Origin of the sequence: Sphingomonas hankookensis, assembly GCF_022664465.1 — a bacterium.
Taxonomy (GTDB): domain Bacteria; phylum Pseudomonadota; class Alphaproteobacteria; order Sphingomonadales; family Sphingomonadaceae; genus Sphingomonas; species Sphingomonas hankookensis.
Genome location: NZ_JAKREV010000001.1, coordinates 845,199 through 901,589, shown reverse-complemented (window position 1 = coordinate 901,589; position 56,391 = coordinate 845,199). Strand labels below are relative to the sequence as shown.

Genomic DNA, 56,391 nt, shown 5'->3' with positions numbered 1-56,391 from the left:
TGCGCATCGCCCGGTCGCGGGCGGAGGCGGGCTATACCTCGCAACTCGAGCTGCGGCAGGCGGAGGCGGAATATGCTGCCGTCACCCAAACGCTGCCGCAACTGGAGCTGCTGGCGCGGCGGCAGGAAAATGCGCTGGCGCTGTTGACCGGCACCCCGCCGCGAACGATCGCGCGTGGGCGGGCGCTGGAGGCGCTGGTGCCGCCGCCGATCCCGGCCGGATTGCCCAGCGACCTGCTGCGCCGTCGTCCCGACATCGCGCAGGCCGAAGCGACGCTGGCGGCTAGCGATGCGTCGCTTGCCGGCGCGCGGGCACAATTCCTGCCGCAGCTGCGCCTGACCGGATCGACCGGCGAGGTGTTGTCGAGCGCGCTGCCCAATCCGGTCGGCATCTGGTCGATCGGGGCGAGCGTGCTGGCGCCGCTATTCCGCGGCGGGCAGCTGCGCGGCAATTACGACGCGGCGACCGCGCGGCGCGATCAGGCGGCGTTCGCCTACCAACGCAGCGTGCTCGGCGCATTCCGCGAGGTCGAGGACGCGCTGGCGGCGGTCGATCGGCTGGCGGCGCAGCGCCGCGCGCTGGAGGCGCAGCGAACGGCGACGGCAGAGGCGCTGCGTCACGCGACCAACCGCTATCGTGCGGGCTACAGCCCGTATCTCGAACAGCTCGATGCACAGCGCGCGTTATTCAGCGCCGAATTGTCGCTGGAACAGGTGCGCGCCGATCAGCTGACCGCGCTGGTCGCGCTGTATCAGGCAATGGGTGGCGGCTGGGGGGGCGGGGCATGATCCGGATTGCGACCATGGCGGACATTCCGGTGCTGCACGCGCTGGTCGAGGCGGCGTTTCGTGGCGACAGCGCGCGGGGCGGATGGACGCATGAAGCGGACCTGCTCGATGGACAGCGAACCGATCCGGCGGCGCTGGCCGAGGCGATCGCCGACCCGGATAAGGTCATCCTGATCGCAGAGCGCGACGGGGAGGCGATCGGTTGCGTGCAGGTCGGCCGGGTCACGGCAGGGCTGTCGACCCTCGGTTTGCTAGCGGTCCGCCCGACGCGACAAGCCGGCGGGCTGGGGCGGACGCTTGTCGCGGCTGCGGAAGCGCATGCCCGCGACGTTCATCGCAGCAGCCGGATGGAAATGACGGTGATCGCCGCGCGGCGCGAACTGATCGCATGGTATGAACGGCAGGGCTATCGCGCGACCGGCGAGGTGCGGCCGTTTCCGGTGGAGAACCGCCGCTTCGGATTGCCGCGCGTCGATACGCTGTCGTTCGTCGTGCTGGAGCGCGGGATCGCGTGACGTCCCCTGAACCGACAAGCCCCGCCCGGCGAACCGGACGGGGCCTGCGACTGCCGCGCAAGGGAGTGCGCACAATCGGTTTAAGTCGCCGTCACAAATCCGCAATGCTCTTTTTGGAGGATGGGGTATGGTGCGGTAGCGATCATTTGGTCGATCGTCGCATCGACATGCGCGCTCATCTGGCGGTACGCGGCTTCGTCGTCGAAATCCGGGTCGGCAATGCGCCGGTGCATGATGCCCGCGCCCCAGGTCAGGATCGTTTCGGCCAGTTCGCCGCGTGCGTTCGCCTGATCGGCATGCGGGGCGAGTGCGGTCAGCGCCTGGACCAGCGCCTGTTTCACCCGGCGGTTGATGGTGTGCGCGATCCCCTTGATGCGGTCGTTGCGCGCGGCCTCCGCCAGTATCTCGGGCATCAGCGCCCGCGCCTCGCTGGCCTCGCCGCAACGCATGAACATGCGCAGCCAGTCGCGAATCGCCGCGATGTTCCGCCGTTCGACCGCCTGCGCGATTTCCGCTTCGTGGAGGAACAGCCGCAGGTCGTTCTCGACGATTTCGGCGACAATCGCCTCCTTGTCGGCGAAGTCGCGATAAATCTGCCCGACCTTGATTCCCGACTCGGCGGCGATCTGCGCGACGCCGGTTCCGTGGAAACCGTGTTCCGAAAACAGCTTACGAGCCACGGTCACCAATTTTTCGCGTCGCGCCACCGCCCGACTGGCTCGACACGCCTCTCCGCACTGCAACAAATTCACGTTAGATTCACCTGTAACCTCTTGCCACATCCGCTCCGGCGGCGTACGCGCCGCCAATGTGTGAGTGATCGATCACTCACGTTTAGCACATCCGTCGAGGACGTTCATGAAAAATCGCATGGCCCCATTGGCTCTGGCTCTCATCCTTTCGGCCTGCGGAAGCGGCGGCGGCGACCAGCAGCAGCAGGCGCCGCAGGGGCCGCCGCAGGTCGGGTTCATGACCGTCCAGTCGCAGCCGGTTACGCTCACCACCGAACTGCCCGGGCGTACCGCACCCTATGAGACGTCGGACGTCCGGCCGCAGGTTAACGGCCTGATCCTCGCGCGCCTGTTCCAGGAGGGCGATTACGTCCGGCAGGGGCAGCCGCTGTATCGCATCGATCCGTCGCCTTATCAGGCGGCGGTGGCGAGCGCGCGGGCGGCATTGGCACGGGCGCAGGCGTCGATCGCATCGACCCGCAACCTTGCCCGACGCTATGGCGAACTGGTCAAGATCAACGCGATCAGCCGCCAGGAATATGAGAACGCGATCACCGGCGCGCAGCAGGCCGAGGCCGATATTGCAGCGCAGCGTGCCGCGGTCCGCCAGGCGCAGATCGACCTGTCGCGCACGACGATCACCGCGCCGATTTCGGGCCGGATCGGGCGGTCGGTGTTCACCACCGGCGCGCTGGTGTCCGCCGCGCAGACCAATGCGCTGGCGACGATCCAGCGGCTCGACCCGATCTATGTCGATATCCAGCAGTCGAGCGCCGACCTGCTGAAGCTGCGCCAGCAGATCATGGGCGGCGACCTGTCGCGCGGCGGCAATGCGGCGCGCGTCCGGTTGAAGCTGGAGGATGGGAGCACCTATCCGATCGAGGGGACGCTGAAGTTCACCGACGTGACCGTCGATCCGGCGACGGGGACGCAGGCGATCCGCGCCGTCTTCGCCAATCCGCGCAACCTGTTGCTGCCGGGCATGTATGTCCGTGCCGAGCTGGTGCAGGGGACTCAGGCGAACGGCATGCTGGTGCCGCAGCGGGCGGTGACGCGCGATCCGACCGGCAACGCGACGGTGCTGGTGATCGGTCCTGACGGCAAGCTGGCCCCGCGCGCGCTCAAGACCGAACGGACGATCGGTGACCAGTGGCTGGTGACCGGCGGGCTGCGGCCCGGCGACAAGGTTGTGATCGAGGGTGCGCAGATGCTCCAGCCCGGTACGCCGGTGAAGGGGTATCAGTGGAAGCCGGGTCAGGCACCGCAGGGTGGCGCGCCCGCTGGCGCCGCCCCCCAGGCACAGGCGAAGTAAAGAGCCATGTCCCGCTATTTCATCGACCGACCCATCTTTGCATGGGTCATCGCCATCGTGATGATGCTGGCCGGCGCGATCGCGATCCGCAGCCTGCCCATCGCGCAGTTCCCCGAAATCGCGCCGCCCGCGGTTGCGATCACCGCGACCTATCCCGGCGCCGATGCCGAGACGCTGGAACGCACGACGACGCAGATCATCGAGCAGCAGCTCAAGGGCATCGACAATCTGCGCTATTTCTCGTCCTCGTCGTCCTCGGCGGGGACGGTGACGATCACGCTCACCTTCGAACAGGGCACCGATCCCGACATCGCGCAGGTGCAGGTGCAGAACAAGCTGCAGGCGGCGACCCCGCTGCTGCCGCAGGAAGTCCAGCGCCAGGGCATTCAGGTCACCAAGTCCGCCGCCAGCTTCCTGCTGGTCGTCGGTCTCGTGTCGACCGACGGGTCCCACAGCAATACCGACCTGTCGGACATGGTCGTGTCGCAGTTCCAGGACCCAATCAGCCGGGTGAGCGGCGTCGGCGAGTTGCAGGTGTTCGGCGCGCAGTACGCGATGCGCATTTGGGTCGATCCTATCAAGCTCAACAGCTACCAGCTGTCGGTCGGCGACGTAACGGCGGCGGTACAGGCGCAGAACGCGCAGGTATCAGCCGGGCAGATCGGCGCGCAGCCGGCGCCCAAGGAGCAGATGCTGAACGCCACGGTCAGCGTCCAGTCGCGCCTGCAAACCCCCGAGCAATTCGCCAATATCCGCCTCAAGACCAACGCCGACGGCGCGGTCGTCCGGCTGGGCGATGTCGCGCGGGTCGAGATCGGGGCGGAAAATTACGGCTTCGACGTGCAGTATAATGGCAAGCCGGCATCTGGCTTCGGCGTTCGTCTGGCCGCGGGTGCCAATGCGCTCGATACCGTCGAACTGGTCAAGGAACGCGCGGAGCAGATCGGCAAGGGCCTGCCCGCCGACGTCAAGGTCATCTATCCGTACGACACCACGCCGTTCGTCCGCCTGTCGGTCGAACAGGTCATCCACACGCTGATCGAAGCGGTCGTCCTCGTCTTCCTCGTCATGTTCCTGTTCCTTCAGAACTGGCGCGCGACGATCATTCCGACGATCGCGGTGCCGGTGGTGCTGCTAGGCACGTTCGGCGTGATGGCGGTGGCCGGGTTCACCATCAACACGCTGACGCTGTTCGGCATGGTGCTGGCGATCGGCCTGCTGGTCGACGACGCGATCGTCGTCGTCGAGAACGTTGAACGCCTGATCCAGACCGAGGGGCTGTCCCCCCGCGAAGCCGCGCGCAAGTCGATGGACGAGATCACCGGCGCGCTGGTCGGCATCGGCCTGGTGCTGTCGGCGGTGTTCCTGCCGATGGCGTTCTTCGGCGGGTCGACCGGCGTGATCTATCGCCAGTTCTCGATCACGATCGTCTCGGCGATGGTGCTGTCGGTGCTGGTCGCGCTGATCCTGACGCCAGCTTTGTGCGCCACGATCCTGAAACCGCATGACCCGCACAAGCACGAACAGGGCAACGGCCCGCTCGCGCGTTTCTTCCGCTGGTTCAACGACCGGTTCGAACGCAGCCAGAACAAGTATGAGAACGGCGTCCGGCGCACCACGCGCAGCTGGAAGCGGTCGATGCTGGTCTATCTGCTGATCGTGCTGGGCATGGTGTTCGTCTTCACGCGCCTCCCGTCGGGCTTCCTGCCCGACGAGGATCAGGGCACGGTGCTGGCGCTGGTGCAGGGTCCGGCGGGTGCGACGAGCAGCCGTACCGAAAAGGGCCTGAACCTGGTACGCGACCATTTCCTGAAGCAGGAATCGGGCAACGTCGCCGGCGTGTTCACCATCAACGGCTTCAGCTTTGCGGGACAGGGGCAGAATGCCGGTCTGGTGTTCGTCAACCTGAAGCCGTGGGACGACCGCGGCGGTGCCGAGAACAAGGCGCAGGCGATCGTCGGCCGCGCGATGGGGGCGTTCGCCCAGTATAAGGACGGGCTGATCTTCGCGCTGGTGCCGCCGGCCGTGCAGGAACTGGGCAATGCGACCGGGTTCGACGTGCAGCTGGTCGATACCGGCGGCATCGGCCATGAAAAGCTGGTGCAGGCGCGTAACATGATGCTCGGCATGGCCGCGCAGGACCCGCGCCTCGCGCAGGTCCGTCCGCTCAGCCTCGACGACGCGCCGCAGCTCAAGGTCAATATCGACGAGGACAAGGCGCGCGCGCTCGGCCTCGACCTGTCCGACGTCAACTCGACGATCGCGACCGCATGGGGCGGCGGCTATATCAACGACTTCATCGACCGCGGTCGCGTGAAGCGCGTCTATATCCAGGCCGATGCCCCCTATCGCCTGAGCCCGGAGGATGTCGGCAAGCTGTTCGTGCGCAACGCGACCGGTCAGATGGTGCCGTTTACCGCCTTCTCGACGCTGGAATGGGCCAATGCGCCGGTACAGCTGACGCGGTATAACGGCCAGTCGGCGATGCAGCTGCAGGGCTCGCCGGGGCAGGGCCTGAGCACCGGCGCGGCGATGGAGGCGCTGGAGGAAATCCACGCCAAGCTGCCGCCGGGTACCGCGCTGGAATGGACCGGGCTGTCGTTCGAGGAACGGCTGTCGGGTGGTCAGGCGCCAGCGCTCTACGCGCTCTCGCTGCTGATCGTGTTCCTGTGCTTGGCCGCGCTGTACGAAAGCTGGTCGGTGCCGATCTCGGTCATGCTGGTGGTGCCGCTGGGCATTCTCGGCGCGCTGCTCGCGGCGTGGCTGACCGGTCTGAACAACGACATCTACCTGCAGGTGGGCCTGATCACGACCATCGGCGTGTCGGCGAAGAACGCGATCCTGATCGTGGAGTTCGCCGAGGAGCGGATGGGCGACGGCATGGGCCCGGTCGAGGCGGCGGTGGAGGCGGCCCGGCTGCGTCTGCGGCCGATCCTGATGACCTCGCTGGCGTTCGTCTTCGGCGTGCTGCCGCTGGCGCTGTCGACCGGCGCGGGTGCCGGTGGGCAGAATGCGATCGGCCGGGCGGTGGTCGGCGGCATGTTGTCCGCCACCATCCTCGCCATCTTCTTCGTACCGATGTTCTTCGTCGTCGTGCTCCGCCTGTTCGGACATGGCGGCAAGGACACTCCGTCCGCGAACCGGGACGTCGAGCCCGATGGCGGCAACCGGTCCTCCGATGGCGGCGAACCTGCGCCGCAGGGGGCATGATCATGAGCAAAGTGATGACGCTGCGCAGCCTGACCCTGCTGATCGCCACGACCGCGCTGACCGCGTGCAACCTGGCGCCCAAGAATGTGCGGCCGGAAGGGGCGATCCCGCTGACCTTGCCGCAGGGCGGGCCATACCCCGCGCTGGGGGCGGAGCAGGCCGATGTGACCCGGATCGCCTATCGCGCTTTCTTCGTCGATCCGCGGTTGCAGGCGGTGATCGCGACGGCGCTGGAGAATAACCGCGATTACCGGGTGACGGCGGCGAACGTGCTGGTGGCGCGGGCGCAGTACCGCGTGACCCGCGCGTCGCAGGTGCCGACGACCTCGGCCAATGGCGGCGTGACCTATACCAACAACCCGTTCGGCGCGCTGGGCGGGGCGGGTGGTGCCGGGACTGGTGGGGCGGGCGGCGTGCCCGCGCAGACCGGCAACCTCGAAATCTATCAGGCGTCGGTCGGGTTCTCGGCGTTCGAGCTCGACCTGTTCGGTCGCGTCCGCAACCTCAGCCAGGCGGGCCTGCAGGAATATTTCGCGACCGAAGAGGCGCAGCGCGCCGCCCGGATCGCGTTGATCGGCGAAGTCGCCACCGCGTGGCTGACCATGGCCGCCGATCAGGACCAGCTGCGCCTGTCGCGCGAGACGCTGACCAGCTTCGGCCGCACGCTCGAGCTGACCCGAGCGCAGTTCCGCGTCGGCGTCATCTCCGAACTGGAGGTGCAGCAGGCCGAAACCACCTATCAGCAGGCGCGCAACGATATCGCCGCGCTGACCGCGCAGATCGCGCAGGACCAGAATGCGATCAACCTGCTCGCCGGCACCACCGTGCCGCTGGAGCAGCTGCCGACCGAGCTGGGCGAGCGCGATCCGGTGCTGGCGAACCTGCCGACCGGCGTGTCGTCGACAGTGCTGCTGCGCCGGCCCGATGTGTTGCAGGCGGAACGGCGCCTGTATGCCGCCAACGCCAATATCGGCGCGGCGCGCGCGGCGCTGTTCCCGACGATCTCGCTGACCGCGACGCTGGGCACGATCAGCACCGCGCTGGGCGGATTGTTCGGTTCGGGCACGCAGAACTTCTCGATCGCGCCCGCCGCCACGCTGCCGTTGTTCGACGGCGGCCAGCGGCGCGGCAATGTCGAGGTGGCGCGCGCGCAGCAGCTGGCCGCCGTGGCGACCTATGAAGGCACGCTCCAGACCGCGTTCCGCGAGGTCGCCGATGCCCTGGCGACGCGCGGCACGATCGGCGAGCAGCTGTCGGCGCAGACCGCCCGGGCCCAGGCGGCAGCGACCGCGCAGCGCCTGTCCGACGCGCGCTATCGGGCCGGGATCGATTCGTTCCTCAACACGCTCGATGCGCAGCGCACCAGCTATGCCGCGCGGCAGACGCTGGTGCAGACCCGACTGGCGCGGGCGACGAACCTCGTCACGCTGTACCGGACGCTGGGCGGGGGGCTGAACTAGGACTGGTCCTTCCTCCGTCACCCCGGACTTGGAGCCGGGGTGACGATGCTTCCGCCACCACTGGCGGCGCATGCACCGCGCGCGCCCCTTGCGTCCGCGCGCCATCGGCATATGCTCTCCTGTATAACATAAGGAGAGGAACGATGAATCCGATCGAACCGTGCGATGCCGCCGGCGAAAAGAGCATGGTGATCCTGCAGAGCCTGTTGTGCCTGCTGCGCGAAAAGAACCTACTGTCGCGCGCCGATATCGAGGATCTGGCGGCCAAGGTCGCGATCCGCGCCGCCGACCGTGAGCATGATCCGCTGCCGTGTCAGTCCGATGCGGTCGTCGCTGCCAAAAGCGAGATGGACCGGCTGGGCGCCTATATCGGCGGCCGCTATGGTGGCAAGCACCGCCGAATGTGATGCGTCGCTGCGGCGGAACGCTGCGCCCATCGGTGTAATGACGGCGTCAGAATTTGCGGCGACACGCATCCCCGGCACTGGTCGTGCGTTTTCCGCATGTCCGGTTCCGCCGGGCGAGTATCATAAACGGGCGCTTGAACGTCCCCGAGAGGTTGTCGTGTCTTCGATTGGACCGGACGAAATGTCCTACTTCGTACGCCGTGCCGAACAGCAGCTGGAACTGGCGCAGCAGGCCGATCATGAGCAGGTCGTGCATGCGCATTACGAGCTGGCGAATTTGTATCTCGATCGCGCCTATGCGCCGGTGTTGCCGGTCGACGGGACTGCGCAGGCGGCTTGAGAAAGTTGCGGCGGAGCAGGCGTGGCTGCCTAGACGTCGTCGCCGAGCGCGAGTTGGTCGAGACGTTCGCTATACGAAGGCCGCCGGTCCCGAACGCATATGTCGCTGGTGAACGGGCGCCGTGATGCCGTCCGACCCTGCCAACCGTCACCCCAGCGAAGGCTGGGGTCTTCTGCGGCTAGGCGCACGCTGCGAGACCCACCGCCGCCCGATCAGGATTGATCTACAACCCACTATCCGTACTCCCCCCGCAGGCGGGGGTCCAGGGTAACGACAGGACAGCGCATGTGGCTCTGGACCCCCGCCTGCGCGGGGGTACGCGTGGCTTGAAAGGCGTTCCGTCCCGTCGAAATGCCTTCAACGCCGTCGAATGCCGATCGGCCGCAAGCCATCGGAATGGAAAGGTCGTCCCGGCGAGCGCCGCAAGCGGCTTCTGCTTCGCACCGTTGTCGAGAGATTCGAGCCTTCGCTGGAATGACGCCTGGTTCGATGTGGCATCCAGCAAAACCGTTCGTGCTGAGTAGGGACTGCGCTTGTCGAAGGCCCGTATCGAAGCATTCGTGGCGGTCCTTCGATACGCCACTTCGACAAGCTCAGCGGCTACTCAGGACGAACGGTTCCACCTTGGATCTTTCGACACGAGATGAGGGTAACACCCTGGCGAACCCGCAGCTTCCTCCGCCAAACGCAGAAAGGGCGGCCAACCGGCCGCCCCTCCACAACACAAACCGTCGTCAGAACCGTCGGCTCACTCGCCCTGCTGGTTCGACATCGCATCGTCGACCGGCTGATCGTCGCGATCGTCCTGTCCGCGGGTCGAGCGCGAGGTCATGCCGGTGGCCGACGCGTCGTCCAGCACCTGCTGGTCGGGCTCGACCGGCGGGGGCGGGGGCAGAACTTCGGCCGGGGCGACCGCCGACAGGTTTTCGACCACCGGCGGCGCGGGCTCTACCGTTTCCTCGGGCAGCGGGGTCGGCGGCGGGGCTTCCTCATCGAACGCGCTGTTCTCGATCGGGGCGTCGGGTTCGTCCGTCCCCGAACACGCCCCAAGTCCGGTCGCCAGCAACAGGCCGCTGCCCGCCAGCAGCGCTACGCGCCATCCGCTCTTCATCGTCATCCCCTTATCGTGCCGCTAACTGGCTGGCTTCAGCGCGTGCGACGATCTTGTTCGCCAGCACGCCGTCCCATTTATACGGATCCTCGCGGAAGCTCATCGTGCCGTTCGGCGTCGCGAACGCGGTCCAGTAGAGCAGATAGACCTTTACCGGATCGGCAACCTTGGCCCGCACCGTCTTGCCCGATGCCAGCGTCGTGTCGATCTGTTCGGCGGGCCATTCGGGCGTAGTCCGCAACAGCAGGCGCGCCAGATCCTCGGGCTTTTCGAGGCGGACGCAGCCATGGCTGGCCAGCCGGTCAAAATTGGCGAAACCCGACTGCGCCGGCGTGTCGTGCAGATAGACCGCGAACGGATTGTCGAAATCGAACTTGAACCGGCCGAGCGCGCTGCGCTCCGACGCCTGCTGCAACCGGCGCCCGCCGCCCTCGGTTTCGATCACGCGGAAGCCGTTGCGCTTCAGATAGCCGGGGTTCGCCCGCTCCTTGGGCCACAATTCCTTGTCGGCGATCGACGACGGCACGTTCCACGGCGGATTGAGCACGATCGAATGGATGGTGGAGGTCAGCATCGGCGTCTCGTCGCCCGGACGCCCGGTCACCGCCTTCATCGACGTCACCGGCTGGTCGCCGTCGAACACGGTCAGCACCGCCGCGGCGATATTCACCTGAATGCGGTTCTTTTCCAGCTCGGTCGGCAGCCAGCGCCACCGTTCCATATTCGCCTTGATCTGCTTGATCCGCTCGCCCACCGGCACGTTCAGCGACGCGACGGTCTGCGCACCGACTTGCCCGGCGGGGTTCAGGCCATAGCGGCGCTGGGCACGGCGGACGCCGTCGAGCAGCGACTGGTCGAACGTATCGCCGCTCGCCGACACGCCCGAATCCTCGACCGCCAGCCGCTTGCGCAGCGCCGCGACCTGCGGTCCCTTGCCGCCCATGCGCAGTTCCGATCCGGCACCGATCGTCGACCAGCCGCCATCGGCCTGGATCTTCCGATAGCGCGCCAATCCGGCGACCAGCGTGTCATAGCCGGCATAGGGCGGCGGCAGCGACGCGATCCACGCCGCCAGCCGATCCTTCGCCACCGCGTCGCGGAACGAGGGGAGGGGATCGAACCCCTGCGGGCGCATCGCCCAGTCCTTCTGGAAATCGCTGGTGTCCAGCCGCCCGGCGCGCACTGCATGGGCATGGTCGAGCGCTGCCTGCACCAGCGCGGTACCGGTCAGGTTCGCCAGCTGCGGCTCGCGGTCCTTCAACCCCTGCGCCACGGCATCGCGCGCCAGCAGCTTCGCAAGCTCGCTCTCCTGCGCGGGGCTCAGCGTCGGCAGCGGCAGCGGGGCCGGCACCGGCTGTACCATGGGCGGCGTCGTCGGCAGCGTCGGTACGACCGGCGGCGGCACGACCTGCGCCGACGCGGCCCCGGCGGCGGTCAGTGCGATCCCGGCGAGCAGCGCGCGGCGCACGATGCGATCGAAACGATGGCGGTGGTCGGTAATCGTCTTCATCCTATACTCTGTGCGGTGCGGCGGCATGCTTAGTGCAATCGAACCTGCCACACGATGAACCGTTCCCCTTATGCGCCCTGATACCACAGGCGGCGGGCCGTTTCGAACCCCTTGCGTTCAGGAAAGATGGCGCTTGTCGAGCTTGCGCGCCAGCGTGCGACGATGCATCCCCAGCCGCCGCGCCGCTTCGGAGATGTTGAAGTCGGTATCGGCCAGCACCTGGTGGATATGTTCCCATTCCAGCGTCTTGATCGAAGTGGGGGCGGCGGTCAGGTCGGCGTCCGCATTGCCCTCGACCCGCGCGAACGCCGCCTCGATTTCGTCGGTGTTGGCGGGCTTGGTCAGGTAGTTGGTTGCGCCCAGCTTGATCGCCTCGACCGCAGTCGCGATGCTGGCGAAACCGGTCAGCACGACGATGCGCATCGCCGGGTCGATCGCCGACAGCACCGACACGCAGGCGAGGCCCGACGCCCCGCCCAGCCGCAGGTCGACCACCGCATGGTCGGGGGCGAAGTCGCGCGCCAGTTCGTCCAGCCGGTCGGGGCCGCCGGTTACTTCCACGACATAGCCGCGCCGTTCGAACGATCGGCACAGCGTGCGGGCGAAGGTAGCGTCATCCTCGACGATCAGAAGGCGGCGGGCGGTCATCGCGTCTTCTCCAGCGCCAGCGAATCGATCGGCAGGACCAGGGTAGTCTCCGCCCCGCCGGCATCGCGGTTCAACGCTTCGATCGTACCGCCCAGCGGACGCAGCACGTTGGTGGCGAGATAGAGGCCAAGGCCCGCGCCTTGTCGGTCCTTGCTGGTATTATAGGGTTTGCCGAGGCTGGAGAGAATACGGTCGGAAAAGCCGTTGCCGTCGTCGCGTACCGTCAGGCGCAGCATCGCCCCGTCACGCAACGCGATCAGCGCGATCATGCGACCCCCGGCTTCGACCGCATTGTCGAGCAAATTGGTCAACGCCTGCGCCAGTGCGCGGTCGGCGACGATCGGGACGTCGGGCCCCAGCCGATCCTCGAACACTGCGCGCGTGGGGTCGGACCCGCGCCAGCGATCGAGCGTGTCGGTCAGGAAGGTGCGCAGCGTGGTCCGCGTCGGCGCCTCGCCGGTCACCTCGCCCGCGGCGAACAGGATGCCCGATACGATCTCCTTGCAGCGCATGACCTCGGCCCGCATGTCGTCGACTTCGGCGACGAAGCGCGGATCGCGGCGGATCGCCGGCTCGTTCTTCCAGTCGCCCAGCAGCACGGAGATCGACGACAGCGGCGTGCCCAGTTCGTGCGCGGCGCCGCTGGCGAGCAGGCCCATGCGGACGATATGCTCCTCCTCCACCGCGCGCTGGCGCAGTTGCGCGACCTTGGTATCGCGGTCGCGGAGATTGGCGGCGATCCGCGTGACGAACGCGACCAGCAGCGTGGCGGCGAGGACGAAGTTGATCCAGTTGCCGATCAGATAGGCGTCGGACAGGCTGCTGACATAGGCGGGGGGTAATTGCAGCGGGCGGTGAAACGGGCCGAGCAGCGCGAACGCACCACTGGTGATCGCGACCAATGCCCAGCTCGACCACACTTCCAGCAAGATCGCGCCGATCACCACCTGCAACAGATAGAGCGAGACGAACGGATTGCGCGCGCCGCCCGACAGGTAGAGCTGCGCGGTCAGCGCCGCGACGTCGAGCACCAGCGCGGCGAACAGCGGCAGGTTGGTATCGCTCCACCGCGACCGGCGGGCGAGGGTGACGAGGTTGAGCAGCACCAGTCCCGCCAGCACACTCGCCATCGGCAGCAGCGGCAGGCGGATGCCAAGCAGTCCGTCGACGACGAGGATCGTACCCAGCTGCCCGCCGACCGCCAGCCACCGCAGCTGGACCAGCAGCAGCATGTTGCGCCCGACGCCCTCGGCCGGCGGCGGCAACGGAGTCGCGGAAGGGGGGGCGGGCTGCATCGGGCGCATGTTACGCCCGTGGTTCGCGCCGTACGACCCACCATGTCATGCCCGCGAGCAGCGCAGCGAGCCCGAACCAGGTGAGGGCATAGACGAGGTGGCTGTTGCGGAAGGTGACGACGGTCAGCCCACCGCGCGGCCAGCCCTTGCCCGACGTCGCGGCGGCATCGATGAAATAGGGGGCGGTGTCGGTCAGCCCACGCTTGGTGGCGATCGCAGCGACATCGCGCGAATACCAGCGGTCGGCGGAGGGGTCGTTGCGGCGCAGGAAACCGCCCTCGGGCTCGGTAATGCGCAGGAGTCCGCGGACGGTGACGGTGCCGGGGGGCGGCGCCACCTTGCCGCGCTGCTCGGGGGGCACGAAGCCGCGGTTGACGAGCACGGTGAAGCGCCCGGTATCGAGCGGGGTCAGGACCCAGAAACCGCCGCCCAGCGCGGTCGCGGCCTGGGTATAGGTGTCGGCTTGCGGCCGGTAGCGCCCGGTCGCGACGACGGGACGATAGACGTCGTTCCCGGTGATCCCGTCCCATGCCGATGGCGGCGGGGCGGGGACGGGCGGGGAGCGCAGCATCGCCTCGGTCCGCTGGATCAGGTCCAGCTTCCACGCCCGCCGCTGCAACTGCCACACGCCCAGCCCGATCAGGCCGGCGATGACGCATCCGATCAGGGTCCCGATCAGGATGCGTCGGATCGGCCGGGCGCTGCTCACATCGCGCTCATGTCCCCGGACATCTGGGGCATCATGTTCACGTTCATATGGTACATCACCCACAACGACCCGGCGAGCACGATAACCACGAGGATGACGGTGAAGATCAGCGCCATCAGCGTCCAGCCATTCTCCGACTTGGTGTTCATGTGCAGGAAGTAGATCATGTGGACCACGATCTGCACGACCGCGCAGAGCGTGACGATCGCCGCGGTGATCCGCGTGTCGGCAAAGGCGTTGGTCATGACGAGCGCGAAGGGGATCGCGGTCAGCACCACCGACAACAGGAAGCCGATGACGTATTCACGGCGCGAACCGTGCGAAGGCGCATCGCCATGGCCGCCATGGCCGTGATCGGCCCCGTGGCCGTGCGCGTCGTGATGTGCGTGGCCGGCCATTACAGCACTCCCAGCAGATAGACGAAGGTGAAGACGCCGATCCAGACGACGTCGAGAAAGTGCCAGAACAGCGACAGGCACATCAGGCGACGCATGTTGGCGGCACCCAGGCCATGCTTGGCGACCTGTACCATCAGCGTCGTCAGCCAGACGATGCCGAAGGTGACGTGCAGCCCGTGCGTGCCGACCAGCGTGAAGAACGCCGACAGGAACGCGCTGCGCTGCGGCCCGGCGCCTTCGTGGATCAGGTGGCTGAACTCGTACATTTCGATGCCGAGGAAGCACAGGCCGAACACGCCGGTGATGGCGAGCCAGCGCAGCGTGGCGGCCTTCTTGCCTTCTTCGGCTGCGATCATCGCGAAGCCGTAGGTGATCGACGAGAACAGCAGCATCGCGGTGTTGAGCGCGACGAGCGGCAGGTCGAACAGCTCCTTGGCGTCCGGGCCACCCGCGGTGCTGCCCGAATAGACGCCATAGGAGGCAAAGAGCATGGCGAAGATAAGACAGTCGCTCATCAGGTAGAGCCAGAAGCCGAGCATCGTGCTCGACCCGGCTTCGTGCTCATGTTCTTCCGCGAGGTGGTAGGCGCGTTCGGACGCGCCTGCCGGGACTTGAACCGACGAACTCATGATCCTTATACCCCCGCGGCCTGGAGGTCGGCAGTGCGCTGCCGCTCCGTTTCGATGACTTCTTCGACCGGAATGTGGAAGTCACGGTTGTAGTTGAAGGTATGGTAGATCGCGACGCCGATCACCGCGACGAACGACAGCGCCGCCAGCCACCAGATGTACCAGACCATCGCCAGACCGAAGACGGTCGAAATGCCGGCCAGCACGATCCCCGCCCAGGTGTTGCTCGGCATGTGGATGGCGGTGAAGCCTTCCGTCGGCCGGGCATATTTGTGCTCCTTCATGTCGTACCACGCGTCCATGTCGTGGACGACGGGCGTGAACGCGAAGTTATAGTCGGGCGGCGGCGACGAGGTCGCCCATTCGAGGCTGCGACCGCCCCACGGATCGCCGGTGAAGTCGCGCAGCTTGTCGCGGTTCATGATGCTGACCGCGATCTGCACCAGGAAGGCGGCGATGCCGACCGCGATGATCGCGGCGCCCACGGCGGCGATGATGAACCAGATCTGCAGGCTCGGATCGTCGAAGTGGCGCAAGCGACGGGTGATACCCATCAGCCCCAGCACATAGAGCGGGGTGAACGCGACCCAGAAGCCGACGAACCAGCACCAGAAGCTGACCAGACCCCATTTCTTGTCCAGCTTGAAGCCGAACGCCTTGGGGAACCAATAGTTGATGCCGGCGAACATCCCGAACACCACGCCGCCGATGATGACGTTGTGGAAGTGCGCAACAAGGAACAGCGAGTTGTGCAGCACGAAGTCGGCAGGCGGCACCGCGAGCAGCACCCCGGTCATGCCGCCGATCGTGAAGGTCAGCATGAACGCGATCGCCCACAGCATCGGCAGCTCGTACCGGATGCGACCGCGATACATGGTGAACAGCCAGTTGAAGATCTTCGCGCCCGTCGGGATCGAGATGATCATCGTGGTGATACCGAAGAACGAGTTTACGCTCGCCCCCGAACCCATGGTGAAAAAGTGGTGCAGCCACACCAGGTACGACAGGATGGTGATGACCAGCAGCGCGTAGACCATCGACGTATAGCCGAACAGCCGCTTGCCCGAGAAGGTCGACACGATTTCCGAGAACACGCCGAATGCCGGCAGGATCAGGATGTAGACTTCGGGGTGGCCCCAGATCCAGATCATGTTCACGTACATCATCGGGTTACCACCCAGCGTGTTCGTGAAGAAGTTGGTGCCGACATAACGGTCGAGCGACAGCATCGCGAGCACGGCGGTCAGCACCGGGAAGGCGGCGACGATCAGGATATTGGTGACCAGCGCCGACCAGGTGAAGATCGGCATCTTCATCAGGCCCATGCCCGGCGCGCGCATCTTCACGATGGTCGCGATCAGGTTGACGCCGGACAGCAATGTCCCGACGCCCGCCAGCTGGAGCGCCCATATATAATAATCGACCCCGACGTCGGGCGAATAATCCAGCCCCGACAGCGGCGCGAATGCCAGCCAACCGGTGCGCGCGAACTCGCCGACGAACAGGCTGGCCATGACGATCACGACGCCGGAGGCGGTCATCCAGAAGCTGAAATTGTTGAGGAAGGGGAAGGAGACGTCGCGCGCGCCGATCTGCAAGGGAACGATGTAGTTCATCAGCCCGGTGACCAGTGGCATCGCCACGAAAAAGATCATGATCACGCCGTGCGCGGTGAACACCTGGTCGTAATGGTGCGCGTTCAGGAAGCCTTCGTTCTGGCCGAACGCCATCGCCTGCTGCCCGCGCATCATGACCGCGTCGGCGAAACCGCGCAGCAGCATGACGATGCCGAGGATCATGTACATGATCCCGATCCGCTTGTGATCGACCGTGGTGAACCACTCTTTCCAGAGATAGCCCCACAGCTTGAAATAGGTCAGCGCCGCCAGCACCGCCGCGCCGCCAATGGCGACCGCGATGAAGGTCATGACGATGATCGGTTCGTGGATCGGGAAGCTTTCGATCGTCAGGCGACCGAAGATCAGCTTGGTCAGGGTTTCGGACATGATCTCTCGTCTCAGCCTTGCGCCGGAGCGGGGCGGCCCGGCATCGCGAACGGTGCGATGCGGGTCATGTTGCGGTTGGCGTCGCTGCCGGGTTCGGCGGCGCCGGGAGCGGCCTTCGACCCTTGCGGCGCATCGCCGCTGCTGTGCGGGCTGACGCCATAGTCGGACGGTGCCTTTTCCAGCGCGCCCTTGGTGCGCTCACCTTCCTGCGGCAGGCGGCTGTTGACCGCCGAGCCGTGGCCGCCATGGCCCATGCTTTCGGTCATGCACGGCGTACCGGGCTTCACGCACATCTGGACGATGCGGTTGAACAGGCCCGGTTCCACCCCGGCAAAGCCCATCGGCGGCACCTTCTCGCTGGGTTTTTCCAGTTCGAGGTAGCGCTGGGTGTCGAGCCGGTTCGGCATCGCCTTCACGCCCGCGACGAATTTGTCGAAGCCGGCGGCGTCGGTGCTGGTCGTCTTGAAGTTCATGTAGGAGAAGCCGGCGCCGCTATAATGCGCCGACATGCCTTCGAACGTACCGGGACGGTTCAGCACGGCGTGCAGCTTCGTCTCCATGCCCGGCATCGTATAGATCATGCCGGCCATCGCGGGGACGTAGAAGGTGTTCATCACCGACGACGACGACAGGCGGAAGCGCACCTGGCGATCGACCGGCACGACCAGTCGGTTGACGGTGGCGATCCCCTGCTCGGGATAGATGAACAGCCATTTCCAGTCGAGGGACACGACCTGGATTTCCAGCGGCGCATCGCGCGGCGTCTCAGGCTTTTCCGCGGAAATTCGGCCGATCGGGCGATAGGGGTCGAGCAGGTGGGTGCTGATCCACGTCAGCGCGCCCAGCGCGATGACGATCAGCAGCGGCCCCGACCAGATGACCAGTTCCAATGCGGTCGAATGGTCCCAGTTCGGCTTGTACGTCGCCTTCTCGTTGCTCGCGCGGTATTTCCACGCGAACCACACGGTCAGCGCCATGACCGGCACGATGATGAGGAGCATCAGGCCGACCGAGATCATCAGGACGTCGGCCTGCTGGCGCGCAACGTCGCCGGCGGGATTGAGCACGACCATGTTGCAACCACCCAAGAACGGCAGAGCCGCGAGAGGCAGGAGCGAACGCAGTGGCCGGTGCCACGGAAGCGAGCGGGGCAGGATCATGGCCGCGCCCTATGCCTGTCGATGCTGCACTGCGATAGGACATTTTGTCCTATCCCCGCGTTTGGTGCATTGCGATAACGGGCGCATATTCAGTCTTATCGCGCGCCCGTCGCGCAGCTCTTGGAGTCCCTATGGCCGAGGCCGTCCATTCCCGCGAGATCGAGGCCGACGCTCGCGCCGTCAACCGTGGCGACGGCGAGGTGAACGTCCAGTCCGAAGAGATCGCCATCGGCGTCATCATCGGGCGCACGTCGGAATTCTTCGACTTTTTCGTGTACGCGATCGCATCGGTGATCGTGTTCCCGCAGCTGATGTTCCCCTATGTCGACCGGCTGACCGGCACGCTCTATTCGTTCGCGCTGTTCCCGCTGGCGTTCTTCGCCCGGCCGCTGGGTACGCTGCTGTTCATGTGGATCGACCGGCGGCATGGCCGCGGGACCAAGCTGACCATCGCGTTGTTCATGCTCGGCACCGCCACCGTGGCGATGGGCTTCCTGCCCGGCTATGCGCAGGTCGGCGCGTGGTCGGCGATCCTGCTGGCGGCGCTGCGCATCCTGCAGGGCATTGCGCTGGGCGGGGCATGGGATGGCCTCGCCTCGCTGCTGGCGCTCAACGTGCCGCAGGACCGGCGTGGCTGGTATGCAATGATCCCGCAGCTCGGCGCGCCGCTGGGCCTGATGGTCGCCAGCGCGCTGTTCGCGTTCTTCACCGCCTATATGAGTGCCGAGGATTTCATCAGCTGGGGCTGGCGCTATCCGTTCTTCGTCGCGTTCGCGCTGAACGTTGTCGCGCTGTTCGCACGGCTGCGCATCGTCGTGACGCCCGAATATACCGCGCTGTTCGAGAATCGCGAACTGAAGGCGTCACCGGTGCTGCCGACCGTCGGTCGCGAATGGAAGACGATCGCAATCGGCGCGCTGGTGCCGCTCGCCAGCTTCGCGCTGTTCCACATGGTCACGGTGTTCCCGCTGTCATGGATCTTCCTGTTCACCGAACAGGAAATCGCCCGCTTCCTTTGGATCGAGACCGCCTGCGCGATCTTCTTCATCTTCGCGATCGTCATCTCGGGCGTGCTGGCCGACCATGTCGGACGCCGTACCCTGCTGGGCTTCGGCGCAATCGCGATCGCACTGTTCTCGGGCCTCGCGCCGCTGCTGCTCAATGGTGGCGATGCCGGTGAGATCGCGTTCATGATCACCGGCTTCATCCTGCTCGGCCTGTCGTTCGGCCAGTCGTCGGGGACGGTGGCGTCGAACTTCGCCAAGGATTCGCGCTATACCGGCGCGGCGCTGACGTCGGACCTTGCATGGCTGTTCGGGGCGGGCTTCGCGCCGCTGGTCGCGCTGGCGCTGGCGGGCAAGCTGGGGCTCTTCGCCTCGGGCCTGTATTTGTTGTCGGGTGCGGTCGGTACGCTGGCGGCGCTGGCGCTGAACAAGGAACTGGCGCGGCGGCTCGATTGAGTTTTTCCGTGCTGCGGCAATTGGTGGCGGCGCTTGCGCTGGTGGTGGGAACCCCCGCCATCGCGCAGGACGCCGCCACGGTCGTTTCGAGCGAAGCGGCATTGGCACAGGATGCTGCCGAGGTAGCGCGGGTGCGCGGGATCGACGCGACCGCTGCGCTGCGATTGCTGAAGGCACAGGCGGCGAGCGTATCCGCGACCGAATGGGTCGAGGGGCAATATCGCGATCGGCTGTCCGGGATATCGATCGAGCGCGACGGCGCGGTCACCGTGCTGCTGACCGGCAGGCAACCGGTTGCCGATGGCGAGGTGCGCGACGGCGATATCGTCGTGCCGATCCGCTTTCGCACCGGGGCGAAGGCGACGCGCACCGAATTGCTCGGCGCGATCGCGGCGCATCAGGCGGCGATCCGTGCGATGCTGGTACGGCCACCGGCAATGGGGGTCGATGCGCGGCGGGGCGAGTTGTTGGTCCTGGTCGGCGCGAGCGATGCAGCAGGGGATACCGCGGCGCTGCGGCGGCGGATCGAGGATTTGGCCGGCGTGCCGGTGCGAATCGCGACGACGGGACGGCCCGACCTCGATCTGGCGGGTGAGGTCGTCGGCGGATCGCGGTTGATCGGTCCCGATCCGATCACCGGGCGGCGCTATTTCTGTACGACCGGCTATGTCGTGACCGACGGTGCGCAGACCGGCATCGTCACCGCGGCGCATTGCCCCGATACGCTGGAGCATATCGCGAAGGACGGCACGCGCACGCCGCTGACCTTTATCGGCCAATGGGGCTGGGGGTTTCACGACGTGCAGGTCAATGCCAGCCCGGAGGCGACGTTGCCGCTGTTCCATCCCGATGCGGCGCGCACCGCGCTGCGTCCGGTCGAGGGGCAGCGCAGTCGGGTGGGCACGCGGGTCGGCGATATCGTGTGCCACCGTGGCGAGAGCAGCGGCTATAGCTGTGCCGAGGTCGAGATGGTCGACTTCGCGCCGTCGGGCGATCTGTGCGGCGGGCCGTGCCTGCCGACCTGGGTTGCAGTGGCGGGGCCGGGGTGTCGCGGCGGCGATAGCGGCGGGCCGGTGTTCATCGGCACGACCGCGGTCGGCATTGTGAAGGGCGGCAGCTATCGGCCTGACGGGTCGTGCGTTTCCTATTATTATATGTCGCTGGACTATCTGCCCAACGGATGGCGGCTGGTGCGGTCGGTGCCGCCGGATACACCTTCAACTGTCATTCCCGCGCAGGCGAGAATCCATATGCGCTGACGTTCGTGCAAGAGACGCTATCATAGGGGTTATGGATTCCCGCCTGCGCGGGAATGACGATCGTACTCGGCTTGGGTTTCGTTAGGCGAACATAGTCAGGTATCGCGCAATCGCGGCCTTCACAGCGACGCCGGTTGCCCCCAAGTCGTTCCCATGACGCCTGCCATTCCCGCCGCCACGTTGATCCTGCTGCGCGACCGTGCCGTCGGGCCGCCCGAAATCCTGATGGTCGAGCGGGCGGCGGCGATGGCGTTTGCCGGCGGCGCGCTGGTGTTTCCCGGTGGGCGGATCGACCCCGGCGACGAAGCGTTGGCGCTGGTGATGGGCGATGGTGATCTGGCACCGCGACTGGCCGCGATCCGCGAGACGATAGAGGAGGCGGGGATCGCAATTGGCGTCGCCGGCGACGTGGACGCGATGCGCGCCAGACTCGCGCAAGGGGCGACGATCGGTGAGATCGGGCCGGTCGATCCGTCACCGCTGATCCCCTATGCCCGCTGGCGGCCCGAGCATATGCCGGTGCGGGTGTTCGATACATGGTTCTTCGTCGCGCGCCTGCCCGACGACGCGCCCGCCGCGGTCGTCGATGCGACCGAGAATGTGCGGACGCTGTGGACCAGTGCCAGGGATGCGCTCGCGGCGGCGGACCGGGGCGATGCGGCGCTGCTGTTCCCGACGCGGCGGGTGCTTGAGCGATTGGCGCAGCATGACGATGTCGCGGCGGTGCTGGCCGATGCGCGGACGTGGCCGGTGCGGACGATCACGCCATGGCTCGAACGGCAAAGCGATGGCGACTGGATCCGTATCCCCGACGATCTCGGCTATCCGGTGACGGGCGAGCCGGCAACGCGGGCGGTCCGCGGGTGAAGGCGTTGTCGACCGGCATCCGTACCTTGGTCTGGCTGGCGATCCTGGCGGCGATCGCCTTTGCGCTTTATGCCTTTACCCGCAGCCGGCCGCAGGATGTGCCGTGGACCCCGCTCGACCTGTCGCAGCCGATCGGCATGTTCACCCGCGGCAAGATCGGCGACCTGCGCGGCGACTTGGCCGGGTGCCGCGCGCTGCTCGACGGAGCGGGGGTGCGCTATACCGCGCTGCCGCCGCGCGATGGGGCGGGGCAGTGCGGCTATGACGATGCGGTGCGGCTGCGCGGCGGCGGATCGCGCACCATCGCGATCACGCCGGACGTCGGCGTGTCGTGCCGGGTCGCGACGGCAATGGCGCTATGGGAATGGCAGGTGGTGCAGCCCGCCGCGCAGAAGCATTTCGGGCAGGCGGTTGCGCGCATTCAGAATTTCGGCAGCTATAACTGTCGGCGGATGTACGGCCGCGATACCGGAGCGTTCAGCGAACATGCGACCGCCAACGCGCTCGACATCGCTGCGTTCGTGCTGGCCGATGGGCGCCGGATCAGCGTCGTCGGCGATTGGACCCCGGGGCAGGGGCGGGACGATGCCGCCAAGGCCGCGTTCCTGCGCGAGGTACGCGACGGGGCATGCGGCGTGTTCTCGACCGTGTTGTCTCCCGACTACAACGCCGCGCACCGCGACCATTTCCATTTCGACCAGGCGGCGCGCGGGTTCGGCGGGGCCTGTCGCTGACATGACTTTTCCGGAGGGCGGTACCGCTCATCCATCAATGCATCGGTGCGCCGGCTTCGACCTTTTCGACCCATGCCGGATAGAAGGCCGGTTGCCGCATCGACCAGCCCGACGCGGTCGCCGCGGCCTCGCTGAGCGATTGCAGCAGCTTGCGACGCAGCTCCGGGTGGAGGTGCGGCAGCGCGGCCGAGGCGCAGAAGGCGGCGGGCAGCCATGGCCGCGCCTCGGCGCCGACCAGCCGTTCGTAGAGGAAGCGATAGGCGCCGAACGTCGTCAGCCGCCCCTGGCCGAGATCGAACGCGGTCACCAGCAGCAACGGCGTCATGAACGGCTCGATCGCATCCAGCCCGCTATCGTCGGGAATGCAGGCGCGAATGTCGGGCAGGCGGTCGTAGATCCGCGCCTGGGCACGGATGCTCGCTGCCTCCACCACGTCGCGCGACCAGCGGCGCATCGCGTCATCGCGGTCCAGCCCGATGTCGAGCGCGCGGCGGATATACCGCTGCGTCGATGCCGGAAAGGTCGCGAACTCCTTCATTTCCGCCAGCGTCATCGCGCCTTCTGCCGGCCGCCGTGCAATCGCCATTCTTCTGAACTCCCCGCCCATGGCTTCTAACAACCGGATATTGCCGGATAATGGTTAACGGCTTGCTGAACGAAACGCGGCTCGTCCGGTTGATGACATATTCGATCACGGACCGTTTTGCATTGCAACATTGTACCCACACGGTTCGTCGCATTCCGCAGCGCCTGTGGTTTTCGGGGCAAATTGGGAGGGGGAAGGAACGGCACGGATCGGTTCATCCGCCGGTCATCGCCGCGCAAACACGGTTCGTCGGAAAAGGTTCCCCTGCGAAGTGCGGTGGGGTTTCCGTGTGTATCAAACCCTGCTTCATGCCGCTTACGACATTCGTGGGGCCGTGGGGGTCAGATGAAGTTTGGTGCTGTTGCAGCGCGTTTCGCGCTGGTGGTTTCGTGCGCTCTGGCGATGGTGGCTCCGGCCCAGGCCCGCTTCTGGCAATGCGCGCCCTATGCCCGCGAAATTTCCGGTGTCGAAATCTTCGGCAACGCCCACACCTGGTGGGGTCAGGCCTCGGGCAAGTATGAGCGCGGCCATGCTCCACAGGAAGGCGCCGTCCTGTCGTTTGCCGCCACCTCGAAAATGCGCCTCGGCCATGTCGCGATGGTGTCGAAGGTCGTCAGCGAGCGTGAAGTGCTGCTGACCCATGCCAATTGGTCGCGCCGCGGCGGGATTGAACGCGATGTCCGTGCGATCGACGTATCGCCGGCGGGGGACTGGACCGAGGTCAAGGTGTGGTTCGGCCCGGTCGGCGGGCTTGGCACCTCGGCCTATCCGACCAACGGCTTCATCTATGCCAAGCACGCGCCGCGCGCGACCGAACTGAACGCACCGCTGGTCATTGTGAAGACCGATCCGCCGGCACCGATGCCGGGCGGCGGCGGCGTGCAGTCGGCGCAGGCGCGGATAGTCGTCGCACTCAACGACTGATCCTCCGTCACCCCATGTAAAGGCCCGCCGCAGACGATGCGGCGGGCCTTTTGCGTTTCATGCCGGGCGAAAGGTCATCGCGACGCCGTTCATGCAATAGCGCTTGCCGGTCGGTGGCGGCCCGTCGTCGAACACATGGCCGAGATGCCCGCCGCAGCGACCGCACAGCACCTCGGTTCGCGACATCATCAGCGACCGATCGGTGCGGTTCACGACCGCGCCGTTGCGTGGCGCGTAGAAGCTGGGCCAGCCGGTGCCGCTTTCGAACTTGGTCGTCGACAGGAACAATGGCTGCCCGCAACCGGCACAGGCAAACACGCCCTTATGCTTTTCGTCGTTCAGCGGGCTGCTATACGGCCGTTCGGTCCCTTCCTGCCGCAGCACGTTATATTGCGCGGGGGTCAACCGCGTCTTCCACTGCGCATCGGTCAGCTTGAACGGGAAGTTCGGCGCGGCCTCGCTCTCGGAGGGAGCACAGCCGATCAGGGCGGCCAGTCCCGACAGGCCGGTCAGTTCGAGCAGGCGGCGGCGATCGATCGACATGGGGGAATCCTTTCGGATGCCATGTGGTAGGTGCGGCGAATAGTCACAACGGCTGGGTACGCCAGCCGACCAACGCCGGCCCACAAATGAAAGTCTTTTGTCGGATTCGGGTTCGCCGACATGCTAAACCGGCGCTGCGGCCTTGCCGTGGCCGCAATTTGGGGCCATTTGGCGAATTATGCCTTTTTCGACGTTGCCCGAACCGCTCGCCGCGGCGCTATCCGCGCGCGGCTATGAAGCCCCGACCGCTGTGCAGGCGGCCGTCCTGACGCCCGACGCCGAAGGGCGCGACCTGCTGGTATCCGCGCAGACCGGGTCGGGCAAGACCGTCGCCTTCGGCCTCGCCATCGCGCGCGACCTGCTCGACGCCGAGGACAAGATGCCGCGCGCTGGCACGCCGCTGGCCCTCGCCATTGCCCCGACGCGCGAACTGGCGTTGCAGGTCGCGCGCGAACTGCTGTGGCTCTATGGTCCGACCGGGGCGCGCATCGTGTCGTGCGTCGGTGGCATGGATGCGGCGCGCGAACGCCGCAACCTGAGCCACGGCGCGCATATCGTCGTCGGCACGCCGGGGCGTCTGCGCGACCACCTCGAACGCGGCGCGCTCGACCTGTCGGGGCTGAAGGTCGCGATTCTCGACGAAGCCGACGAGATGCTCGACATGGGGTTCCGCGAGGACCTCGAAGGCATCCTCGACGGCACGCCGGCGGAACGCCGCACGCTGCTGTTCTCGGCAACGCTGGCCAAGCCGATCGTGGCGTTGGCCAAGCGCTATCAGAAGGACGCGTTCCGCATCGACACGCGCGAAGCGGAGCGGGGCCATGGCGACATCAGCTATCAGGCGATGACCGTCGCGCCGAACGATATCGAGAATGCGGTCGTCAACCTGCTGCGTCTGCACGAGCCGGACACCGCGTTCCTGTTCTGCGCGACGCGGGAGGCGGTGCGGCACCTGCACGCGAATCTGGTCGAGCGCGGGTTCGATGCGGTGGCGCTGTCAGGCGAACATTCGCAGTCGGAGCGCAACCATGCGTTGCAGGCGCTGCGCGATCGCCGCGCCCGCGTCTGCGTCGCGACCGACGTCGCGGCACGCGGCATCGATCTGCCGTCGCTCAGCCTCGTCGTCCATGTCGAGCTGCCGCGCGATGCCGAGGCGCTGCAGCACCGCTCGGGTCGTACCGGCCGTGCGGGCAAGAAAGGCATCGCCGCACTGATCGTGCCGTATCAGCGCCGCCGCCGCGTCGAAGGGCTGCTGCGCGACGCCAAGATCAACGCCGAATGGATCGGTGTGCCGACCCCGGACGAAATCCATGCCGCCGATCGCGAGCGGTTGCTCGCCAAGCTGGCCGAACCGGTCGAATTCGACGAGGCCGATGTCGAGCTGGGCGCGCGCCTGCTGACCGAGAAGACGCCCGAGGATATCGCGGCGCTGCTGGTCCGCGCCTATCGTGCCAAGCTGCCGGCACCAGAGGAACTGTCGGCGGGTGGCGCACCCGAACGCCGCGAGCGTCCCGAAGGGCCGCGTCCGGGGTTCGAGGATACGGTGTGGTTCCGCATGAATGTCGGCCGCCGGCACAATGCCGATCCGCGCTGGCTGCTGCCGCTGCTGTGCCGCCGCGGGCACATCACTAAAGGGGAGATCGGCGCGATCCGCATTGCCAACGACGAGTCGGCGTTCGAGATTCCGAAGGCGATCGCGGGCAAGTTTATCGCATCGGTCAAGCGGACGGCGACGCCCGACGACGATCTGATGTTCGAGCAGATGTCCGGGCCGCCGGCGGCGCCGCAGCGTCGCACCAACGGCGCACCGCCGCGCCATGCCGCCAAGCCGTATCGGCCGGGGCGTCGGGGGTGATTTTAGTTTTGGCGTGACGAAGGTTTTTCACGCGAAGGCGCGAAGACGCGGAGTAGAAGGTAGATTTCGCGCAGAGGCGCGGAAGCGCAGAGAGGTTGCGTTTGCGGTGGCCGCTTGCCGCGTTGGCGGCCCGCAGCTTCTGGCACGGTTCAGTGGTGTGTTCCGCAAACCGACTTGAACGTCATCCCAGCGAAGGCTGGAACCTCTCGGTGATAGGTCTGGGCAGGAACTGGGGGAGGCCCCAGCCTTCGCTGGGGCGAAGCTTTAGGCTTCGCCGGACATACGGCAGTCGCCGCGAACGCAACCTCTTTGCGCCTCCGCGCCTCGGCGCGAAAACAATCATCTATTTTCTTCCTTCGCGTCTCCGCGCCTTCGCGTGAACCGACCTTCCTTCTGCTTCCTGAGTAGCCCCCAACCGTTGCACGCCCACGCGAAAACGCGTATGGCGCGCCGGTTCGACGAGCACAGACTCGCGAAGGCCGGGCGTGCGCGCCCGATTCCGTGATCGACGGGGCAAGCCTTTCGTGACGACATGGTCGCCGGATGCCGCGTGTCGTATTCGGCGCGCGCGGCAATCCCGGTCAAAGACCGCCGGACACAACCGGCCGGCCGGAAACATAGTGTACTAGGAACCACGTTCTTTATGGCCAGCATGGCAAATCCCACCCGTGATGATTTCGCGTCGATGCTCGACGACATGTTCGGTGCCTCGGAAAGCTTCGAGGGCCGTGTCGTCATCGGCACCGTTACCGGCATCGAAAACGACCTCGCCGTCATCGACGTCGGCCTGAAGTCGGAAGGCCGCGTGCCGCTGCGCGAATTCGCTGCGCCGGGCCAGAAGGCCGACCTGAAGGTCGGTGACGAAGTCGAAGTCTATGTCGACCGCGTCGAAAATTCGAACGGCGAAGCGATGCTGAGCCGCGACCGCGCCCGTCGCGAAGCCGCGTGGGACAAGCTGGAAACCGAATTCGCCAAGACCGCGCGCGTCGAAGGCGTGATCTTCGGCCGCGTGAAGGGTGGCTTCACCGTCGACCTGTCGGGCGCCGTGGCGTTCCTGCCGGGTTCGCAGGTCGATATCCGTCCGGTGCGTGACGTCACCCCGCTGATGGACATCCCGCAGCCGTTCCAGATCCTGAAGATGGACCGCAAGCGCGGCAACATCGTCGTGTCGCGTCGCGCCGTGCTGGAAGAGACCCGCGCCGAGCAGCGTTCGGGCCTGATCCAGTCGCTGGCCGAAGGCCAGGTGATCGATGGCGTCGTCAAGAACATCACTGATTACGGTGCGTTCGTCGACCTCGGCGGCATCGATGGCCTGCTGCACGTCACCGACCTGTCGTACAAGCGTGTCGGGCATCCGTCGGAAGTGCTGAACATCGGCGACACCGTCCGTGTCCAGATCATCCGCATCAACCGCGACACGCAGCGCATCTCGCTCGGTATGAAGCAGCTGGAAAGCGATCCGTGGGATGGCGCCGGTGCGAAGTATCCGGTCGGTGCAAAGCTGTCGGGCCGCGTCACGAACATCACCGAATATGGTGCGTTCGTCGAACTGGAGCCGGGCATCGAAGGCCTGGTCCACGTGTCGGAAATGAGCTGGACCAAGAAGAACGTCCATCCGGGCAAGATCGTCTCGACCTCGCAGGAAGTCGACGTGATCGTCCTCGAGGTCGATCAGGACAAGCGCCGCATCTCGCTGGGCCTCAAGCAGGCGCAGGCGAATCCGTGGGAGAAGTTCGCGGAAGATCATCCCGTTGGTTCGACCGTCGAGGGCGAAGTCAAGAACGCGACCGAATTCGGCCTGTTCATCGGCCTGGACGGCGATGTCGACGGCATGGTTCACATGTCGGACATCGCGTGGGGGATTTCGGGCGAAGACGCGCTCAACCTGCATCGCAAGGGCGAGACGGTTCAGGCCGTCGTGCTCGCGATCGAGCCGGACAAGGAGCGTATTTCGCTCGGCATGAAGCAGCTTGAGCGTGGCGGCCCGGTCGCAGCGCAGGCGGGCGATCGCCTGAACAAGAACGCGATCGTGACCGTCACCGTGCTCGAAGTCCGCGACGCGGGCCTCGAAGTGCAGCAGGGCGACGATGGAGCGACCGGCTTCATCAAGCGCACCGATCTCGGCCGCGACCGCGACGAGCAGCGTCCGGAGCGTTTCCAGGTCGGCCAGAAGTTCGACGCGATGGTCACCGGCTTCGATCGTTCGAAGAAGCCGACCTTCTCGATCAAGGCGATGCAGATCGCCGAAGAGAAGCAGGCCGTGGCGCAGTACGGTTCGTCGGACTCGGGTGCGTCGCTGGGCGACATTCTGGGCGAGGCGCTGAAGGCTCGCGGCGAACAGAAGTAAGCCGCTTTTCTTTACGGACAACAGGAACGGGGTGCTCCATATCGGAGCGCCCCGTTTTTGCGTTCATTCGAAAGACGGATTGTTCCACCGGATAGATATAGGTTAGTGGCTGGCTCTGCCCGGATCGTACCGATCGGGGTGCAGGGTTTTGATTTACCGAGGGAATGATGATCCGATCCGAACTGGTGCAGCACGTGGCGCAGGAAAATCCCAACCTGCCGCTTCGCGATGTCGAACGGATCGTGGCGACCTTTTTCGACGCCATCACCGAACAGTTGCGCAGCGGCGGCCGTGTCGAACTGCGCGGCTTCGGTGCATTTTCGACCCGCGCGCGCGATGCCCGCACCGGCCGCAACCCGCGCACCGGCGAGGCGGTCGAGGTCGACGCCAAGCGCGTGCCGTACTTCAAGCCCGGCAAGGAAATGCGCGCGCGGTTGAACGTCTGACCCGTAGCGGGACGGATTTAGGCCCTTTCGCGCCCGTCATCGCTGGCGCATGTCGGTCGCCGAACCGATGAAGGACCGGCCGATGATCGCTGCCCGCTTGTTCCTGCCCGCCGCGCTGGTGCTGGCGGTATCGCCGCTGCCCGCGCAACAGCGCAGCGCCCCGTTCGTGATCGAGCAGACGGGCGAGGGATATTCAACGATCGACGCCGCGGTGACGGCGGTGCGCGACGGGACCGCGACGATCCTGATCGCGCCGGGGACCTATCGCGACTGCACGGTGCAGACCGGCGGCGACATCACCTTCCGCGCACGGACGCCAGGGACCGTGATCTTCGACGGCGGCGCGTGCGAGGAGAAGGCGACGTTCGTGCTGCGCGGGCGGCGCTCGACGGTCGACGGCATCGTGTTCCGCCGCATCCGCGTGCCAGACGGCAATGGCGCCGGCATCCGGACCGAGATCGGCGACCTGACCGTCACCAATTCGACCTTCCTCGACAGTCAGGAAGGCATATTGGGCGGCAATCCCGACGGGCAGCAGCGCATCACGATCGACCGGTCGACCTTTGCCGGGCTGGGGCAGTGCGACGAGACGACCGACTGCTCGCATTCGGTCTATCTCGGCAATAACGGGTCGATCACCATCACCCGCTCGCGCTTCGAACGCGGCACCGGCGGCCATTATGTGAAGATCCGCGCGCCGCGGATCGAGATCACCGATTCGAGCTTCGACGACAGCCGCGGCAACAAGACCAACTACATGATCGACCTGCCCGAAGGGGCGACCGGGCTGATCGCGCGCAATACCTTCGTCCAGGGCAAGGCGAAGGAGAATTGGACCGGCTTTATCGTCGTGGGTGCGGAAAAGCATACCTTCCCGGCGCGCGGGCTGCGGGTCGAGGACAACGACGCGCGCCTCGCGCCCGGCATGGACAAGAGCCCGGCGTTCGTCGCGGACTATACCGGCGATGGCGTGGCGGTCGGCGCGAACCGATTGGGGCCGGGCGTGCGCAAGTTCGAGACGCGCTGAGCGATTTCGCTTCGATCCCGGCGGGACCGGCGGTAGCCTGTTCGCCTATGCATCACCGTTTCACCATCGCCGCGTTCTTGATCCTGCTGGCGACGCCGGCACTGGCCGAGCCGCGGCAGTCGCCGCCGGTACGGTCGCTCAACAAGCTATCGAACTGGGTCGGGCAACCCGATGCCGCGCGGCGGAGCGACGCGCCGGTCCTGCGCCGACCCTTGTCAAAGGCCGAGGCGGAGGTAGCCGTCGACCTGTTGGCGGCGGCGCGAAGCCGAACCGTTGCGGCCGCAGACCGGCAGGCGATGGCGGGACAGGCGATCACGATCGGCGATCGGACGCTGCGCTGGGAAAGCCGCCGGTTCGGCGATGCGCCGTTCGGCAAGCGCAGCCTGTGGATATCGATGCACGGCGGCGGCAACGCCGCGCCGGCGGTCAACGACCGGCAATGGCACAACCAGATCGGCCTGTATGCGCCGGCGGAGGGCATCTACCTCGCGCCGCGGGCGCCGACCGATACGTGGAATTTGTGGCACGAGGCGCATATCGATCCGCTGTTCCAGCGACTGATCGACGTGCAGGTCGCCATCAACGGCGTCGATCCCAACCGGGTATATCTGCTCGGCTATTCCGCGGGCGGCGACGGGGTGTGGCAGCTGGCGCCGCGCATGGCGGACCGCTTCGCGGCGGCGGCGATGATGGCGGGGCATCCGAACGAAGCGGGCGTGGCGTCGTTGCGCAACCTGCCGTTCGGCATCTTCATGGGCGGAGCGGATGCCGCCTATGACCGCAACCGGATCGCGGCGGAAAAGAGTGCCGAGCTCGCCCGGCTCCATGCGGCCGACCCCGATGGCTATGTGTCGATGACGCGGATCTATCCCGGCCTGCCGCACTGGATGGACCGCAAGGATGCCGAGGCATTGCCGTGGATGGCCGGCTTCACGCGCAATCCGTGGCCCAGGCGGATCGTGTGGGTGCAGGACGATGTGACGCACGATCGCTTCTACTGGCTGCATCTCCCCGATGCCGCGGCGGCGAAGGCCGGCGACCGGATCGATGCGGCGGTCGCGGGGCAGACGATCACGCTGACCGGGACGGTGCCGGCGGGGACGATCGTGCGATTGTCGGACCGGCTGGTCGATCTGGACAAGCCGGTGCGGGTGGTCGTCAACGGGCGCAAGGCGTTCGCGGGCAAGGTGCCGCGGACCGCGGCGCCGATCGTGACGTCGCTGGAGGAACGGCTCGATCCGGCGTCGGCGGCGACCGCGTTGGTGCGCCTCCCCTGAAGTCGGCGTCCGTCGAGCGAAGTTCTCGACGGACGCTTCCCGACAAGCTCGAAGCTGCTCGAACCGGACGGGTGGTTAGCGGCAGGTCGTGCCTTCGCCCGGATCGAGGTCGAGGCAGCGGCCGTCGATCTCGCCTTTGGGTACGGGCAGGCGGATCGTCGCCGCCAGCGTCGGCAGGATGTCGACCGTCTCGACGCCGAACGGTTCCTCGAACCCGCCTTGCCCCTTGCGCCAGAACAGGATCGGGACGCGGCGGTCATAGTCCCAGAAGCTGCCATGCGTCGCGACCGAACTGCCGACGACCGGGTGCGGCAGGGTCAGCACGCGCGGCTTCATCGCCACTAGCAGGTCGCCCGAGCGCGGCGGGTAGTAGGACGCACGGGCACGCTCGATCAGCGACCAGGTTTCGGGCGGGGTGTTCGGCACCGTCGTCGCCATCACCTGCGCACGGGTGAAGACCGCCTGCGTCTGCGGGTGGGCCATGAACATCGCGATCGCCTCTCGCTCGACCGCGGCCTTTTGCGCTGGGGTCAGCTTGATGTCGTACCACACGTCGCCGTTCACGCCGCCGAACAGGACGGGGCCGGCGATGCCGAGCTTCCGTCCGATGGCCGTGCCGATGCCCTCCACCGTGAAGTCGCCATCGAGGCGGACCGCATCGGGTACGGCGTGGCTGGCAAGGCGTTCGCTGGCGTCGCTGCCGCCATGGTCGGCGGTCAGCACGACCTGATAATCCACGCCTGTCGCATCGAGCACCTTGAAGAATTCGCCAAGGCTCTGGTCGAGCGAGGTGAGCTGCAGGCACATCTCGCTGCCTTCGGTGCCGTAACCATGGCCGACATAGTCGGTGGCGGAGGCGCCGATCGAGATGATGTCGGTCTGCGGTCCCTGACCCAGCTTCATGTCCTGGATCAGGCCGGCGGCGAGCGCCAGGACCGCGGCGTCATATTCGGGCGAGCGGCGGAAGCCGGCGATATCGCCCGCAGCGCGTTCGAAGCGGCCAGTGCCGATCGTCTTGTCGCCGACGCGCACCGCGCGCGCCAGCGGCTGGCAGAAGGTCGGGAGCGTCATCGCGGGCTGCGGCGTGGCGATCTGTTTGGCGACGGCGGCGTTGGCGCGGGCGACGACCGGCGGCATCTTGCGCCCGGCATAGCTGGTGAAGCCGTCCTTGCCGAACCACCACAGTTCGTCGACCTTGTGCCCGCCCATCATCACCGCCGCGCGGTCCTTGCCCGCGACCGAGACGACGCGGGTGCGCGGATCGGCGGCCTTCATCCGCTCGCCCAGCGTCGGCACCATCAGGTGGGTGTCGGAGACGGTATAGTCCTTGAAGGTCGAACCCGCGACGCGTTCGTCCTCGGCGCAATAGACCTTGTGGTCGGGGCGGGTGTTGTTGCGCTGGTCGATCCAGTCGTTGGCGATGATGCCGGTACGCGACGGGCGGGCGCCGGTCAGGATCGTCGAATGGCCCGGGCAGGTTTCGGTCGCGGCATGGCTCTGATAGCCCGACGGAAATACCGCGCCCTGCATCATCCGCGCGAAACCGCTGGTGAAGCGCGCGCGATATTCGGCGAACAGGTCGGCGGAGAATTGATCGACCGAAATCGCGACGATCAGCTTGGGCGGCGTCGCCGGATAGGTCGGCGGCACGGGCAGGTCGGCCGGCGCCGGTGCGGCGGTCTGGGCGATCGCGGGGGTGGCGGACGCCAGCAACAGCGCGGCGAGGGAAACGAGACGCATCGGGTACTCCGCGGACGGTGCATCCGTCCCGGAACTCCGCTACTCCGCGTCCATGACAGCGGCAAGAACACTATGGTGTCGAATCGTCCTGCTCGCCGCGCTGCTGTGTGGCGCGTGGCCGGCGATGGCGCAGGTGCCGGGGCAGCGGCACGTCCAGATGCGGATCGTGGCCGAAAGCGATACTCCCGCGGCGGGCACCAATGTCGGACTCGCGCTGGTATCGGTACCCGATGCCGGCTGGCATGGGTATTGGCAGAACCCCGGTGCGGTGGGGACGCAGCCGCGGCTCGACTGGACGCTGCCCGCCGGGGCGAGCGTCGGCGATCTGCGCTATCCGGTGCCCGAGCGACTGACCGTCGCGGGCATCATGAACTATGTCTACGAACGGCCATGGACGATCCTGACCGAGCTGCGACTGCCCGCAGGCCTTGCGAAGGGCAGCGTGGTGCCGGTGCGCCTCGCCATCGATTATCTGGTCTGCACCCGGGAAATCTGCGTGCCGGAAAAGGCGGTGCTGTCGACCGACCTCACCATCGGCGACGGGGCGATCAAGCCCGAACGCCGCGCCGCGTTCGATGGCTGGCGCCGCGCGCTGCCCAAGCCGCTGGGATCGCCGGCATTGTTCCAGGCGGGTGAGCCGCTGCGGCTGCGCGTGCCGTTCCCGGCGACCCAGGCGATCGGCGACCCGTATTTTTTTCCGCTGACCGAGAATGCGATCGATTACGACGCGGCCCAGACGATCCGGCGCGACGGCGATGCGATCGTCATCGAGACGAAGGGGACCGGCAAGCCCGCGTTGATCGAAGGCGTGCTGGCGACCGGCCCGGGGCAGGGGTTTGCGATCCGCGCCACCCCCGGCGTCGTTGCTGCGCCCGCCGAACCCGCGCCGGTCCGTGCCGCGCTGCTGGCCTTTGCCGGGGCGTTGCTCGGCGGGTTGCTGCTCAACATCATGCCGTGCGTGTTCCCGATTCTGAGCCTGAAGGCGCTAAGCCTTGCGCGATCGGGCGAATCGGCGGTGCACGCGCGGGCGGAGGGCGTTGCCTATACCGCCGGGGCCGTCGTCACTTGCATGGCGCTGGGCGGCATTCTGCTGGCGATCCGCGCGGCGGGGGTCGCGGCGGGATGGGCGTTCCAGCTTACCGATCCGCGGGTCGTGCTGTTGCTGCTGGTACTGACCGGCGGGATCGCGCTGAACCTTGCCGGGCTGTTCGAACTTCCGACGCCGCAGGTCGGCACGCGGAACGGACGCGGCGGGGCGTTCGCGACCGGTGCGCTGGCGGCATTCGTCGCGACGCCATGTACCGGGCCGTTCATGGGCGCGGCGCTGGGGTCGGCACTGGTGCTGCCGCCGGTCGCGGCGATGGCGGTGTTCGCCGGGCTGGGGTTCGGTCTTGCGCTGCCGTTCCTGCTGCTGGGGTTCGTGCCCGCGCTGCGGCGGCGGTTGCCCAAGCCCGGCGCGTGGATGGATGTGTTTCGCAAGGCCCTGTCGGTACCGATGTTCCTGACCGCGCTAGCGCTGGCATGGATTTTGGGGCGGCAGGCCGGCGTCGACGGCATGGCGCTGGGGCTGAGCGCGCTGCTGCTCGCCGGGCTGGGGCTGTGGTGGACCGGGCGGCGGCAGTTGCGCGGGCGCGACCGGGCGTGGTGGCCGGGGATCGCCGCGCTGCTGCTCGCGATCGGTACGGCGACGCTGGTCGAACGCGCGCCGCCCGCCGGCGCGGCGGCGACCGGGATTGCCGGGGCGGAGCCGTTCAGCGAGGCGCGGCTGGCGGCGCTCAGGGCCGAGGGCAAGCCGGTTTTCGCCTATTTCACCGCCGACTGGTGCCTGACGTGCAAGGTCAACGAACGCGCCGCGATCGAGACGCGGGCGGTGGGCGATGCCTTTCAGAAGGGCGGGGTGAAGGTGCTGGTCGGCGACTGGACCGATGGCGACCCGGTACTGGGCCGCTTCATCGAAGCGCATAACCGCGCCGGGGTACCGCTCTATCTCTATTATGCGCCGGGCAAGGGGGAGGCGCAGGTGTTGCCGCAAGTGCTGACCGCGGCGACGCTGACCGATCTGGTATCGTGATCGTATAAAGCCGCTTGCCTCCATCCATTTCGCAGCGCAGCATAGGGAGCGTTTACCGTCAGGTTGCGTTGGAGGACGGATGGGGCAGGCGTTCGACGAAATCTGGGGACATGGCGGGCCGGATCATCCGCGCACCGACCTGGCGGCACTGGCACGATGGATGCGCGGGGTGCCGCCCCATGAGTTGAAGCGCCGCCTGCAATCCGCCGAAGCGACCTTTCGCCAGCTGGGCATCACCTTCGCCGTCTATGGTGACAGCGAGGCGGCGGAGCGGATCATTCCGTTTGATATCGTGCCCCGGGTGTTCATGGCGGATGAGTGGGCGCGGCTGTCGCAGGGGTTGATCCAGCGGACGCAGGCGATCAACGCGTTCCTCGACGATATCTATGGCGAGCGTCGCATTTTGAAGGCCGGCGTGCTGCCGCCCGACCTGATCTTCGGCAATGCGCAGTTCCGGCCGGAAATCGCCGGCATCCGTCCACCGCACGGCGTGTGGGCGCATATCTGCGGCATCGATCTGGTGCGGACCGGGCCGGACGAGTTCTACGTGCTGGAGGACAATGCCCGCACCCCGTCGGGCGTGTCGTACATGCTGGAGAATCGCGAGGCGATGATCCGGCTGTGCCCCGAACTGTTCCGCAATTTCCGCGTGGCGGCGGTCGACAGCTATCCGGACCGGTTGCTGGAGACGATGCGCTCGGTCGCCCCGCCGGGCGCCGGCGCGCATCCGACCTGCGTCGTGCTGACGCCAGGTCACTTCAATTCGGCCTATTACGAACACAGCTTCCTCGCCGATTCGATGGGGGTCGAGCTGGTCGAGCCTGCCGACCTGCTGGTCGACGACGACGTGGTGTGGATGCAGACCATCGCCGGGCGGGTGCGGGTCGACGTCATCTATCGCCGGATCGACGACGACTTCATCGATCCCGTCGTGTTCCGCCCCGAATCGCTGCTGGGCGTGCCCGGACTGATCTCTGCCTATCGCGCGGGCAATGTCGCGCTGGTCAACGCGCCGGGCAACGGCATCGCCGACGACAAGGCGATCTACAGCTACATGCCCGAAATCGTCCGCTTCTATGCCGAGGCCGAACCGCTGCTGCCCAATGTCGAGACATGGCGTTGCCGCGAGCCGCAGGCGCTGAAATACGTCCTCGATCACCTCGACGAAGTGGTGGTGAAGCTGGTCGACGGGTCGGGCGGCTATGGCATGCTGGTCGGCCCGACCGCATCGAAACAGGAGATCGAGGATTTCCGCCGCGCGCTGATCGCCGAGCCGCAGCGCTATATCGCGCAGCCGACGCTGGCGCTGTCGACCGTGCCGACGCTGACCGAGCAGGGGCTGGCGCCGCGCCATGTCGATTTCCGCCCGTTCGTGCTGACCGGTGCGCAGACGGTGCAGGTGGTGCCCGGCGGACTGACCCGCGTCGCGCTGAAGGAAGGATCGCTGGTCGTCAATTCCAGCCAGGGCGGTGGGACCAAGGACAGTTTCGTGCTGATGGACGACGCTCCGGTACAGTCGCAGACGATGGGCGGCATGACCCAGTCGCAGGGAGGACGCTGACATGGCGATGCTCTCGCGCACTGCCGCCTCGCTCTACTGGCTGGGGCGCTATGTAGAACGCGCCGATTTCCTCGCGCGGCTGGTCGAGGCGACGGTGCGGCTGGATGCGCTGTCGTCGCGGCCGGCGGGCGATGCGGCATGGGCCAGCGCGCTGGCGGTCAGCTACACCGAGGACAGTTTCGCCGCGACCGGCGAGGCGGTCGGGCAAGGATCGGTCGCCCGCTTCCTGACCTGCGACCGCAGCCATGCCGGATCGATCCTGTGGTGCCTCGACGCCGCGCGCAACAATGCGAAGGCGGTGCGCACCGCGCTGACCCGCGACGCATGGACCGCGATCAACCGTGCGTGGATCGTCTTCAACGCGCCGCGCGGCGAGGAGGGCGAGGATATCCTGAACCTGGTCGAGGCGATCAAGGCCGAGGCGCGCGGGTTCGAAGGTGCCGTCCAGCGGATGATGAAGAACGAGGCGACGTGGTTCGTCCAGCTGGGTGCGGCGATCGAGCGCGCCGACAACACCGCGCGGCTGATCGACGTCAAATATCACCTGCTGCTGCCCGAAGGCGAGGCGGTCGGCGGTGCGATCGACCGCGATCAATGGACGACGATCCTGCAGACGGTATCGGCGGTCACCGCCTATCGCTGGCTGTATAGCGAAGGGTTGAAACCGGCGAACGTCATCGAACTGCTGCTGTCGCGTGGCGAGGTGCCGCGCAGCCTGGCGGCGTGCGTCGACGAAACGGTCGAGATGCTGAACATGCTGGGCAAGCGCACCGGCTTTCAGGGCGAGGCCGACCGGATGGCCCGCGCCCGGCTGGCGCGGATGCAGAAGACGCGCGCGCACGAGGTCATCGTCAGCGGCCTGCATGAATATCTGAATGCCTTCATCCGGGAGAATGCGATGCTCGACGCCGCGATCGCCCGCCAGTTCCGTTTCATCTGATGCGGCTGTCGGTCCACCACGAGACGCGGTATCGCTTCACCGAACCGCAGGCGCGCATCGTCCAGCTGCTGCGCCTCTTTCCCGCCGATACCAGTCACCAGACGGTGGTGAACTGGCGGATCGACGTCGATTGCGACGCGCGGCTGCGCGACAGCATCGACGGATACGGCAACATCACCCGCATGCTCTATGCCGAAGGGCCGGTCGAAACGCTGCTGCTGACCGTGTCGGGCGAGGCGTTGCTGACCGAGGATGATGGCCCGATCAAGGGAACGGACGAACCGTTTCCGCCCGAGCTGTTCCGCCGGGTGACGTCGCTGACCCGCGCCGATGCGGTGATCGAGGGGCTGGGGCAGGGCGATGACCTGCCCGCGATGACCGCGCTGGCGGCGGCGATCCACGCCCGCTGGTCGCTCGACCGACGACCGACGCCAACGATCCGCACCGCGATTGAGGCGGCGGGCGACGAGCGGCTCGGGCCGCGTGACATGGCGCAGATCTTCATCGCCGCTGCGCGGGCGCGCGGTGTGCCGGCGCGCTATGTGTCGGGATACAGCCTGTCGGGTGATGACGAGCGCCGCACCGCCGCGCCGCATGCGTGGGCCGAAGCCTATGTCGCCGGCGGCTGGTATGCGTTCGATCCGGCGATTGGCGGGCGGTCGGGGCTGGACCATGTCCGGGTCGCGGTGGCGCTGGATGCGGCCGGTGCTGCGCCGATCGCCGGCGTGCGGATGGGCGCCGGCGAGGAGGAACTGGACGTGGATGTGAGAGTCGAGGGCGCCTAAATCTTCCCCGTCACGGGGCGGGGGACCATCCGCAGGATGGTGGAGGGGGACTTCAGCAGGCGGTGCGCTGCTTGGAAATTCCCCTCCACCACCGCTTCGCGGCGGTCCCCCTCCCCGTGCCGGGGGGGAACTTTGGGTTACGCTTCCTGCCCGCGATAGTTCTTCAGCTCGTCACCGACGATCTGCACGACGTGCAGCACATTGGTCGACCCCGGCGTCCCGAACGGCACGCCGGCGCACACCACCACCCGGTCGCCGGCCGAGGCGATGTTGTGGCGCAGCAGCATGCGCTTGGCCTTCGCCACCATTTCTTCGAACGAACCCACGTCGCGGGTGTGGACGGCGTGGACGCCCCATAGCAGCCCCAGCCGGCGCGCGGTGTCGAGCTGCGGCGTCAGCACCATGATCGGCACCGCGGGACGTTCGCGCGCGATGCGGCGTGCGGTCGAACCCGACTTGGTAAAGCACAGGATTGCCTTCGCATCGACCGTCGCCGCGATGTTCTTGGCGGCCTCCGCCAGCGCGTCGGCAGTGGTGGGGTCGGGGCGCAGCACGGTGAAGTGGACGCGGTCGCCATGCGCCGGATCGCGTTCGACGGCGTGCGAGATGTCGTTCATCATCGCGACCGATTCGACCGGCCAGCTGCCCGCGGCGCTTTCCGCCGACAGCATGATCGCGTCGGCACCGTCATAAACCGCGGTCGCGACGTCCGACACTTCGGCGCGGGTCGGCGAAGGCGAGGTGATCATCGATTCGAGCATCTGCGTCGCGACGACCACCGGACGGCCGAGGCGGCGGGCGGTTTCGACGATGCGCTTCTGCAGCGGCGGCACCGATTGCGGCGGCAGTTCGACGCCCAGGTCGCCGCGCGCAACCATCACGCCGTCGCATTGTTCGACGATCTCCTCCAGCCGCGCGACCGCCGAAGGCTTCTCGATCTTGGCGAGCAGCGCCGCCCGGCCCTGGATCAGCTTGCGGGCCTCGGCCAGATCTTCGGGACGCTGCACGAACGACAGCGCGATCCAGTCGACACCCTGTTCGACCGCGAAGTGCAGGTCGGAAATGTCCTTGGGTGTCAGCGCCGCCATCGGCAGCACGACGTCGGGGACGTTCAGCCCCTTCGAATTCGACAGCGCACCGCCGACCACGACCTCGGTCACGATCTTGTCGTCGTCATGGTCGAGCACGCGCAGCACCAGCTTGCCGTCGTCGAGCAGCAGTCGGGCGTCGCGGGCGATCGCCGCGAAGATCTCCGGGTGCGGCAGTTCGACGCGGGTCGCGTCGCCTGGTTCGTTCGAGCGGTCGAGCGTGAAGCGCTGCCCGGCTTCGAGCATCACGCGCCCTTCGGCGAAGCGGCCGACGCGCAGCTTCGGCCCCTGAAGATCGGCGAGGATCGTCGTCGGGCGGCCATATTCCCGCTCCAGCCCGCGAATCGCCTCGATCACCGCGACCTTCGACTGCTGGTCGCCATGGCTCATATTCACCCGGAACGCATCGGCGCCGGCTTCGAACAGCTTCGCGATCATTTCGGACGTGTTGCTGGCGGGGCCAAGCGTGGCGAGGACGCGTACCTTGCGCGAACGGGGGCTGATGGCCTTGGTCATTATCACTCTCCGGGCGTTGCGCGCCTGCCTCTAAGGCTTATTCGTAAACGATCAACCTTTAGGACCACAGCTATGACGACAATCGATTCCATCAGCGAGGCGGCGCAGGCCGCCGCCTTCCGCCGCCTGGTCCGCCACCTGCAGCATCGGACCGATGCGCAGAATGTCGACCTGATGGGCCTTGCCGGTTTCTGCCGGAACTGCCTCGGCGACTGGCTGGGCGAAGCGGCCGGCATGTCGAAGGAGGAAGGGCGCGAGGCGGTCTATGGCATGCCCTATGCGCAGTGGAAGGCGACGCACCAGCTGCCCGCCACCCCCGAACAGATCGCGCGCATGAACGAAAGCGTGGCAAAGAACCGCACCGATGCGGCGCTGGACGAAGCGCTCGACGACAGTTTCCCGGCGAGCGACCCGCCGTCGATGACCGAACCCCGCTGATCGGTTGAGGCGGACGCGCGGATCGGCTAGGCGCGCCCGTTCACGAATTCTTGACCATCGTAAGGGGAACCCATGACCGACAACGTTTCGGCGGAACAGCTCCGCCTGCTGATCGAGCGCATCGAGCGCCTGGAAGAAGAGAAGAAGGGCATCAGCGACGACATCAAGGACGTCTATGGCGAAGCCAAGTCGACCGGGTTCGACGTGAAGACGATGCGCACGATCATCCGGCTGCGCCGCATGGAAAAGCACCACCGCGACGAAGCGGACATGCTCCTCGAAACCTACAAGACCGCGCTCGGCATCTAACGCCGGACAAGGGGGCAGGGACATGGCCAGCGTCTTCCACTTCGCGACGCGCCTGCTGAAAGGGCATGGCGATCCGCATGGCGAGGAAGAGGCCCATGTCCTGTCCGCGATCGAACGCGGCACGCCGGTCAGCCGCGACGCCGCCGACGAATCGGACCTGCGCTCGACCTTCGGCGATCGGCTGGCGGACCGGGTCGCGGCGGTTGGCGGGTCGTGGGGGTTCATCATCGCCTTCACGGTGGTGCTGCTGGGCTGGATGCTGCTCAATTCCGACGTGCTGTCGCATTTCGGGCTGGCGTTCGATCCGTACCCCTACATCTTTCTCAACCTCATGCTGTCGACGCTGGCCGCGATCCAGGCGCCGGTCATCATGATGAGCCAGAACCGGCAGTCGGAAAAGGACCGGTTGGCGGCGCGGCTCGACTACGAAACCAATCTGCGCGCCGAGATCGACATCCTCGCGCTGCATGCCAAGCTCGATACCGACGTGATCGACCGGCTGGCGGCGCTGGAGGCGAAGATCGACGCGCTGGCGCATAACGCCGCTCGGGGCTAGAGCAGGCAAGAACCTAAAGAGGCACCGATGGCAGGCCATAGCAAATTCAAGAACATCATGCACCGCAAGGGTGCGCAGGATAAGAAGCGGTCGGGCATGTTCAGCAAGCTCAGCCGCGAAATCACCGTCGCGGCGAAGATGGGCCTGCCCGATCCCGACATGAACCCGCGCCTGCGCGCGGCGATCAACGCCGCCAAGGCGCAGTCGATGCCCAAGGACAATATCCAACGCGCAGTCGACAAGGCGTCTAAAGGCGACATGGAGAATTACGAGGAAATCCGCTACGAAGGCTTCGGCCCGGCGGGGGTCTCGCTCATCATCGAGGCGCTGTCCGACAACCGCAACCGCACCGCGACCAACGTGCGTACTGCCGTGTCGAAGAATGGCGGCAACCTCGGCACCGCCGGATCGGTCAGCCATGGGTTCGATCGCGTCGGGCTGATCAACTATCCGGCCAAGGCCGGTGATGCCGAAAAGGTGTTCGAAGCGGCGCTGGAAGCCGGGGCCGAGGACGTGACGTCGAGCGAGGACGGTCACGAAATCTGGACTGCGGTTGGCGATCTGCACGAAGTTGCCAAGGCCTTGGAGCCGGTGCTGGGCGAAGCGGAAGGTGCGAAGCTAGCGTGGCGGCCGCAGACGATGGTCGCGGTCGGCGAAGACGATGCCGCGACGCTGTTCAAGCTGCTCGACGCGCTTGACGACGATGACGACGTCCAGACGGTGTGGGGCAATTACGAAGTGTCCGACGAGGTGATGGAGAAGCTGGGTTGAGTCCAAATCCTCCCCAAGCGTACTTGGGGAGGGGGACCGGCCGCAGGCTGGTGGAGGGGGCCGACGCGTCAGCGTCGGCTGCGCCGCCGCCCCCTCCACCACGCCTCGCGCGGTCCCCCTCCCCATCTGCGATGGGGAGGATGTGCGGTTGCTGATCCTCGGCCTCGACCCCGGCCTAGGCACCACCGGCTGGGGCATGATCCGCGCCGATGGCAACCGTTTGAGCCACATCGCCAACGGCCAGATTCGCACCGATCCGTCGATGCAACTCCCCCGTCGGCTGGCCCTGCTGTTCGGAGCACTCGGCGAAGTGATCCGCACCGAACGCCCCGATGGCGCGGCGGTCGAGGAAGTGCTGGGCAACAGCAACGCGCAATCGACATTGAAGCTGGGGCAGGCGCGCGGCGTCGTGCTGCTCTCCGCCTCGACCGCCGGGCTGGCGATCGGCGAATATCACCCGAGCATCGTCAAGAAGGCGGTGGTCGGCACCGGCGGCGCGGACAAGAAGCAGATTCAGGCGATGGTCAGCCATCTCCTGCCGGGCGTGAAGCTGTCCGGGCCGGACGCGGCCGACGCGCTGGCGGTGGCGATTACCCACGCGCATCACCTCGCCAGCGCACAGGCACGGGCGCGACGATCGACGGGGATCGGGGCGTGAGCCTAGCTAAGACCGTATTTCCGCGCAGGCAGGGACCCAGGGCCCAGCAGAACCGGCATCGATCGTCGCCCCGGATTTCCGCCTGCGCGGGGATACGTCATTCTCACGGAAACCACCCATGATCGCCCATCTCAAAGGCACGCTGTCCGTCTCCGGCATCGACCACGCGGTCATCGACGTGAACGGCGTCGGCTATCTGGTCGGCGCATCCTCGCGGACGCTGCAGGCGCTCGGGTCGGTCGGCGGCAGCGTGACGATCCACACCGAGATGCTGGTCGCGGAGGACTTCATCCGCCTCGTCGGCTTCGCCAGCGCCGACGAGCGCGACTGGTTCCGCCTGCTGACCGGTGTACAGGGCGTCGGCGCGCGGGTGGCGCTCGGCATCCTGTCGACGCTGTCGCCCGAGGAAGTCCGTACCGCGATCGCCCGCGGCGACAAGGCCAGCATTGCCCGTGCCAACGGCGTCGGCCCGAAACTGGCGCAGCGCATCGCGATGGAATTGAAGGACAAGGTCGGCGGCATCGCCATCGGTCCCGGCGCGATCGCCCCGGCGGCGGGCGGCGACGGGGTGGAGGGCGACGCGGTGTCGGCGCTGCTGAACCTGGGCTTCAAGCCAGCCGAGGCGGCAACGGCCGTCGGCAAGGCGGCAGAGGAGCTGGGCGCGGACTCCAGCCTCGACGCGCTGGTGAGGCTGGCGCTGCGGAAGGCGTCGCGCTGACGACGGACCGTGCCGACGGGACGGCCGGGGCGCATCTGCAGGGTCGACAGAATTCGGAACTGGCGGCGGTGAAACGGGAAAGCGGCTTATGATCGGCAGGCGAATTGCGGGGGTATTGCTGGCGGCCATGCTAAGCGTACCGTCGATGGCCCTGGGAAATGGTGGCGAATGGCTGATCCTGCAAAGTGCCTCCGATCCGTTGGCGCTGGTCGGGGCAGCGGCTGCCAAGCGTGCGCCGGGCGCCCATGTCATCGCCACCGACGACTGTCCTGGGATAAAGGCGGGGCTGTATGTCCTCGCAACCCGTCCCGGTGCCGCACGACCGGCCGGCGCCTATGTCCGGCGCTGCACGCCCCGACCGCATAGCGTTGCCGCGCTGGGCCTGCCGGTGGTCGATCCCAGCTTCGCCACCATGCGCAATCCGCCGGTCAATTTCGACGGTAGCGACATCGTGACACGGCAGCGCGCCGGATTGTTGCTGCGGCCCTATTATGTCGCCGCTCCGAACGACCCGCGCGAGGGGCTGCGCATGGCGGTGGACGACGTCGCCGGACGCCGTCGTCCGATCGAGCGCGACTGCACCGATCCGGAGGTTGCACGGCAGGGAGATCGCATCGCCATCGCCTGCGCGGTCGAGCAGGCTGCGGGGCAATATATCTATCGTACCACCGTCTACCGTGCGCGCGACCTAGCCCGGATGCAGGCGGTACCGCGTTGCCGCAACCCGCGCTTCGTGGACAGTGCACTGATGCGTTGCGATGCGCAGCGGATCGCGCCCGATGGAACGGTGACGATCGCGCCGCGGGATGTGTGGCTGTAACCACCGGCCCACAAGCTACCTCGACCGCCCCCGCGCGAACAGCTAGGGAACGGGCGTGACCGACGACCGTATCACCACCCCGATCCGCCGCCCCGACGATGTCGACGCCGCGCTGCGGCCCAAGGCGCTCGACGAATTCGTCGGACAGCAGGCGGCGCGCGAGAATCTGCGCGTGTTCATCGACGCGGCGCGGGGGCGGGGCGACGTGCTCGACCACGTCCTGTTCTTCGGGCCGCCGGGCTTGGGCAAGACGACGCTGGCGCAGATCGTCGCGCGCGAGATGGGGGTGGGGTTCCGCGCCACCTCCGGCCCGGTCATCGCCAAGTCGGGCGACCTCGCCGCGCTGTTGACCAATCTCGAGGATGGCGACGTGCTATTCATCGACGAGATCCATCGGCTTAATCCGGCGGTCGAGGAAGTGCTGTATCCGGCGATGGAGGACCGCGCGCTCGACCTGATGATCGGGGAGGGGCCGTCGGCACGCAGCGTCCGCATCGACTTGCCGCGCTTTACATTGGTGGGCGCGACGACGCGGCAGGGGTTGTTGACCACCCCCTTGCGCGACCGGTTCGGCATTCCGATCCGCCTGCAATTCTACACCGTCGACGAACTGACCCGCGTCGTCACTCGTGCCGCCGGGTTGCTTGGTCTTGGCATCGGCAAGGACGGCGCGACCGAAGTGGCGCGGCGGGCGCGGGGGACGCCGCGGATCGCCGGGCGGCTGCTGCGCCGGGTGCGCGATTTCGCCAATGTCGCAGGCGTCGAGATCGTCGATGCGCGCACCGCCGATGCGGCGCTCAATCGGCTGGAGGTCGATGCCAAGGGCCTCGACGCGATGGACCGGCGGTACCTGACGATGATCGCCGACATCTATCGTGGCGGACCGGTCGGGGTCGAGACGCTGGCCGCCGGACTGTCCGAACCGCGCGACACGATCGAGGAAGTGATCGAACCCTATCTGATCCAGATCGGCATGATCGCCCGCACCGCGCGTGGGCGCTGCCTGAACGCGGGCGGCTGGAAGCATCTGGGGTTCGAACCGCCCGCAGGATTGCAGGACGGGCTGTTCGATTGAGGGGAATGCCATGAAGCGGATATTGTTGTCGTCGGCCGCGATCGGCGTGATCGCAACGCCGGTAGGGGCCGAAACCCCGACGCCGCTGATGATCGGTGTCGAAATGGCTAGCGAAGCGACGGCGCACGTTACCATCGACAAGGCGACGTTCGTCCTTCCCGACGAACGGGAGGCGATGTCGGCGGCTTTGAACGCGAGGGGGGACAAGCATCGTCCCGTCACACTGGTCGTTACCGGAAAGACCGCCGCGCCCTATCGCATCATCGGCGGCATGATCTACCTCACCCAGTCGGCCGGGTTCACGCAGGTCACCGTCGCCACCGAACCGCCGGTCGATTGAGCGCAGGCGGTCGCTGCCCCCTTTCCCCCGCTGCCCCCGATGGTTAAAGCGGACAAATGACCGACCCCGACCAGCCGGCCGGCGGCCGCTTCGTCGGCGGCACGCATCGCTTTCCCGTCCGGATCTATTTCGAGGACACCGATCTGTCGGGCGTCGTCTATCACGCGAATTATCTTCGCTATTTCGAACGCGCGCGCAGCGACATGCTGATGATCGCCGGGATCGATCAGCGCACCGCACATGAAACGGGCGAGGGCGCCTATGCCGTGCGGTCGATGCAGCTCGACTGGAAAGCGCCCGCGCGGCTGAACGATGCGCTGGTCGTGGTCAGTACCGTCGAGCGCGTGCGCGCGGCGGCGGTCGATATTCAGCAGAGAGTCATCCGCGACGATCTTCTATTGGCGTCGGCACGGGTGGAGGTCGCGTTCGTGGCCCCGTCCGGGCGGCCGCGTCGCCAGCCGGCGGCGTGGGTCGAGACGTTCACCGCGCTGGTCGCAACCGATAAAGGGGCATGATGGACGTTTTCGTGAACACCGACGCCGCGACGATGTCGCCGGTCGCGCTCTTCCTGCAAGCCGACTGGGTGGTGAAGGCGGTGATGCTGGGCCTGCTTGCCGCCAGCGTCTGGACCTGGGCGATCATCGTCGGCTTCCTGGTGCGCGCGCGGAAAGTGCGCCGCGACATCGACCGGTTCGAGGTCGAGTTCGAACAGGCCGAGGATATCGACGCGTTCCACCGGTTGCAGGGATCGCGCGATACGGCGATCGCCCGCGTCTTTTCGTCGGGGGTGCGCGAATGGCGCCGCTCGACCGCGTCGAAGCAGATCGACCGCGACGGCACGCGCGAGCGCCTCGCCACCGCCATGGCGTCGAGCGTCGCGGACGAAAGCGAGACGCTGGCCGACCGGCTGAACGTGCTGGCGACGGTCGGGTCGGTCGCACCGTTCGTCGGGCTGTTCGGCACGGTCTGGGGCATCATGCGCTCGTTCACCGCGATCGCGTCCGAACAGAACACGTCGCTTGCCGTCGTCGCGCCGGGTATCGCCGAAGCACTGTTCGCGACCGCGATCGGCCTGTTCGCCGCCATCCCGGCGGTCATCGCGTACAACCGCTTCAGCCATAGCGTGAACCGGATCGAGGCGCGGCTGAACCGCTTTGCCGATGCGTTCCACGCGACGCTCTCGCGCCAGCTCGAAGGCGTCTGAACGATGGGCATCAACCTGCCCTCGGCCAAGGGGAAGGGGCGCCGTGCGCCGATGGCGGAGATCAACGTCACGCCGCTGGTCGACGTGATGCTGGTGCTGCTCATCATCTTCATGGTCACGGCGCCGCTGATGACCGCGGGCGTGCCGGTGAACCTGCCCGACAGCCGGGCGAAGGCGGTCGAACAGACGCAGCAGCCGGTAACGCTGTCGATGGATGCCGAAGGGCGGACCTATCTCGACGATATCGAGGTGTCGGCCGATAACCTGCCGGGCGAACTGGAAAAGATTGCGGCGGCGGGCGCCGGCGCGACCGAGCCGCGGCAGGTGATGCTGCGCGCCGATCGTTCGCTCGATTACGGGCGGGTCAACGCCGTGCTGGGCGAGTTGAACCGCGCCGGGCTGAACCGCGTGTCGCTCATCAGCGTGGCGCAGTAAGCCGCATGCAGAAGGCGGAGAAGATCGGGCTGGGTGTAGCGCTGGCAGGGCATGCCGTCCTGTTCGGGCTGTTGTCGGTCGGGTTTCTCGCGACGCCCAATCCGTTGAAGCTCGAATCCAAGCCGATGGACGTCAGCTTCGCCGAGGACGTCGCCGCCGAACAGAGCGCGCCCGAGCAGACCGATGCGCCGGCGATCAGTCAGGCGCCCGAAACCGGCCCGCCCGAGGATGCTGCGCCGAGCGAGCCGGCGAGCGAGCCCGAACCTGCGCCGGAACCGGAACCCGCGCTGCCGGCACCCGCGCCGCGGCCGCAACCGGCACCCCGGCCCGAACCCAAGCCTGCGCCCAGGCCGGTTCCCGCGCCCAAGCCGGTGCCGAAACCGGTCCCCAAGCCGGCACCGAAGCCTGCGCCTGCGCCAAAACCCGAACCGAAACCGGCGCCCGCCCGGCAGCAGGCGCGCCCGGCACCGGCCCGCCCGACCGCGGTGGCGAAGGCGCCACCCAAGGCCGCCCCTGCGAAGCCCGCCGCAGCACCGACACGGCCGGCAGCGAAACCCGCCGCGACGCGCGGCGAAGGCAGCAATGCGCAGGCGACCGCGCAGCGTCCGCGCGGCGGTCGGCTGGGCAATGATTTCCTCAAGGGGATCGCCGATACGCCCGCACCGGGCAAGGCACAGGCTCCGCGCGGCACCGCGGTCAGCACCCAGTCGGTCGCGGGCCTCGCCAGCGCGATCCAGCGGCAGGTGCAGCCCTGCGCCAACAAGATTCCCAATCCGGGGCCGGGCGCGAACCAGATTCGTTCGAAGGTCCGGTTGCAGATGCGTGCCGACGGCACCTTCGCTGCCAAACCCGAACTGCGCGGACAGACCGGGATCGACGACGAGAATCGCCGCTATGCGCAGCGTGTGTCCGAACTGGCGATCGCTGCGTTGATCCAGTGCGCGCCCTACGAACTGCCCGCCGACCTGTACGAGGGCGGCTGGAAAGACATCATCATCAACTACAAGCTGCCCGGCTGACCGGAGGGGATGTATGCGTAAAGTCACGATGGCATTGGGGGCGGTGCTCGCCAGCCTGCTCGCCGCACCCGCCGCGTTCGCGCAGGTCGAGGTGGATATCGAAGGCGGCATTTCCGAACCGCTGCCGATCGCGGTGCCGGTGATGCCGACGCCGCAAGTCGCATCGACCCCGGCCGGCGCAACCGACGCGCTGGGGCGGCAGCTGGCGGAGATCGTCGCGACCGATCTGCGCAATTCGGGACTGTTCAAGCCGGCCGGTCCCGCCGGCCTGCCCGCCGTCGCCATGGCGCAGGTGCAGGCGCCGGACTATGCCGCATGGAGCGGGGCGCAGGCGCTGGTGCAGGGCTATGTCCGCGCGGAGGCGAACGGGACGCTGACCATCGGCTGCTATCTCTACGACACGTTCGGACGCACCGAGCTGACGCGGCAGGGGTTCAACGTCGCTCCGGCCGAATGGCGTCGCGCCGCGCATAAATGCGCCGACGCTGTCTATACCCGCCTGTCGGGCGAGGGCGCCTATTTCGACAGCCGCATCGTCTATGTCAGCGAGACGGGGCCCAAGGGCAACCGGATCAAGCGGCTGGCGATCATGGATCAGGACGGGGCGAACCACCGCTTCCTGACCAATGGCCAGTCGATCGTGCTGACGCCGCGCTTCGCGCCGAACCAGCAGTCGATCGTCTATATGTCGTACGCCAACGAACGGCCGGCGATCTACATTCTCGACGAAGGCAGCGGGCGGTCGCGGCTGCTGGTGCAGAATGCGTCGTTGACCTTCGCGCCGCGTTTCTCGCCCGATGGCCGCTATGTGCTGTTCTCGATGGCGCAGGCGGGCAATACCGACATCTACCGCGTACCCGCCGGCGGCGGCAGCCCGCAGCGGCTGACCAACGCGCCGGGCATCGACACCGGCGGCAGCTATTCGCCCGATGGGTCCAAGATCGTGTTCGAAAGCGATCGGTCGGGATCGCAGCAGTTGTACGTCATGAACGCCGACGGATCGAACCAGACGCGGATCAGCTTTGGCGGCGGACGCTATGCGACGCCGGTGTGGAGCCCGCGCGGCGACCTGATCGCCTTTACCCGGCAGGGCGGCGGCACGTTCCGCATCGGCATCATGTCGCCCAGCGGCGGCGGCGAAAAGCTGCTGTCCGACGCGTGGGGCGACGAGGGGCCGAGCTGGTCGCCCAATGGCCGCGTGCTCACCTTCTTCCGCAGCGCACAGGGGTCGGGCCGGGCGCAAATCTGGTCGGTCGACCTGACGGGATCGAACATTCGTCGCATTCCGACCGCACTCGACGGATCTGACCCGAGCTGGGGGCCGATCCGCCCCTGACCTTTCACCAACGGGGGCCATTTCCGCTACAGGGGCATTGTAGTGGAAGGCGCAAAGACCAAGGGAGGTTTATGATGACCAAGATTTCCGCGACGCTGTTCGTCGCTGCCGGGCTGCTGGCGACCGCCGGCTGTGCCAAGAAGCGCCCGGCGGTACTGCCGCCGGCACCGGGCCAGACCGTCGATCCCAATGCCGGGATCGGCACCGGTACCGGAACGGGGACCGGCACGAACGGCGTGGTGCCGGGATCGCGTGCCGATTTCCAGCAATCGGTGGCCAGCGACACGATCAACTTCGGCCTCGACCAGTATGATATCGACGCGACCGCGCGGCAGATTCTCGACAGCCAGGCGCAGTGGCTGACGCGCTATCCCAATGTTCGCGTCACGATAGAAGGCCATGCCGACGAACGCGGTACGCGCGAATACAACCTCGCGCTGGGTGACCGTCGTGCCAATGCCGCCAGCAGCTACCTCGCCACGCGTGGTATCTCGCCATCGCGGATCACCACGATCAGCTATGGCAAGGAACGGCCGCTGGCGCTGGGATCGGACGAGGCCGCATGGGCACAGAACCGCCGAGCGGTTACGGTGGTGTTGCAGTAATTGACATCGGCGGCGGTGCCCGACGCATCGCCGCCGTTCAGTCGAGCGGCCGGGCCGCCGACCATTTCCGCCGCTTCTTGACGAAGCGGGTTTCGTAGCGGCGGACCACCGGGTCGTTCGCCAGCATCGCATCGGCGAAGCGGTTATAGGCCGCCATGTCGGCCACCACGACCATCAGCGTCAGGTCGAACACCCCGGTAATCTCGAAGATCGCCTGCACCTGCGGGTCCGCATGCAGCCGGCGTAGCAGCGCATCGATATGCGGCAATGCGTGGCGATCGAGCTGGATGTCGACCAGCGCGGACAGGAACGGCCCGATGGCATCGGACACGATCGACACGTCGGCGACGATCGTCCCATCCTCGCGCATCCGGCGCACGCGGCGGGTGATCGCCGATGGCGACAGCGCGACGTCGCGCGCCAGATCGTCGGCAGTGCGCAACGCGTCGCGCTGCAGCCAGTACAGCAATTCGCGATCATGCCGATCCAGCGCGCGCATTCCGTCCCCGTTTTCCCCCTGTGCGTTGCCGGTTTTCGGCACCGCCGCCGCCAACTTTGCCGAGATCGGGCGGGGTCGCCAAGCGATAAGGCGGTTCGATTTCGGGAGGGAATATGCGTCGTTCGATCATCGCCATCTTGTTGCCCATAGCCATGGCCGGGGGCGCCGCCGCGCAGATGGTCAGCGACGATCCGGCCGCCGTCACGGCGGCTACCCGGCGCGCGATCGCCGAACGCTACGTCCTGCCCGATGTCGCGGCGCAGCTGGGGACGGCACTGGCATCGTCCGATCGCTATCGTGGCCTGACCGGGCAGGCGCTGGCCGACCGGATCAATGCCGACATGGCGAAGGTGACCGCGGACAAGCATCTCGGGCTGAAATATGATCCGAAGCTGGCCGCAATGCTGGGTGACCAACCGCTTCCCGACGACGATGCGAAGATGCCGCCGGGCATGGCGCGGATGATCGCACGCTTCAATGGCGGCGTGCGCAGCATGGAGTTGCTGCCGGGCAATATCCGCATGATCGCCTATGAAGGCTTTGCATGGGGCACGCCCGAAGCGGAGGCGGCGATTGCCGGCGCGATGCAGTTCCTGCGCGGGGGGGATGCCTATATCATCGACCTGCGGCGCAATGGCGGCGGTTCACCGGAAGCGGTCGCGGCGCTCGCGAGCTATTTCGTGCCGGCCGGCACGCCGCTGATGCGGTTCGAGATGCGCGGCAAACCGGGCGAGGCGACCTCCGCACCCAAGGCACCGTTCAGCCTTGCCGGCAAGCCGCTCTATGTCCTGACCAGCGGCGGCACGGCGTCGGCAGCGGAGGAGTTCGCCACGCACGTATCGGCGCTGGGCTTCGGCACGCTGGTGGGGGAGCGTACCGCGGGCGCCGGTTTCCGCAACGATCTGCTGCCCGTGGGTAAGAGCTATGTCTTGAGCGTGTCCAGCGGGCGGGCGATCAGCCTCAAGACCGGCAAGGATTGGGAAGCGGTCGGTGTCACGCCCGCCATCGCCGTTCTGGCCGACCACGCGCTGGCCACGGCCAAGGCGGCGGCGATGACCACGATCGCGGCAAAGGCGCCGGCGGAAGAACGTGCCGAGGACGAACGTCTCGCCGCCTTCTACGGCGCGGCTGCGAAGGACGTGAAGCCGGCGCACCCGGTCGCCGACTATGCCGGCGTCTATGGCGATCGGAAGCTGGTGGTCCGGGGCGATCGCCTGACCAGCAGCCGCGGATGGCGGCCGGCGTCGGTGCTCGTTCCGGTCGAGGCGAACGTCATGGCGCCCGAGGACGATCCGCTGGCCCGCTTCCGCTTCGTGGAACGGGACGGTCGCATCGTCGCGCTGGAAGTCGAGCGGATCGACGGATCGGTCGAGCGGGCGGAACGCAGCGCGGGATAGCGCTATTGTTGCTTGATCGGATCGGCATCCCGTTCGCTGTACGCGGGACGACCGTTCCCCTGTCGTCACTCCCGCGAAGGCGGGAGTCCATATGCGCCGACGTCGCAAATCCAACCGAAGCGTCGGCGTCTATGGATTCCCGCCTGCGCGGGAATGACGAAATCCGTAGTTGTTGCTGAACGTCGATCCGATCTGGTGGTCACCTTGACGAGAAACGGGGTCTTCTGTGGAACATCCGCGATTTTTCGAACCCCAAACGAAAACCGCCCCGTAGATTGCTCTACGGGGCGGTGTCGCGTTCAGGCTTCCGCCGGAGCCTTCGCCTTGCCGCCCTTGCGCGGCTTCTTGGGCGCCGCGGGCGTCATTTCGAATGTCAGCGCATTGTCCTTGAGCGTGACGTTGACCTCGCCGCCATGGACCAGCTTGCCGAACAACAACTCCTCGGCCAGCGGCTGCTTGATCTTGTCCTGGATCAGGCGGCCCATCGGACGCGCGCCGTAGAGCTTGTCATAGCCCTTGTCGGTCAACCACGTCTTCGCTTCCTCGTTCAGGCGGATATGGACGCCGCGATCGGCGAGCTGCAGTTCGAGCTGGAGGATGAACTTGTCCACCACCCGCGCGACGATTTCGGGCGGGAGGTAGCCGAACGGTACGATCGCATCGAGGCGGTTGCGGAATTCGGGGGTGAAGAGCTTCTTCACCGCCTCCTCCTGCACGTCCTCGCGGTCGATCTGACCGAAGCCGATCGATTCCTTGGCCATGTCCGACGCGCCCGCATTGGTCGTCATGATCAGGATGACGTTGCGGAAATCGACGGTCTTGCCATGGTGGTCGGTCAGCTTGCCGTTGTCCATCACCTGCAACAGGATGTTGAACAGGTCGGGATGCGCCTTCTCGATCTCGTCGAGCAGCAGGACGCAATGCGGCTGCTGGTCGATCGCGTCGGTCAGCAGGCCGCCCTGGTCATAGCCGACATAGCCCGGAGGGGCGCCAATCAGCCGGCTAACCGAATGCCGCTCCATATATTCGGACATGTCGAACCGTTGCAGCGGGATTCCCATGATCTCCGACAGCTGGCGTGCCACCTCGGTCTTGCCGACACCGGTCGGGCCGGTGAACAGATAGTTGCCGATCGGCTTGTCGGGATCGCGCAGGCCCGCGCGCGACAGCTTGATCGCCGAGGACAGCGCCTTGATCGCGTCGTCCTGCCCGAACACTACCCGCTTCAGATCGAGTTCGAGATTGGCGAGCACCCGCGTATCGTCGGTCGACACCGTCTTCGGCGGAATGCGCGCCATCGTCGCGATGACCTGTTCGATCTCCTTGGCGGTGATTGTCTTCTTCCGCTTGGGCGCGGGAACGAGCATCTGCATCGCGCCGACTTCGTCGATCACGTCGATCGCCTTGTCGGGCAACTTGCGGTCGTTGATGTAACGCGCCGACAACTCCACCGCCGACTTGATCGAATCGGGGGTGTACTTGACCTTGTGGTGTTCCTCGAACGCTGAGCGCAGGCCGGTCAGGATTTTGATCGTATCCTCGACCGAGGGCTCGTTCACGTCGATCTTTTGGAACCGGCGCAGCAGCGCACGATCCTTTTCGAAGTGGTTGCGGAATTCCTTGTAGGTCGTCGAGCCGATGCAGCGAATCTGGCCGCCCGACAGCGCGGGCTTGAGCAAGTTCGACGCGTCCATCGCCCCGCCGCTGGTGGCACCAGCGCCGATGACGGTGTGGATTTCGTCGATGAAGAGGACCGCGTGCGGCAGCTTCTCCAGCTCGGTCACGACCTGCTTCAGCCGCTCCTCGAAATCTCCGCGATAGCGGGTGCCGGCCAGCAGCGCGCCCATGTCGAGCGAATAGATGACCGCGGGCAACAGCACCTCGGGCACGTCACCCTCGACGATCTTGCGCGCAAGGCCTTCCGCGATCGCGGTCTTGCCGACGCCCGGATCACCGACATACAGCGGGTTGTTCTTCGAGCGGCGGCACAGGATCTGCACCGTGCGGTCGACCTCGGCCGAACGGCCGATCAGCGGGTCGACCTTGCCGACCTTGGCCTTCTCGTTCAGGTCGACGCAGAACTGCTTGAGCGCACTTTCGCCCTTGCCCTTGTCGGCGGCCTTGGTGGTTTCCTTTTCCTCGGCACCCTTGGGTGCCGGGGTTTCGGTGGCGGTCGATCCGCCCTTGCCGACGCCGTGGCTTATGAAGCTGACCGCGTCCAGCCGGCTCATGTCCTGCTGCTGCAGGAAATAGACGGCATAGGTTTCGCGCTCGCTGAACATCGCGACCAGCACGTTGGCGCCGGTTACTTCGTCGCGGCCCGACGACTGGACGTGCAGGATCGCGCGCTGCACGACCCGCTGGAAGCTGCTGGTCGGCGACGGATCGGTCGCAGCGTCGAGTTTGAACGTGTCGAGTTCGGTGTCGAGATAATGGGCGACGGTCGCGCGCAGTTCGTCGAGGTCGACGCCGCAGCCGGTCATCACCTTCGCCGCATCGACGTCGTCTGTCAGCGCGAAGAGGAGGTGTTCGAGGGTCGCATATTCGTGCCGGCGCGAGGATGCGGCCTCGAGCGCCTTGTGCAGCGTGGATTCCAGTGCGGATGCGAAGGATGGCATTCAGTTCACTCCGGTCGGCCGGCGAGAACGCGCCGGCCCTGCGTCCCGGTATCCCGGGTCTCCACCAATGTCGGTATGCGGCCGCCCGGCATCAAGCGGGGCGGAACATCTCATGACCGGAACAGCGCGTCGGCGCTGGCCCGGTGGCTGTGCGCATGGTCGATTCGCGCGCGGCACCGGGCGATCTCACCCTCCAGCGCGGCGATACGCTTCGTCAGTTCGTCGACCGACAGCGGGTCCAGATCCTCGGCAAGCACCATGGCGAGCAGGTTGCCACGAACATGGTTAACATTTTCGTCGGGTTCCATGCATGCAGCGTTGACCCTGCCGCCAGCGATGTCAATAACGCCGACGCAGGGGGAAAAGGCCATATGGACGTACCAGCGGCAATGCGTGCAATCGATCCGACCGAACCGGGCGGTCCGGAAGTATTGACCGTCGTCGAGCGCCCGACGCCGCATCCGCGCGCGGGCGAGGTTCTGATCCGCGTGGTCGCCGCCGGCGTCAACCGTCCCGACGTGCTGCAGCGGACCGGGGGCTACCCGCCGCCGCCCGGCGCGCCGTCGATCCCCGGCCTCGAGGTCGCGGGACAGGTCGTCGCGGTCGGTGACGATGCCGATGCCCATCTGGTCGGCCAGTCGGTCTGTGCGCTGCTCGCGGGTGGCGGCTATGCCGACTATGCGGTCGTGTCCGCCGGCCAGTGCCTGCCGGTGCCGGACGGCCTGTCGATGGTCGAAGCCGCGGCGCTGCCCGAGACGCTGTTCACCGTGTGGACCAATTTGTTCGAGCGCGGCTATGCGGCCGAGGGCGACAGCGTGCTGGTCCATGGCGGCACCAGCGGCATCGGCACGATGGCGATCCTGCTCGGCAAGCTGTTCGGCCTGGACGTCATTGTCACCGTTGGCAGCGATGCGAAGGCGAAGGCCGCGCTGGAGTTGGGCGCGGCGCATGCGATCAACTATCGCACCGAGGATTTCGTCGAACGCGTCGCCGAGATTACCGGCGGCGAGGGTGTCAGCGTCGTGCTCGACATGGTCGGCGGCGACTATGTCCCGCGCAACCTGAAATGCTTGGGCGAGGACGGACGCCACGTATCGATCGCGGTGCAGGGCGGGGCGAGCGCCACCGTGCCGCTATGGGATATCATGCGCCGTCGCCTGACTCTGACCGGATCGACGCTGCGCCCGCGCGACGCTGCGTTCAAGGAAATGGTCGCCGACGAACTGTCGCGCACGGTGTGGCCGCATGTCGAGGGCGGGCGGCTGCGCCCGATTATCGACCGCACCTTCCAGCTGGAAGAGGCCGCCGACGCGCATCGTCGGATGGAGGCGGGCGACC

At 66.9% G+C, this 56,391-nt stretch carries 55 protein-coding genes (2 of these 55 running past the window's edge); 38 read left to right on the top strand and 17 right to left on the bottom strand.

Annotated elements, in window-relative coordinates:
- Positions 1–788, top strand: the 3' portion of a protein-coding gene (locus MF610_RS04300; protein WP_242193022.1) for an efflux transporter outer membrane subunit. It extends 577 nt beyond the left edge of the window; only the last 788 of its 1,365 coding nucleotides appear in the window; its start codon lies off the left edge, out of view; its stop codon occupies positions 786–788.
- A complete protein-coding gene (locus MF610_RS04295; protein ID WP_242193020.1) occupies positions 785–1,303 on the top strand; it encodes a GNAT family N-acetyltransferase in 519 nt (172 codons plus the stop codon). Before MF610_RS04300 ends, MF610_RS04295 begins: the two co-directional genes overlap by 4 nt.
- An 80-nt stretch (positions 1,304–1,383) precedes the next feature.
- Here MF610_RS04295 and MF610_RS04290 read toward each other — a convergent pair whose 3' ends face one another.
- Entirely contained in the window at positions 1,384–2,112 is a 729-nt protein-coding gene (locus MF610_RS04290) for a TetR/AcrR family transcriptional regulator (protein ID WP_242193017.1), read from the bottom strand.
- Between the two features lie 61 nt (positions 2,113–2,173).
- Here MF610_RS04290 and MF610_RS04285 point away from each other — a divergent pair, with 61 nt between their 5' ends.
- The 5 genes from MF610_RS04285 to MF610_RS04265 all read left to right on the top strand — a co-directional run bounded on the left by MF610_RS04285 (position 2,174) and on the right by MF610_RS04265 (position 8,763).
- A complete protein-coding gene (locus tag MF610_RS04285; RefSeq protein ID WP_242193015.1) occupies positions 2,174–3,346 on the top strand; it encodes an efflux RND transporter periplasmic adaptor subunit in 1,173 nt (390 codons plus the stop codon).
- A 6-nt stretch (positions 3,347–3,352) separates the two neighbouring features.
- On the top strand, positions 3,353–6,556 hold the full coding sequence (locus MF610_RS04280) for an efflux RND transporter permease subunit (protein ID WP_242193008.1): 3,204 nt from the start codon (positions 3,353–3,355) through the stop codon (positions 6,554–6,556).
- Positions 6,557–6,558: 2 nt separating this feature from the next.
- Complete coding sequence (locus MF610_RS04275; protein ID WP_242193006.1) at positions 6,559–8,016, top strand: efflux transporter outer membrane subunit; 1,458 nt, start codon at positions 6,559–6,561, stop codon at positions 8,014–8,016.
- 143 nt (positions 8,017–8,159) lie between these two features.
- Positions 8,160–8,423 (top strand): hypothetical protein, encoded by a 264-nt coding sequence (locus MF610_RS04270; protein WP_242193003.1) that lies wholly within the window; start codon positions 8,160–8,162, stop codon positions 8,421–8,423.
- 181 nt (positions 8,424–8,604) lie between these two features.
- Entirely contained in the window at positions 8,605–8,763 is a 159-nt protein-coding gene (locus tag MF610_RS04265) for a hypothetical protein (protein ID WP_242193002.1), read from the top strand.
- Between the two features lie 748 nt (positions 8,764–9,511).
- On the opposite strand, the gene MF610_RS04260 is transcribed toward MF610_RS04265, so the two are convergent.
- The 9 genes from MF610_RS04260 to cyoA form a co-directional block, all read right to left on the bottom strand.
- Entirely contained in the window at positions 9,512–9,874 is a 363-nt protein-coding gene (locus tag MF610_RS04260; RefSeq protein WP_242192998.1) for a hypothetical protein, read from the bottom strand.
- A 10-nt stretch (positions 9,875–9,884) separates the two neighbouring features.
- Positions 9,885–11,384 (bottom strand): L,D-transpeptidase family protein, encoded by a 1,500-nt coding sequence (locus tag MF610_RS04255; protein ID WP_242192996.1) that lies wholly within the window; start codon positions 11,382–11,384, stop codon positions 9,885–9,887.
- Between the two features lie 117 nt (positions 11,385–11,501).
- A complete protein-coding gene (locus MF610_RS04250; RefSeq protein ID WP_242192994.1) occupies positions 11,502–12,032 on the bottom strand; it encodes a response regulator transcription factor in 531 nt (176 codons plus the stop codon).
- Complete coding sequence (locus MF610_RS04245; protein ID WP_380870634.1) at positions 12,029–13,336, bottom strand: ATP-binding protein; 1,308 nt, start codon at positions 13,334–13,336, stop codon at positions 12,029–12,031. Before MF610_RS04245 ends, MF610_RS04250 begins: the two co-directional genes overlap by 4 nt.
- 1 nt (position 13,337) lies before the next feature.
- Complete coding sequence (locus tag MF610_RS04240) at positions 13,338–14,036, bottom strand: SURF1 family protein (RefSeq protein ID WP_242192990.1); 699 nt, start codon at positions 14,034–14,036, stop codon at positions 13,338–13,340.
- Entirely contained in the window at positions 14,033–14,434 is a 402-nt protein-coding gene (gene cyoD, locus MF610_RS04235; RefSeq protein ID WP_242192989.1) for a cytochrome o ubiquinol oxidase subunit IV, read from the bottom strand. The genes MF610_RS04240 and cyoD overlap by 4 nt, the downstream gene beginning before the upstream one ends.
- On the bottom strand, positions 14,434–15,063 hold the full coding sequence (cyoC, locus tag MF610_RS04230) for a cytochrome o ubiquinol oxidase subunit III (protein ID WP_242192988.1): 630 nt from the start codon (positions 15,061–15,063) through the stop codon (positions 14,434–14,436). Before cyoC ends, cyoD begins: the two co-directional genes overlap by 1 nt.
- 5 nt (positions 15,064–15,068) lie before the next feature.
- Positions 15,069–17,069: a cytochrome o ubiquinol oxidase subunit I gene (cyoB, locus tag MF610_RS04225; RefSeq protein WP_242192987.1), complete on the bottom strand. Its 2,001-nt coding sequence runs from the start codon at positions 17,067–17,069 to the stop codon at positions 15,069–15,071.
- 11 nt (positions 17,070–17,080) lie between these two features.
- Positions 17,081–18,229: a ubiquinol oxidase subunit II gene (cyoA, locus tag MF610_RS04220; RefSeq protein WP_277923839.1), complete on the bottom strand. Its 1,149-nt coding sequence runs from the start codon at positions 18,227–18,229 to the stop codon at positions 17,081–17,083.
- A 131-nt stretch (positions 18,230–18,360) separates the two neighbouring features.
- On the opposite strand from cyoA, the gene MF610_RS04215 reads away from it, so the two are divergent.
- The 4 genes from MF610_RS04215 to MF610_RS04200 all read left to right on the top strand — a co-directional run bounded on the left by MF610_RS04215 (position 18,361) and on the right by MF610_RS04200 (position 22,549).
- Entirely contained in the window at positions 18,361–19,689 is a 1,329-nt protein-coding gene (locus tag MF610_RS04215) for an MFS transporter (protein WP_242192985.1), read from the top strand.
- Between the two features lie 8 nt (positions 19,690–19,697).
- A complete protein-coding gene (locus MF610_RS04210) occupies positions 19,698–20,948 on the top strand; it encodes a S1 family peptidase (protein ID WP_242192984.1) in 1,251 nt (416 codons plus the stop codon).
- A 153-nt stretch (positions 20,949–21,101) separates the two neighbouring features.
- A complete protein-coding gene (locus MF610_RS04205; protein WP_242192983.1) occupies positions 21,102–21,815 on the top strand; it encodes an NUDIX domain-containing protein in 714 nt (237 codons plus the stop codon).
- The gene (locus MF610_RS04200) at positions 21,812–22,549 is read left to right on the top strand and encodes an extensin-like domain-containing protein (protein WP_380870633.1); all 738 of its coding nucleotides are present in this window, start codon (positions 21,812–21,814) and stop codon (positions 22,547–22,549) included. Before MF610_RS04205 ends, MF610_RS04200 begins: the two co-directional genes overlap by 4 nt.
- 34 nt (positions 22,550–22,583) lie before the next feature.
- Here the strand turns inward: MF610_RS04200 and MF610_RS04195 are convergent, their stop codons facing one another.
- Positions 22,584–23,135, bottom strand: coding sequence for a hypothetical protein (locus MF610_RS04195; protein WP_242192981.1), 552 nt, complete (start codon positions 23,133–23,135; stop codon positions 22,584–22,586).
- Positions 23,136–23,480: 345 nt separating this feature from the next.
- On the opposite strand from MF610_RS04195, the gene MF610_RS04190 reads away from it, so the two are divergent.
- Positions 23,481–24,059 carry a CHAP domain-containing protein gene (locus tag MF610_RS04190; protein ID WP_242192980.1) on the top strand — a complete coding sequence of 193 codons (579 nt, stop codon included), beginning with the start codon at positions 23,481–23,483 and terminating at the stop codon, positions 24,057–24,059.
- Positions 24,060–24,116: 57 nt separating this feature from the next.
- Here MF610_RS04190 and msrB read toward each other — a convergent pair whose 3' ends face one another.
- Positions 24,117–24,602: a peptide-methionine (R)-S-oxide reductase MsrB gene (gene msrB, locus MF610_RS04185; protein ID WP_242192978.1), complete on the bottom strand. Its 486-nt coding sequence runs from the start codon at positions 24,600–24,602 to the stop codon at positions 24,117–24,119.
- 178 nt (positions 24,603–24,780) lie between these two features.
- Here msrB and MF610_RS04180 point away from each other — a divergent pair, with 178 nt between their 5' ends.
- The 5 genes from MF610_RS04180 to MF610_RS04160 all read left to right on the top strand — a co-directional run bounded on the left by MF610_RS04180 (position 24,781) and on the right by MF610_RS04160 (position 31,554).
- Entirely contained in the window at positions 24,781–26,457 is a 1,677-nt protein-coding gene (locus tag MF610_RS04180; RefSeq protein WP_242192976.1) for a DEAD/DEAH box helicase, read from the top strand.
- A gap of 643 nt (positions 26,458–27,100) precedes the next feature.
- Positions 27,101–28,804 carry a 30S ribosomal protein S1 gene (gene rpsA / locus MF610_RS04175; protein WP_242192975.1) on the top strand — a complete coding sequence of 568 codons (1,704 nt, stop codon included), beginning with the start codon at positions 27,101–27,103 and terminating at the stop codon, positions 28,802–28,804.
- A 167-nt stretch (positions 28,805–28,971) separates the two neighbouring features.
- Entirely contained in the window at positions 28,972–29,250 is a 279-nt protein-coding gene (locus MF610_RS04170; RefSeq protein ID WP_242192974.1) for an integration host factor subunit beta, read from the top strand.
- A 49-nt stretch (positions 29,251–29,299) separates the two neighbouring features.
- Positions 29,300–30,277 (top strand): right-handed parallel beta-helix repeat-containing protein, encoded by a 978-nt coding sequence (locus MF610_RS04165; RefSeq protein ID WP_380870632.1) that lies wholly within the window; start codon positions 29,300–29,302, stop codon positions 30,275–30,277.
- 47 nt (positions 30,278–30,324) lie between these two features.
- A complete protein-coding gene (locus MF610_RS04160; RefSeq protein ID WP_242192973.1) occupies positions 30,325–31,554 on the top strand; it encodes an alpha/beta hydrolase family protein in 1,230 nt (409 codons plus the stop codon).
- A 75-nt stretch (positions 31,555–31,629) separates the two neighbouring features.
- Here the strand turns inward: MF610_RS04160 and MF610_RS04155 are convergent, their stop codons facing one another.
- The gene (locus MF610_RS04155; RefSeq protein ID WP_242192972.1) at positions 31,630–33,294 is read right to left on the bottom strand and encodes an alkaline phosphatase family protein; all 1,665 of its coding nucleotides are present in this window, start codon (positions 33,292–33,294) and stop codon (positions 31,630–31,632) included.
- A gap of 52 nt (positions 33,295–33,346) precedes the next feature.
- Between MF610_RS04155 and MF610_RS04150 the strand changes: the two genes are divergently transcribed.
- The 4 genes from MF610_RS04150 (at position 33,347) to MF610_RS04135 (ending at position 38,651) form a co-directional block, all read left to right on the top strand.
- Entirely contained in the window at positions 33,347–35,365 is a 2,019-nt protein-coding gene (locus MF610_RS04150) for a protein-disulfide reductase DsbD family protein (protein WP_242192971.1), read from the top strand.
- 79 nt (positions 35,366–35,444) lie between these two features.
- Positions 35,445–36,926: a circularly permuted type 2 ATP-grasp protein gene (locus MF610_RS04145; RefSeq protein ID WP_242192970.1), complete on the top strand. Its 1,482-nt coding sequence runs from the start codon at positions 35,445–35,447 to the stop codon at positions 36,924–36,926.
- A gap of 7 nt (positions 36,927–36,933) precedes the next feature.
- Positions 36,934–37,866, top strand: coding sequence for an alpha-E domain-containing protein (locus MF610_RS04140; RefSeq protein ID WP_242193592.1), 933 nt, complete (start codon positions 36,934–36,936; stop codon positions 37,864–37,866).
- Complete coding sequence (locus tag MF610_RS04135; RefSeq protein WP_242192969.1) at positions 37,866–38,651, top strand: transglutaminase family protein; 786 nt, start codon at positions 37,866–37,868, stop codon at positions 38,649–38,651. The genes MF610_RS04140 and MF610_RS04135 overlap by 1 nt, the downstream gene beginning before the upstream one ends.
- A 137-nt stretch (positions 38,652–38,788) precedes the next feature.
- On the opposite strand, the gene pyk is transcribed toward MF610_RS04135, so the two are convergent.
- Complete coding sequence (pyk, locus tag MF610_RS04130) at positions 38,789–40,255, bottom strand: pyruvate kinase (RefSeq protein WP_242192968.1); 1,467 nt, start codon at positions 40,253–40,255, stop codon at positions 38,789–38,791.
- A 72-nt stretch (positions 40,256–40,327) separates the two neighbouring features.
- Between pyk and MF610_RS04125 the strand changes: the two genes are divergently transcribed.
- The 15 genes from MF610_RS04125 (at position 40,328) to pal (ending at position 50,539) form a co-directional block, all read left to right on the top strand.
- Positions 40,328–40,693 (top strand): DUF1244 domain-containing protein, encoded by a 366-nt coding sequence (locus MF610_RS04125; RefSeq protein ID WP_242192966.1) that lies wholly within the window; start codon positions 40,328–40,330, stop codon positions 40,691–40,693.
- Between the two features lie 72 nt (positions 40,694–40,765).
- Entirely contained in the window at positions 40,766–41,002 is a 237-nt protein-coding gene (locus tag MF610_RS04120; protein ID WP_055755283.1) for a DUF2312 domain-containing protein, read from the top strand.
- Between the two features lie 22 nt (positions 41,003–41,024).
- The gene (locus tag MF610_RS04115) at positions 41,025–41,558 is read left to right on the top strand and encodes a DUF1003 domain-containing protein (protein WP_242192964.1); all 534 of its coding nucleotides are present in this window, start codon (positions 41,025–41,027) and stop codon (positions 41,556–41,558) included.
- Between the two features lie 27 nt (positions 41,559–41,585).
- Complete coding sequence (locus MF610_RS04110) at positions 41,586–42,329, top strand: YebC/PmpR family DNA-binding transcriptional regulator (RefSeq protein ID WP_242192962.1); 744 nt, start codon at positions 41,586–41,588, stop codon at positions 42,327–42,329.
- A 148-nt stretch (positions 42,330–42,477) separates the two neighbouring features.
- Positions 42,478–42,987 (top strand): crossover junction endodeoxyribonuclease RuvC, encoded by a 510-nt coding sequence (gene ruvC, locus MF610_RS04105; RefSeq protein ID WP_242193589.1) that lies wholly within the window; start codon positions 42,478–42,480, stop codon positions 42,985–42,987.
- A gap of 118 nt (positions 42,988–43,105) precedes the next feature.
- On the top strand, positions 43,106–43,705 hold the full coding sequence (gene ruvA / locus MF610_RS04100; protein ID WP_242192960.1) for a Holliday junction branch migration protein RuvA: 600 nt from the start codon (positions 43,106–43,108) through the stop codon (positions 43,703–43,705).
- A 145-nt stretch (positions 43,706–43,850) separates the two neighbouring features.
- Positions 43,851–44,525 (top strand): hypothetical protein, encoded by a 675-nt coding sequence (locus MF610_RS04095; RefSeq protein WP_242192959.1) that lies wholly within the window; start codon positions 43,851–43,853, stop codon positions 44,523–44,525.
- 55 nt (positions 44,526–44,580) lie between these two features.
- Positions 44,581–45,600, top strand: a complete 1,020-nt coding sequence (ruvB, locus tag MF610_RS04090; protein WP_242192958.1) for a Holliday junction branch migration DNA helicase RuvB — start codon at positions 44,581–44,583, stop codon at positions 45,598–45,600.
- A 10-nt stretch (positions 45,601–45,610) separates the two neighbouring features.
- Entirely contained in the window at positions 45,611–45,940 is a 330-nt protein-coding gene (locus tag MF610_RS04085; protein WP_242192957.1) for a hypothetical protein, read from the top strand.
- Positions 45,941–45,996: 56 nt separating this feature from the next.
- A complete protein-coding gene (locus MF610_RS04080) occupies positions 45,997–46,455 on the top strand; it encodes a YbgC/FadM family acyl-CoA thioesterase (protein WP_242192956.1) in 459 nt (152 codons plus the stop codon).
- Complete coding sequence (tolQ, locus tag MF610_RS04075; protein ID WP_380870662.1) at positions 46,455–47,144, top strand: protein TolQ; 690 nt, start codon at positions 46,455–46,457, stop codon at positions 47,142–47,144. The genes MF610_RS04080 and tolQ overlap by 1 nt, the downstream gene beginning before the upstream one ends.
- A gap of 3 nt (positions 47,145–47,147) precedes the next feature.
- The gene (locus MF610_RS04070; RefSeq protein ID WP_242192953.1) at positions 47,148–47,579 is read left to right on the top strand and encodes an ExbD/TolR family protein; all 432 of its coding nucleotides are present in this window, start codon (positions 47,148–47,150) and stop codon (positions 47,577–47,579) included.
- Between the two features lie 5 nt (positions 47,580–47,584).
- Complete coding sequence (locus tag MF610_RS04065; protein ID WP_242192950.1) at positions 47,585–48,598, top strand: cell envelope biogenesis protein TolA; 1,014 nt, start codon at positions 47,585–47,587, stop codon at positions 48,596–48,598.
- Positions 48,599–48,611: 13 nt separating this feature from the next.
- Entirely contained in the window at positions 48,612–49,934 is a 1,323-nt protein-coding gene (tolB, locus tag MF610_RS04060; RefSeq protein WP_242192949.1) for a Tol-Pal system beta propeller repeat protein TolB, read from the top strand.
- A gap of 74 nt (positions 49,935–50,008) precedes the next feature.
- Complete coding sequence (gene pal / locus MF610_RS04055) at positions 50,009–50,539, top strand: peptidoglycan-associated lipoprotein Pal (protein WP_242192947.1); 531 nt, start codon at positions 50,009–50,011, stop codon at positions 50,537–50,539.
- A 37-nt stretch (positions 50,540–50,576) separates the two neighbouring features.
- Here the strand turns inward: pal and MF610_RS04050 are convergent, their stop codons facing one another.
- Positions 50,577–51,038, bottom strand: coding sequence for an Lrp/AsnC family transcriptional regulator (locus MF610_RS04050; RefSeq protein ID WP_242192944.1), 462 nt, complete (start codon positions 51,036–51,038; stop codon positions 50,577–50,579).
- A 113-nt stretch (positions 51,039–51,151) separates the two neighbouring features.
- Between MF610_RS04050 and MF610_RS04045 the strand changes: the two genes are divergently transcribed.
- Positions 51,152–52,435 carry a S41 family peptidase gene (locus tag MF610_RS04045; RefSeq protein WP_242192943.1) on the top strand — a complete coding sequence of 428 codons (1,284 nt, stop codon included), beginning with the start codon at positions 51,152–51,154 and terminating at the stop codon, positions 52,433–52,435.
- A 299-nt stretch (positions 52,436–52,734) separates the two neighbouring features.
- Here MF610_RS04045 and clpA read toward each other — a convergent pair whose 3' ends face one another.
- Complete coding sequence (gene clpA / locus MF610_RS04040; RefSeq protein ID WP_242192942.1) at positions 52,735–55,053, bottom strand: ATP-dependent Clp protease ATP-binding subunit ClpA; 2,319 nt, start codon at positions 55,051–55,053, stop codon at positions 52,735–52,737.
- 110 nt (positions 55,054–55,163) lie between these two features.
- Complete coding sequence (locus MF610_RS04035) at positions 55,164–55,361, bottom strand: DUF1192 domain-containing protein (RefSeq protein ID WP_125659345.1); 198 nt, start codon at positions 55,359–55,361, stop codon at positions 55,164–55,166.
- Positions 55,362–55,442: 81 nt separating this feature from the next.
- Here MF610_RS04035 and MF610_RS04030 point away from each other — a divergent pair, with 81 nt between their 5' ends.
- Positions 55,443–56,391: the 5' portion of an NAD(P)H-quinone oxidoreductase gene (locus tag MF610_RS04030; protein WP_242192941.1), read on the top strand. It continues 32 nt past the right edge of the window; only the first 949 of its 981 coding nucleotides appear in the window; it begins with the start codon at positions 55,443–55,445; its stop codon lies off the right edge, out of view.

What these genes read in the sequence shown, in the direction of transcription:
- MF610_RS04295 (WP_242193020.1), top strand. Translation starts at nt 785, where the DNA reads ATGATCCGGATTGCGACCATGGCGGACATTCCGGTGCTGCACGCGCTG.
- MF610_RS04285 (WP_242193015.1), top strand. Translation starts at nt 2,174, where the DNA reads ATGGCCCCATTGGCTCTGGCTCTCATCCTTTCGGCCTGCGGAAGCGGC.
- MF610_RS04280 (WP_242193008.1), top strand. Translation starts at nt 3,353, where the DNA reads ATGTCCCGCTATTTCATCGACCGACCCATCTTTGCATGGGTCATCGCC.
- MF610_RS04275 (WP_242193006.1), top strand. Translation starts at nt 6,559, where the DNA reads ATGAGCAAAGTGATGACGCTGCGCAGCCTGACCCTGCTGATCGCCACG.
- MF610_RS04270 (WP_242193003.1), top strand. Translation starts at nt 8,160, where the DNA reads ATGAATCCGATCGAACCGTGCGATGCCGCCGGCGAAAAGAGCATGGTG.
- MF610_RS04265 (WP_242193002.1), top strand. Translation starts at nt 8,605, where the DNA reads ATGTCCTACTTCGTACGCCGTGCCGAACAGCAGCTGGAACTGGCGCAG.
- MF610_RS04260 (WP_242192998.1), bottom strand. Translation starts at nt 9,874, where the DNA reads ATGAAGAGCGGATGGCGCGTAGCGCTGCTGGCGGGCAGCGGCCTGTTG.
- MF610_RS04255 (WP_242192996.1), bottom strand. Translation starts at nt 11,384, where the DNA reads ATGAAGACGATTACCGACCACCGCCATCGTTTCGATCGCATCGTGCGC.
- MF610_RS04250 (WP_242192994.1), bottom strand. Translation starts at nt 12,032, where the DNA reads ATGACCGCCCGCCGCCTTCTGATCGTCGAGGATGACGCTACCTTCGCC.
- MF610_RS04245 (WP_380870634.1), bottom strand. Translation starts at nt 13,336, where the DNA reads ATGCGCCCGATGCAGCCCGCCCCCCCTTCCGCGACTCCGTTGCCGCCG.
- cyoD (WP_242192989.1), bottom strand. Translation starts at nt 14,434, where the DNA reads ATGGCCGGCCACGCACATCACGACGCGCACGGCCACGGGGCCGATCAC.
- cyoC (WP_242192988.1), bottom strand. Translation starts at nt 15,063, where the DNA reads ATGAGTTCGTCGGTTCAAGTCCCGGCAGGCGCGTCCGAACGCGCCTAC.
- cyoB (WP_242192987.1), bottom strand. Translation starts at nt 17,069, where the DNA reads ATGTCCGAAACCCTGACCAAGCTGATCTTCGGTCGCCTGACGATCGAA.
- cyoA (WP_277923839.1), bottom strand. Translation starts at nt 18,229, where the DNA reads ATGATCCTGCCCCGCTCGCTTCCGTGGCACCGGCCACTGCGTTCGCTC.
- MF610_RS04215 (WP_242192985.1), top strand. Translation starts at nt 18,361, where the DNA reads ATGGCCGAGGCCGTCCATTCCCGCGAGATCGAGGCCGACGCTCGCGCC.
- MF610_RS04205 (WP_242192983.1), top strand. Translation starts at nt 21,102, where the DNA reads ATGACGCCTGCCATTCCCGCCGCCACGTTGATCCTGCTGCGCGACCGT.
- MF610_RS04195 (WP_242192981.1), bottom strand. Translation starts at nt 23,135, where the DNA reads ATGGCGATTGCACGGCGGCCGGCAGAAGGCGCGATGACGCTGGCGGAA.
- MF610_RS04190 (WP_242192980.1), top strand. Translation starts at nt 23,481, where the DNA reads ATGAAGTTTGGTGCTGTTGCAGCGCGTTTCGCGCTGGTGGTTTCGTGC.
- msrB (WP_242192978.1), bottom strand. Translation starts at nt 24,602, where the DNA reads ATGTCGATCGATCGCCGCCGCCTGCTCGAACTGACCGGCCTGTCGGGA.
- MF610_RS04180 (WP_242192976.1), top strand. Translation starts at nt 24,781, where the DNA reads ATGCCTTTTTCGACGTTGCCCGAACCGCTCGCCGCGGCGCTATCCGCG.
- rpsA (WP_242192975.1), top strand. Translation starts at nt 27,101, where the DNA reads ATGGCCAGCATGGCAAATCCCACCCGTGATGATTTCGCGTCGATGCTC.
- MF610_RS04170 (WP_242192974.1), top strand. Translation starts at nt 28,972, where the DNA reads ATGATCCGATCCGAACTGGTGCAGCACGTGGCGCAGGAAAATCCCAAC.
- MF610_RS04165 (WP_380870632.1), top strand. Translation starts at nt 29,300, where the DNA reads ATGTCGGTCGCCGAACCGATGAAGGACCGGCCGATGATCGCTGCCCGC.
- MF610_RS04160 (WP_242192973.1), top strand. Translation starts at nt 30,325, where the DNA reads ATGCATCACCGTTTCACCATCGCCGCGTTCTTGATCCTGCTGGCGACG.
- MF610_RS04155 (WP_242192972.1), bottom strand. Translation starts at nt 33,294, where the DNA reads ATGCGTCTCGTTTCCCTCGCCGCGCTGTTGCTGGCGTCCGCCACCCCC.
- MF610_RS04150 (WP_242192971.1), top strand. Translation starts at nt 33,347, where the DNA reads ATGACAGCGGCAAGAACACTATGGTGTCGAATCGTCCTGCTCGCCGCG.
- MF610_RS04145 (WP_242192970.1), top strand. Translation starts at nt 35,445, where the DNA reads ATGGGGCAGGCGTTCGACGAAATCTGGGGACATGGCGGGCCGGATCAT.
- MF610_RS04140 (WP_242193592.1), top strand. Translation starts at nt 36,934, where the DNA reads ATGCTCTCGCGCACTGCCGCCTCGCTCTACTGGCTGGGGCGCTATGTA.
- MF610_RS04135 (WP_242192969.1), top strand. Translation starts at nt 37,866, where the DNA reads ATGCGGCTGTCGGTCCACCACGAGACGCGGTATCGCTTCACCGAACCG.
- pyk (WP_242192968.1), bottom strand. Translation starts at nt 40,255, where the DNA reads ATGACCAAGGCCATCAGCCCCCGTTCGCGCAAGGTACGCGTCCTCGCC.
- MF610_RS04125 (WP_242192966.1), top strand. Translation starts at nt 40,328, where the DNA reads ATGACGACAATCGATTCCATCAGCGAGGCGGCGCAGGCCGCCGCCTTC.
- MF610_RS04120 (WP_055755283.1), top strand. Translation starts at nt 40,766, where the DNA reads ATGACCGACAACGTTTCGGCGGAACAGCTCCGCCTGCTGATCGAGCGC.
- MF610_RS04115 (WP_242192964.1), top strand. Translation starts at nt 41,025, where the DNA reads ATGGCCAGCGTCTTCCACTTCGCGACGCGCCTGCTGAAAGGGCATGGC.
- MF610_RS04110 (WP_242192962.1), top strand. Translation starts at nt 41,586, where the DNA reads ATGGCAGGCCATAGCAAATTCAAGAACATCATGCACCGCAAGGGTGCG.
- ruvA (WP_242192960.1), top strand. Translation starts at nt 43,106, where the DNA reads ATGATCGCCCATCTCAAAGGCACGCTGTCCGTCTCCGGCATCGACCAC.
- MF610_RS04095 (WP_242192959.1), top strand. Translation starts at nt 43,851, where the DNA reads ATGGCCCTGGGAAATGGTGGCGAATGGCTGATCCTGCAAAGTGCCTCC.
- MF610_RS04085 (WP_242192957.1), top strand. Translation starts at nt 45,611, where the DNA reads ATGAAGCGGATATTGTTGTCGTCGGCCGCGATCGGCGTGATCGCAACG.
- MF610_RS04080 (WP_242192956.1), top strand. Translation starts at nt 45,997, where the DNA reads ATGACCGACCCCGACCAGCCGGCCGGCGGCCGCTTCGTCGGCGGCACG.
- tolQ (WP_380870662.1), top strand. Translation starts at nt 46,455, where the DNA reads ATGGACGTTTTCGTGAACACCGACGCCGCGACGATGTCGCCGGTCGCG.
- MF610_RS04070 (WP_242192953.1), top strand. Translation starts at nt 47,148, where the DNA reads ATGGGCATCAACCTGCCCTCGGCCAAGGGGAAGGGGCGCCGTGCGCCG.
- MF610_RS04065 (WP_242192950.1), top strand. Translation starts at nt 47,585, where the DNA reads ATGCAGAAGGCGGAGAAGATCGGGCTGGGTGTAGCGCTGGCAGGGCAT.
- tolB (WP_242192949.1), top strand. Translation starts at nt 48,612, where the DNA reads ATGCGTAAAGTCACGATGGCATTGGGGGCGGTGCTCGCCAGCCTGCTC.
- pal (WP_242192947.1), top strand. Translation starts at nt 50,009, where the DNA reads ATGACCAAGATTTCCGCGACGCTGTTCGTCGCTGCCGGGCTGCTGGCG.
- MF610_RS04050 (WP_242192944.1), bottom strand. Translation starts at nt 51,038, where the DNA reads ATGCGCGCGCTGGATCGGCATGATCGCGAATTGCTGTACTGGCTGCAG.
- MF610_RS04045 (WP_242192943.1), top strand. Translation starts at nt 51,152, where the DNA reads ATGCGTCGTTCGATCATCGCCATCTTGTTGCCCATAGCCATGGCCGGG.
- clpA (WP_242192942.1), bottom strand. Translation starts at nt 55,053, where the DNA reads ATGCCATCCTTCGCATCCGCACTGGAATCCACGCTGCACAAGGCGCTC.
- MF610_RS04035 (WP_125659345.1), bottom strand. Translation starts at nt 55,361, where the DNA reads ATGGAACCCGACGAAAATGTTAACCATGTTCGTGGCAACCTGCTCGCC.